Origin of the sequence: Streptosporangium sp. NPDC000095 (assembly GCF_042899335.1) — a bacterium.
Taxonomy (GTDB): domain Bacteria; phylum Actinomycetota; class Actinomycetes; order Streptosporangiales; family Streptosporangiaceae; genus Streptosporangium.
This window is the reverse complement of sequence record NZ_JBIAZS010000002.1, coordinates 263520-318354: the sequence shown is the minus strand read 5'-3', so window position 1 is coordinate 318354 and position 54835 is coordinate 263520. Positions and strand designations below refer to the sequence as shown.

Annotated in this window: 55 protein-coding genes and 2 pseudogenes (1 of these 57 running past the window's edge); 39 read left to right on the top strand and 18 right to left on the bottom strand. The window is 68.9% G+C overall.

The genetic code is table 11. From position 1 onward, the window contains the following. The 3 genes in view from ACFY3V_RS06825 to ccsB are tightly spaced (each overlapping or abutting the next) and all read left to right on the top strand, a layout consistent with a single transcriptional unit that may run on beyond the window. On the top strand, positions 1-525 hold the 3' portion of the coding sequence (locus tag ACFY3V_RS06825) for a cytochrome c biogenesis protein CcdA (protein ID WP_362896832.1). Its footprint begins 210 nt before the window's first position; only the last 525 of its 735 coding nucleotides appear in the window; the start codon falls outside the window, past its left edge; it ends in the stop codon at positions 523-525. Next, the gene (locus tag ACFY3V_RS06820; protein WP_389770761.1) at positions 525-2096 is read left to right on the top strand and encodes a cytochrome c biogenesis protein ResB; all 1572 of its coding nucleotides are present in this window, start codon (positions 525-527) and stop codon (positions 2094-2096) included. The genes ACFY3V_RS06825 and ACFY3V_RS06820 overlap by 1 nt, the downstream gene beginning before the upstream one ends. Further along, positions 2086-3054, top strand: a complete 969-nt coding sequence (gene ccsB, locus ACFY3V_RS06815; protein ID WP_362896830.1) for a c-type cytochrome biogenesis protein CcsB — start codon at positions 2086-2088, stop codon at positions 3052-3054. The genes ACFY3V_RS06820 and ccsB overlap by 11 nt, the downstream gene beginning before the upstream one ends. Positions 3055-3218: 164 nt before the next feature. On the opposite strand, the gene ACFY3V_RS06810 is transcribed toward ccsB, so the two are convergent. Then, on the bottom strand, positions 3219-3515 hold the full coding sequence (locus ACFY3V_RS06810; protein WP_362896829.1) for a PLD nuclease N-terminal domain-containing protein: 297 nt from the start codon (positions 3513-3515) through the stop codon (positions 3219-3221). 193 nt (positions 3516-3708) lie between these two features. Between ACFY3V_RS06810 and ACFY3V_RS06805 the strand changes: the two genes are divergently transcribed. Next, entirely contained in the window at positions 3709-4464 is a 756-nt protein-coding gene (locus ACFY3V_RS06805; RefSeq protein WP_362896828.1) for a hypothetical protein, read from the top strand. A 10-nt stretch (positions 4465-4474) separates the two neighbouring features. Then, entirely contained in the window at positions 4475-4714 is a 240-nt protein-coding gene (locus ACFY3V_RS06800; protein WP_350942618.1) for a hypothetical protein, read from the top strand. 184 nt (positions 4715-4898) lie between these two features. Here ACFY3V_RS06800 and ACFY3V_RS06795 read toward each other — a convergent pair whose 3' ends face one another. Then, positions 4899-5138, bottom strand: a complete 240-nt coding sequence (locus ACFY3V_RS06795; protein WP_012887349.1) for a BldC family transcriptional regulator — start codon at positions 5136-5138, stop codon at positions 4899-4901. A gap of 263 nt (positions 5139-5401) precedes the next feature. Here ACFY3V_RS06795 and ACFY3V_RS06790 point away from each other — a divergent pair, with 263 nt between their 5' ends. Further along, a complete protein-coding gene (locus ACFY3V_RS06790; protein ID WP_350942619.1) occupies positions 5402-5599 on the top strand; it encodes a DUF4229 domain-containing protein in 198 nt (65 codons plus the stop codon). Here ACFY3V_RS06790 and ACFY3V_RS06785 read toward each other — a convergent pair. After that, positions 5583-6926: a hypothetical protein gene (locus ACFY3V_RS06785; protein ID WP_362896827.1), complete on the bottom strand. Its 1344-nt coding sequence runs from the start codon at positions 6924-6926 to the stop codon at positions 5583-5585. The genes ACFY3V_RS06790 and ACFY3V_RS06785 overlap by 17 nt on opposite strands. A 78-nt stretch (positions 6927-7004) precedes the next feature. On the opposite strand from ACFY3V_RS06785, the gene ACFY3V_RS06780 reads away from it, so the two are divergent. The 18 genes from ACFY3V_RS06780 (at position 7005) to ACFY3V_RS06695 (ending at position 26977) form a co-directional block, all read left to right on the top strand. Next, positions 7005-7730, top strand: coding sequence for a demethylmenaquinone methyltransferase (locus ACFY3V_RS06780; protein ID WP_350942621.1), 726 nt, complete (start codon positions 7005-7007; stop codon positions 7728-7730). 147 nt (positions 7731-7877) lie between these two features. After that, positions 7878-9155, top strand: a complete 1278-nt coding sequence (locus ACFY3V_RS06775) for a geranylgeranyl reductase family protein (protein WP_389770753.1) — start codon at positions 7878-7880, stop codon at positions 9153-9155. Between the two features lie 121 nt (positions 9156-9276). After that, complete coding sequence (locus tag ACFY3V_RS06770) at positions 9277-9636, top strand: NADH-quinone oxidoreductase subunit A (protein ID WP_362896825.1); 360 nt, start codon at positions 9277-9279, stop codon at positions 9634-9636. Between the two features lie 2 nt (positions 9637-9638). Continuing rightward, positions 9639-10193, top strand: a complete 555-nt coding sequence (locus tag ACFY3V_RS06765) for an NADH-quinone oxidoreductase subunit B family protein (protein WP_350942624.1) — start codon at positions 9639-9641, stop codon at positions 10191-10193. Further along, on the top strand, positions 10190-10876 hold the full coding sequence (locus ACFY3V_RS06760; RefSeq protein WP_362896824.1) for an NADH-quinone oxidoreductase subunit C: 687 nt from the start codon (positions 10190-10192) through the stop codon (positions 10874-10876). The genes ACFY3V_RS06765 and ACFY3V_RS06760 overlap by 4 nt, the downstream gene beginning before the upstream one ends. Next, the gene (locus tag ACFY3V_RS06755) at positions 10873-12243 is read left to right on the top strand and encodes an NADH-quinone oxidoreductase subunit D (protein WP_362896823.1); all 1371 of its coding nucleotides are present in this window, start codon (positions 10873-10875) and stop codon (positions 12241-12243) included. Before ACFY3V_RS06760 ends, ACFY3V_RS06755 begins: the two co-directional genes overlap by 4 nt. Before the next feature lie 149 nt (positions 12244-12392). Beyond that, on the top strand, positions 12393-13067 hold the full coding sequence (gene nuoE, locus ACFY3V_RS06750; RefSeq protein WP_386202398.1) for an NADH-quinone oxidoreductase subunit NuoE: 675 nt from the start codon (positions 12393-12395) through the stop codon (positions 13065-13067). A gap of 130 nt (positions 13068-13197) precedes the next feature. Then, positions 13198-14484 (top strand): NADH-quinone oxidoreductase subunit NuoF, encoded by a 1287-nt coding sequence (nuoF, locus tag ACFY3V_RS06745; RefSeq protein WP_389770747.1) that lies wholly within the window; start codon positions 13198-13200, stop codon positions 14482-14484. Positions 14485-14551: 67 nt separating this feature from the next. Then, complete coding sequence (locus tag ACFY3V_RS06740) at positions 14552-17149, top strand: NADH-quinone oxidoreductase subunit G (protein ID WP_389770744.1); 2598 nt, start codon at positions 14552-14554, stop codon at positions 17147-17149. Then, positions 17149-18498 carry an NADH-quinone oxidoreductase subunit NuoH gene (gene nuoH / locus ACFY3V_RS06735; protein ID WP_362896821.1) on the top strand — a complete coding sequence of 450 codons (1350 nt, stop codon included), beginning with the start codon at positions 17149-17151 and terminating at the stop codon, positions 18496-18498. The genes ACFY3V_RS06740 and nuoH overlap by 1 nt, the downstream gene beginning before the upstream one ends. Continuing rightward, complete coding sequence (gene nuoI / locus ACFY3V_RS06730) at positions 18485-19000, top strand: NADH-quinone oxidoreductase subunit NuoI (protein ID WP_350942633.1); 516 nt, start codon at positions 18485-18487, stop codon at positions 18998-19000. The genes nuoH and nuoI overlap by 14 nt, the downstream gene beginning before the upstream one ends. Then, a complete protein-coding gene (locus ACFY3V_RS06725) occupies positions 18993-19826 on the top strand; it encodes an NADH-quinone oxidoreductase subunit J (RefSeq protein ID WP_350942635.1) in 834 nt (277 codons plus the stop codon). The genes nuoI and ACFY3V_RS06725 overlap by 8 nt, the downstream gene beginning before the upstream one ends. Beyond that, positions 19823-20119 carry an NADH-quinone oxidoreductase subunit NuoK gene (gene nuoK / locus ACFY3V_RS06720; RefSeq protein WP_350942636.1) on the top strand — a complete coding sequence of 99 codons (297 nt, stop codon included), beginning with the start codon at positions 19823-19825 and terminating at the stop codon, positions 20117-20119. Before ACFY3V_RS06725 ends, nuoK begins: the two co-directional genes overlap by 4 nt. Positions 20120-20185: 66 nt before the next feature. Then, the gene (gene nuoL, locus ACFY3V_RS06715; protein ID WP_362896892.1) at positions 20186-22048 is read left to right on the top strand and encodes an NADH-quinone oxidoreductase subunit L; all 1863 of its coding nucleotides are present in this window, start codon (positions 20186-20188) and stop codon (positions 22046-22048) included. Beyond that, positions 22048-23661 carry an NADH-quinone oxidoreductase subunit M gene (locus ACFY3V_RS06710; protein ID WP_389770738.1) on the top strand — a complete coding sequence of 538 codons (1614 nt, stop codon included), beginning with the start codon at positions 22048-22050 and terminating at the stop codon, positions 23659-23661. The genes nuoL and ACFY3V_RS06710 overlap by 1 nt, the downstream gene beginning before the upstream one ends. Further along, a complete protein-coding gene (gene nuoN, locus ACFY3V_RS06705; protein WP_362896817.1) occupies positions 23658-25208 on the top strand; it encodes an NADH-quinone oxidoreductase subunit NuoN in 1551 nt (516 codons plus the stop codon). Before ACFY3V_RS06710 ends, nuoN begins: the two co-directional genes overlap by 4 nt. Positions 25209-25222: 14 nt before the next feature. Beyond that, entirely contained in the window at positions 25223-26218 is a 996-nt protein-coding gene (locus ACFY3V_RS06700) for a polyprenyl synthetase family protein (protein WP_350942642.1), read from the top strand. A 357-nt stretch (positions 26219-26575) separates the two neighbouring features. Further along, positions 26576-26977: a MarR family transcriptional regulator gene (locus ACFY3V_RS06695; RefSeq protein WP_350942644.1), complete on the top strand. Its 402-nt coding sequence runs from the start codon at positions 26576-26578 to the stop codon at positions 26975-26977. Here the strand turns inward: ACFY3V_RS06695 and rarD are convergent. Continuing rightward, positions 26890-27939 carry an EamA family transporter RarD gene (gene rarD, locus ACFY3V_RS06690; RefSeq protein ID WP_389770732.1) on the bottom strand — a complete coding sequence of 350 codons (1050 nt, stop codon included), beginning with the start codon at positions 27937-27939 and terminating at the stop codon, positions 26890-26892. The two genes, ACFY3V_RS06695 and rarD, sit on opposite strands and share 88 nt — an antisense overlap. Before the next feature lie 136 nt (positions 27940-28075). Between rarD and msrA the strand changes: the two genes are divergently transcribed. The 4 genes and pseudogenes from msrA to ACFY3V_RS06670 all read left to right on the top strand — a co-directional run bounded on the left by msrA (position 28076) and on the right by ACFY3V_RS06670 (position 30145). Beyond that, positions 28076-28738 (top strand): peptide-methionine (S)-S-oxide reductase MsrA, encoded by a 663-nt coding sequence (gene msrA, locus ACFY3V_RS06685; protein WP_362896814.1) that lies wholly within the window; start codon positions 28076-28078, stop codon positions 28736-28738. A 202-nt stretch (positions 28739-28940) separates the two neighbouring features. Next, positions 28941-29252, top strand: coding sequence for a hypothetical protein (locus ACFY3V_RS06680; RefSeq protein ID WP_362896813.1), 312 nt, complete (start codon positions 28941-28943; stop codon positions 29250-29252). Beyond that, positions 29228-29644, top strand: coding sequence for a PIN domain-containing protein (locus ACFY3V_RS06675; protein WP_389770728.1), 417 nt, complete (start codon positions 29228-29230; stop codon positions 29642-29644). The genes ACFY3V_RS06680 and ACFY3V_RS06675 overlap by 25 nt, the downstream gene beginning before the upstream one ends. 104 nt (positions 29645-29748) lie before the next feature. After that, positions 29749-30145, top strand: a pseudogene (locus ACFY3V_RS06670) (DUF6069 family protein). 41 nt (positions 30146-30186) lie between these two features. Here ACFY3V_RS06670 and ACFY3V_RS06665 read toward each other — a convergent pair. Both ACFY3V_RS06665 and ACFY3V_RS06660 read right to left on the bottom strand, forming a co-directional pair. Beyond that, positions 30187-30597: a PIN domain-containing protein gene (locus tag ACFY3V_RS06665; protein WP_362896811.1), complete on the bottom strand. Its 411-nt coding sequence runs from the start codon at positions 30595-30597 to the stop codon at positions 30187-30189. 3 nt (positions 30598-30600) lie between these two features. After that, positions 30601-30852, bottom strand: coding sequence for an AbrB/MazE/SpoVT family DNA-binding domain-containing protein (locus ACFY3V_RS06660; protein ID WP_362896810.1), 252 nt, complete (start codon positions 30850-30852; stop codon positions 30601-30603). Positions 30853-31194: 342 nt separating this feature from the next. Here ACFY3V_RS06660 and ACFY3V_RS06655 point away from each other — a divergent pair, with 342 nt between their 5' ends. Continuing rightward, a complete protein-coding gene (locus ACFY3V_RS06655) occupies positions 31195-33606 on the top strand; it encodes a lamin tail domain-containing protein (RefSeq protein WP_389770723.1) in 2412 nt (803 codons plus the stop codon). Positions 33607-33655: 49 nt separating this feature from the next. On the opposite strand, the pseudogene ACFY3V_RS06650 reads toward ACFY3V_RS06655, so the two are convergent. After that, positions 33656-34399 (bottom strand): annotated as a pseudogene (locus ACFY3V_RS06650) (transposase); the annotation flags it as partial. On the opposite strand from ACFY3V_RS06650, the gene ACFY3V_RS06645 reads away from it, so the two are divergent. Further along, positions 34398-34835 (top strand): hypothetical protein, encoded by a 438-nt coding sequence (locus ACFY3V_RS06645; RefSeq protein ID WP_389770720.1) that lies wholly within the window; start codon positions 34398-34400, stop codon positions 34833-34835. The pseudogene ACFY3V_RS06650 and the gene ACFY3V_RS06645 overlap by 2 nt on opposite strands. Positions 34836-35260: 425 nt before the next feature. Continuing rightward, positions 35261-35932: a hypothetical protein gene (locus ACFY3V_RS06640; protein ID WP_389770717.1), complete on the top strand. Its 672-nt coding sequence runs from the start codon at positions 35261-35263 to the stop codon at positions 35930-35932. A gap of 539 nt (positions 35933-36471) precedes the next feature. On the opposite strand, the gene ACFY3V_RS06635 is transcribed toward ACFY3V_RS06640, so the two are convergent. Together ACFY3V_RS06635 and ACFY3V_RS06630 are read right to left on the bottom strand one after the other, a co-directional pair. After that, positions 36472-38247 (bottom strand): sensor histidine kinase, encoded by a 1776-nt coding sequence (locus ACFY3V_RS06635; protein ID WP_389770714.1) that lies wholly within the window; start codon positions 38245-38247, stop codon positions 36472-36474. Continuing rightward, positions 38244-38930 (bottom strand): response regulator transcription factor, encoded by a 687-nt coding sequence (locus tag ACFY3V_RS06630; protein WP_362896805.1) that lies wholly within the window; start codon positions 38928-38930, stop codon positions 38244-38246. Before ACFY3V_RS06630 ends, ACFY3V_RS06635 begins: the two co-directional genes overlap by 4 nt. Positions 38931-39020: 90 nt before the next feature. Between ACFY3V_RS06630 and ACFY3V_RS06625 the strand changes: the two genes are divergently transcribed. Together ACFY3V_RS06625 and ACFY3V_RS06620 are read left to right on the top strand one after the other, a co-directional pair. Then, positions 39021-39779: a L,D-transpeptidase gene (locus ACFY3V_RS06625; RefSeq protein WP_389770711.1), complete on the top strand. Its 759-nt coding sequence runs from the start codon at positions 39021-39023 to the stop codon at positions 39777-39779. Between the two features lie 30 nt (positions 39780-39809). Beyond that, the gene (locus ACFY3V_RS06620; RefSeq protein ID WP_389770708.1) at positions 39810-40016 is read left to right on the top strand and encodes a hypothetical protein; all 207 of its coding nucleotides are present in this window, start codon (positions 39810-39812) and stop codon (positions 40014-40016) included. 141 nt (positions 40017-40157) lie between these two features. On the opposite strand, the gene ACFY3V_RS06615 is transcribed toward ACFY3V_RS06620, so the two are convergent. Next, positions 40158-41237, bottom strand: coding sequence for a TNT domain-containing protein (locus tag ACFY3V_RS06615; protein WP_362896803.1), 1080 nt, complete (start codon positions 41235-41237; stop codon positions 40158-40160). Positions 41238-41894: 657 nt separating this feature from the next. Between ACFY3V_RS06615 and ACFY3V_RS06610 the strand changes: the two genes are divergently transcribed. Then, complete coding sequence (locus ACFY3V_RS06610; protein WP_362896802.1) at positions 41895-42677, top strand: DUF2306 domain-containing protein; 783 nt, start codon at positions 41895-41897, stop codon at positions 42675-42677. Between the two features lie 96 nt (positions 42678-42773). Here ACFY3V_RS06610 and ACFY3V_RS06605 read toward each other — a convergent pair whose 3' ends face one another. Continuing rightward, positions 42774-42929 carry a hypothetical protein gene (locus ACFY3V_RS06605; protein WP_362896801.1) on the bottom strand — a complete coding sequence of 52 codons (156 nt, stop codon included), beginning with the start codon at positions 42927-42929 and terminating at the stop codon, positions 42774-42776. Between the two features lie 25 nt (positions 42930-42954). Here ACFY3V_RS06605 and ACFY3V_RS06600 point away from each other — a divergent pair, with 25 nt between their 5' ends. After that, positions 42955-43506 carry a CGNR zinc finger domain-containing protein gene (locus ACFY3V_RS06600; RefSeq protein ID WP_362896800.1) on the top strand — a complete coding sequence of 184 codons (552 nt, stop codon included), beginning with the start codon at positions 42955-42957 and terminating at the stop codon, positions 43504-43506. A gap of 266 nt (positions 43507-43772) precedes the next feature. Here ACFY3V_RS06600 and ACFY3V_RS06595 read toward each other — a convergent pair whose 3' ends face one another. Together ACFY3V_RS06595 and ACFY3V_RS06590 are read right to left on the bottom strand one after the other, a co-directional pair. After that, complete coding sequence (locus tag ACFY3V_RS06595) at positions 43773-44243, bottom strand: SRPBCC domain-containing protein (RefSeq protein WP_350942675.1); 471 nt, start codon at positions 44241-44243, stop codon at positions 43773-43775. Beyond that, entirely contained in the window at positions 44240-44575 is a 336-nt protein-coding gene (locus ACFY3V_RS06590) for a metalloregulator ArsR/SmtB family transcription factor (protein ID WP_350942677.1), read from the bottom strand. Before ACFY3V_RS06590 ends, ACFY3V_RS06595 begins: the two co-directional genes overlap by 4 nt. Positions 44576-44801: 226 nt before the next feature. On the opposite strand from ACFY3V_RS06590, the gene nhaA reads away from it, so the two are divergent. Together nhaA and ACFY3V_RS06580 are read left to right on the top strand one after the other, a co-directional pair. Beyond that, on the top strand, positions 44802-46838 hold the full coding sequence (gene nhaA, locus ACFY3V_RS06585) for a Na+/H+ antiporter NhaA (protein ID WP_389770700.1): 2037 nt from the start codon (positions 44802-44804) through the stop codon (positions 46836-46838). Between the two features lie 194 nt (positions 46839-47032). Further along, complete coding sequence (locus ACFY3V_RS06580; RefSeq protein WP_350942680.1) at positions 47033-47608, top strand: HD domain-containing protein; 576 nt, start codon at positions 47033-47035, stop codon at positions 47606-47608. A gap of 12 nt (positions 47609-47620) precedes the next feature. Here the strand turns inward: ACFY3V_RS06580 and ACFY3V_RS06575 are convergent, their stop codons facing one another. Together ACFY3V_RS06575 and ACFY3V_RS06570 are read right to left on the bottom strand one after the other, a co-directional pair. Further along, positions 47621-48775, bottom strand: a complete 1155-nt coding sequence (locus ACFY3V_RS06575) for a CU044_5270 family protein (RefSeq protein WP_362896798.1) — start codon at positions 48773-48775, stop codon at positions 47621-47623. Then, on the bottom strand, positions 48772-49299 hold the full coding sequence (locus ACFY3V_RS06570; RefSeq protein ID WP_362896797.1) for a sigma-70 family RNA polymerase sigma factor: 528 nt from the start codon (positions 49297-49299) through the stop codon (positions 48772-48774). Before ACFY3V_RS06570 ends, ACFY3V_RS06575 begins: the two co-directional genes overlap by 4 nt. A gap of 288 nt (positions 49300-49587) precedes the next feature. Between ACFY3V_RS06570 and ACFY3V_RS06565 the strand changes: the two genes are divergently transcribed. Both ACFY3V_RS06565 and ACFY3V_RS06560 read left to right on the top strand, forming a co-directional pair. Continuing rightward, positions 49588-50169 (top strand): TetR family transcriptional regulator, encoded by a 582-nt coding sequence (locus ACFY3V_RS06565; RefSeq protein ID WP_362896796.1) that lies wholly within the window; start codon positions 49588-49590, stop codon positions 50167-50169. 353 nt (positions 50170-50522) lie between these two features. Then, positions 50523-51416 carry an SDR family NAD(P)-dependent oxidoreductase gene (locus ACFY3V_RS06560; RefSeq protein ID WP_389770695.1) on the top strand — a complete coding sequence of 298 codons (894 nt, stop codon included), beginning with the start codon at positions 50523-50525 and terminating at the stop codon, positions 51414-51416. A 159-nt stretch (positions 51417-51575) separates the two neighbouring features. Here the strand turns inward: ACFY3V_RS06560 and ACFY3V_RS06555 are convergent, their stop codons facing one another. The 3 genes from ACFY3V_RS06555 to ACFY3V_RS06545 all read right to left on the bottom strand — a co-directional run bounded on the left by ACFY3V_RS06555 (position 51576) and on the right by ACFY3V_RS06545 (position 54618). Next, positions 51576-52565 (bottom strand): NAD(P)-dependent alcohol dehydrogenase, encoded by a 990-nt coding sequence (locus ACFY3V_RS06555; protein ID WP_362896794.1) that lies wholly within the window; start codon positions 52563-52565, stop codon positions 51576-51578. Between the two features lie 260 nt (positions 52566-52825). Next, positions 52826-53482: a response regulator gene (locus tag ACFY3V_RS06550; protein ID WP_389770692.1), complete on the bottom strand. Its 657-nt coding sequence runs from the start codon at positions 53480-53482 to the stop codon at positions 52826-52828. Further along, on the bottom strand, positions 53479-54618 hold the full coding sequence (locus ACFY3V_RS06545) for a sensor histidine kinase (RefSeq protein WP_362896792.1): 1140 nt from the start codon (positions 54616-54618) through the stop codon (positions 53479-53481). Before ACFY3V_RS06545 ends, ACFY3V_RS06550 begins: the two co-directional genes overlap by 4 nt. Positions 54619-54835: the final 217 nt, after the last annotated feature.

Genomic DNA, 54835 nt, shown 5'->3' with positions numbered 1-54835 from the left:
GTGTTCGTGGCCGGGGGAGCGCTCTTCGGCGGCCTCGGCGCGGTCCTGTTCACCAACGCGGGGATCATCACGCGGGTGCTCGGCGTCTTCACGATCGTGCTCGGCCTCGCCTTCATGGGGGTGATCCCGGGGCTGCAGCGCGATTTCCGCATCCACCGGGTCCCGGCCGCGGGGCTGGCCGGGGCGCCTCTGCTCGGCCTGGTGTTCGGGCTGGGCTGGACCCCCTGCATCGGCCCCACCCTCGGGGTCGTGCTCACCCTCGGCCTGAACGAGGGCAGCGCCGGTCGCGGCGCGCTGCTCGCCTTCGCGTACGCGCTCGGCCTCGGCCTGCCGTTCGTGGCGGCCGGACTGGCGTACAGCAGGGCGCTGAGGACGTTCAAGGCGGTACGCCGGCACTCGCGGCTGATCACGAGGGCGGGCGGCGTGATGCTGGTTGTCGTCGGCGTGCTGCTCGTCACCGGGTTGTGGGGGGAGCTCGTCGCGATGACGCAGGGCTGGGTCGGCGGATTCGAGCCGGTGATCTGATGGTGTCGATCGACCCGAAGACGGGGGAGCGAACGGTGAGCGAGGCGCGGCGGCCCGCGGGTCTCGGGGTCGTGGGGTGGGCGCGCTGGTTCTGGCGGACGCTCACCTCGATGCGGACCGCGCTGATCCTGCTGTTCCTGTTCGCCCTGGGTTCCATTCCCGGCTCGATCTGGCCGCAGCGCGGGGTCTCCGACGCCATGGTCGTCCAGTACTTCGACGACAGTCCGGAGCTCGCCGAGTGGCTGGACAGGTTCTGGCTGTTCGACGTCTTCAGGGCGCCCTGGTTCGCCGCGATCTACCTTCTGCTGTTCGTGTCCCTGATCGGCTGTGTGCTCCCCCGTACCGCGACCCACCTGCGGGAGCTGCGCAGGAAGCCGCCCGCGGCGCCGCGCAACCTGGGCAGGCTGCCGCAGCACGCCTCCTTCGAGGCGGATCTCACCGTCGAGGAGGCCGCCGCGAGGCTGCGCGCCAGGCGGTTCCGGGTGACCACGGGGCCCGGCTGGGTCGCCGGGGAGAAGGGTTACCTGCGCGAGACCGGCAACCTGCTGTTCCACGTGGCCCTGCTCGGCCTGCTGGTCGCGGTCGGGATGGGGTCGCTGTACGGCTACCGGGGCAACGTGCTGGTCGTGGAGGGCGAGGGGTTCGCCAACACGGTCGCGGCCTACGACCGCTACATGCCGGGCACCCAGGTGAACGCCGAGTCGCTGGAGCCGTTCTCCTTCACCGTCGACGACTTCCAGGCGACCTACATCGCGACGGGTGAGAAGAGGGGACAGGCCCTCGACTACGAGGCCAGGCTCAAGGTCGAGGACGCCCCGGGCGCCGCGCCGCGCGACTACGTGCTGAAGGTGAACGAGCCGCTGGACGTCAACGGCACGCTGAGCTACCTGATCGACCACGGCTACGCGCCGACCTTCAAGATCACCGATGGTGAGGGCGAGGTCGCCTTCGAGGGGCCGGTGCCCTGCCTGGTGGTCCAGCCCGCCACCTTCACCTCAGAGTGCGTGATCAAGGTCCCGGACGCGCGGCCCGAGCAGCTCGGCGTCCTCGTCGGCTTCCTGCCGACGACCGTCCCGATGGGCTCGGAGTGGGTCTCGGTCTTCCCCGGCGCCGCGAACCCCACCGCCCAGGTGTACGGCGCCTTCGCCGGTGACCTGGGGCTGAAGGACGGCCGGCCGCAGTCGGTCTACGAGCTCGACCCGGCGAGCCTGAAGAAGATGAAGCCGCTGGTCATGAAGGCCGACCCGCTGGCGCTCGGTGAGAAGCTCACGCTGCCGAACGGCGCGGGCTCGATCGAGTTCACCGGTGTGCGGGAGTGGATCGCCCTGCAGATCACCCACGATCCGGGCCGGATGCCCGCGCTGGTGGCCTCGATCCTCTGTGTCGCGGGCCTGGTGCTGACGCTCACCGTTCGCCGCCGCAGGATCTGGGTGCGGATCCACGGGGACCGCAAGGTCGAGGCGGGCGGCCTCACGCGCACCGAGGGCGGCGATTTCAGCGAGGAGTTCACCGAGATCGTCTCCGTTTTGAACCCAGGAGTTCCCGATTCAGGAGTGAAGGATGTCCGCTGAGGTCGATGCCGGCCTCGCCACGCTGAGCGACCAGCTCATCTTGGCGACGGTGCTGCTCTACGTCTTCGCAATGATCGCTTACGCCCTCGACCTCGCCTTCGGGCGGCAGGCGGGGGCGTCTCGGCAGGCGGTGGCCCGCGCGGACCGGCCGGTCCTGGCAGGTGTCGGCGGGGGCGCTCCGGCCGACGCCGCCCCCGCCGAGGACGCTCCCGCCGTCAAGGCGCCGCCCGCCTGGGCGGTGTGGGCGGGGCCGGTGGCCGTCGGGCTGAGCTGGCTCGGCTGGGTCGCCAACCTCGCCTCCATCCTCACCCGCGGCCTGGCCGTGGACCGGTGGCCGTGGGGCAACATGTACGAGTTCGTGGTCGCGATGTGCTTCGCGGCGGTGAGCGCGTTCCTGTTCATGCAGCTCCGCTACCCGATCCGCTTCCTGGGCGCGTTCGTCACGGTCGCGAGCGCGCTGGGGCTCGGTTTCGCCGTGCGGTACCTGCACGTGCAGGCCGGTCCCGTGGTGCCCGCGCTGGACACGTACTGGGTCGCGATCCACGTGTCGGCGGCGATCGTCGCGAGCGGGATGTTCATCGTGGCCGGAGTCTGCGGCATCCTCTATCTGGTCAGGAAGGACACCTCGGTCCGGCTGCCGTCCCGGCAGGATCTGGAGCGGGTCGCGCACCGGGCCATCGTGATCGGCTTCCCGATCTGGACCTTCGCCGTCATCGCCGGGGCGCTCTGGGCCGACAAGGCGTGGGGCCGCTACTGGGGCTGGGACCCCAAGGAGATCTGGGCGTTCATCACCTGGATCGCCTACGCCGCCTACCTGCACGCCAGGGCCACCGCGGGCTGGAAGGGAAAGGCGGCGACGATCGTGCAGCTCATCGCCCTCGCCTGCCTGCTGTTCAACCTGGTCGGGGTGAACATTTTCCTCGGGGGGCTGCACTCCTACGCCGAGGTTCCGGGCTGATTCTCGGCACCGAGACTTCCTCAGGCCGAATTCTTTCCGCTGGAATTCCACGGCGAATTGCCGTGCCGAGGTTCCCGCCGATTACCGCACAGGTTTTCGCGCGGGAATTCGGCTGGCCGTAACGGCTGTATTGGTCATGCGCGAAGACCGATTCCGGTGCGCTCTCAGTCGTCGTCACGCAGGCGGCGGTCGAGATCCTTGAGAAAGTCGGGGTCGTCGTCGGGGCCCTTCGGGGCCTCGGGGCGCGACGGCGCGTCCTCGACACGGAGGAAGCGGGGCGGTCTGGGGCCGGTCGGCCGGCCGAGCAACAGCCAGAAGACGCCCCCCGCGACCGGCATCAGCACCACGATGAGCACCCAGAGGAGCTTGGGGAGGTTCCTGGATTCCTTGTCCGGCGTGGTGATGACGTCGAACAGGCAGTAAAGCCAGAAGGCGAGTATCGCCAGACCAAGCAGGGGCATGCCCCGAACTGTAAGCCATCATGAGACCTGCTGCGGTCCCGCACCACGTTACGGATGACTGGCAAGGCTCCCACCCCTTACCGTAGGAGCCGTTGCCACTTCCCCAGGGGGTGTGATGGCACATTCGGGCGACAAGGGCCGCCATCGACGGCGGTGGTGGCAGCGAGGTCCGGCCACGCGTGCGGAGAGTGCCGTGCGGGAGGCTCCGCGTGAGGTTCCCCGCGGGGCGGAGCGCCGGGTCGGGACGGTCACGGCCCCGGTGGCCGACCGCCCGCAGTACACCTGGAGAGACTTCGAGCTCGACGAGAGTCCCCGGGCCCAGCCCAACTCTCCCGACACCCCCGACCTGGGGGACGGCCTGCGCCACTGCGGGCGTCTGGAGCGAATTCTGCACCGCCAGTGGGACTCGCGGTGGGAGGCGCCGCCCCCCGAGGCCGTACGGGCGGTGGAGAGCCTCGCGAGGCTGCCCGACGTGTTGAAGGACAAGCTGGCCGACGGGCTCGACGGCATCTACGTCGGCGCGGGCGGGGTGCCGGAGCTGGACGACATGGGATACCTGCGCGGCGCGCCGCTCCCCTCGGGCCGGGCGACGTGGGACATCTGCGCGGGGGCGTACGGCGACCGCAAGATCGTGGTGGGAGACCGGCCCTCGCCCACCCCCGACGTGATGATGCACGAGGTCGGACACGCCCTGGACGACGTGGACGCCCCCGGCGGCGGCTGGGTGTCCGACTCCCCGGAGTTCGCCGCCCTCTACGACCAGTGCGTTCCCGCGCTCGCCTCGGCGTTCCATCTCCAGTCGGGAGACCTGGGCCGCAAGGAGTTCTTCGCCGACGCCTTCGCCGCGATCGTCTCCCGGCAGCGCCCCGCGCTGGTCGACATGCTGGGCGGCGACACACGGATGGCGCTCAACGTCATGTTGTTCTTCAACCGGCGCTACGGAATCTAGGTGATCTGGGATGTACGTCGTCAGGCTCGCCGACGGGACCCTGCGGGTGCCGCAGACCCTGGTCGGCGATGACGGGCGTCTGATCGGCAACGCCTATGTGGAGGTCTCTCCGGGAGATCCCGACTACGACCGATGGCTCGCCGAGTCGCTCACCGAGGAGGAGCTGTCCGAGCGACGGCGTCGATGGCTGGAGGAGAACGACGAGTTGGAGCGGGAGTTCCTGGCGTTCAAGGCCGAGCAGGAGACCTAGAGGCTCGGGGCCGCGCGGGGCGTCGTTCGAGGCCGGGCGGGTTCGAGTGGAGGAAGGTCGTGGAGCGGGTGGGCCGGTGACGGGGGAGGTCATCGTCCGTGTCGTGGCTCACACGACTCCACGGTGACCCTGCGGCTTCCGGGTAAGGCGCGCAGGATCACCGATGGTGTGACGTCCTAAGTCGTCAGACGCGCGGGGACTCGCCTGCCGGCCGTTCGGCCGTCAAGACGTCCTCTCCGCGCAGAAGGGCGTGCACTTCCGACTCGCGGAAACGCCGGTGCCCTCCGGGGGTACGGATGCTGCTGATGCGGCCTGCCGCGGCCCAGCGTGTAACCGTCTTTGGGTCGACCCGGAAGAGGGCGGCAACCTCTCCGGGCGTCAGCAGACGCTCGCTGCTACTCTCCACAATCTCTCCCCCTCGCATCCCGCTTCCTGCCAGCGGGCGGACAGGTAACCAGTGTGCCGAGCGAAGCCTGATTTATCCGTGCTTTCCAACAAAGATCACGGGTTGTTATCTACTGCCTGCCCGATTGTTATATGATAGAGCCTTTTTGGGACTCTCGTGGGTGTTTCTTTACGAAACAGATCTCTTGGGAAGACTAGCAGCGCTCGCAGTCGATGCGAAGAGTTACCCGTAGGGCCACCGCGATCGCGACCGGTTGGGCGAAGTGACGTAGCCTCGACGCTGTGCATCCCGTCATCGTTTACACCGCGTCCAGGATCGGCCTGCTGGCCGTGAGCCTGGGAGTGCTCTATATCCTCGGCCTGCGCCAGCCCCTGGTTCTCCTGATCGCCGCATTCCTGGTCAGCGGTGTGGCCAGTTACGTCCTGCTCTCGAAGCAGAGGGACGCGGTGAGCGAGCGAATCACTAAGAACCGGGAGTGATCGGCAACGGGAACATGCCGACCCGGGCATGGTACTCGTGACCAAGGCGGGTTGTGTCACTACCAACCAGTAATCCGCCGGGATGCGCGAGGAATGCCTTGACCCCGATTCCGCGGTCCCGGGTGGGGTTCCATGTCAGGGCCCTGCCGGTGCGCGGATGGATCGCGCCGATTCCCGGCCGCGCCACCGCCCCCGGGCCCGCGGAGTCGCGTCCGTCCGGATTGTTCAGCCAGCGCTGGTGCCCGCCGACGTAGACGGCCGCCCCCGTCGCCGCCACCGAGTACAGCGAGTCGCCCCCGGTGTGGTTCACCCAGGTCGGCTTCACCGCGCCGCGCGCGCCGGTCTCGAAGCGGGCGGCGGTGTCGCACATCCTGTCCGGACCTCCGGGCCCGCCGGTCGTGACGACGACGAGATAGCTCCCGTCGGGGGCGAGGTCCACCCCCCGCAGATAGCCGGGGAAGTCGGCCATGCACCGGCCCCGGTAGGCGTCGGTCCGCCACGGCGCGACCGTGGCGGGGGAGGGGGCGAGGCCGGGCGACGAACCGTCGGGTGCGGCGGCGTTCGGCGCGACGAGGCCGGGCGGGGCGATGGAGATGAGGCCGAGCTGGGCGCGCGGCAGGCCGCCCAGGGTGGTGAAGTCACCGGCGACCGCGAGCCTGCCGTGGCCGAGGGCCATCGCGTGGATCCTCGTCCTGCCGCCCCTGGGCGCGCCGGGCTCGATCGTGAAGGACGGGTCGGCCGCGCCGGTGACGGCGTCGAGCCTCGCCAGTGCCGTACGGGCGACGGAGCCGACGTGGGTGAAGTCGCCGCCCGCGTAGAGGTGGCGTCCGAGCCTGGCCAGGCCGGTGACCGCGCCGCCGCGCACCTGGGCGCCGAAGTGGGAGACCGGCGAGCCGTCGGAGAGCCGGAGCAGGACCAGGCCCCGCGTCAGGGTCCCGCCGGTCCTCGTGAACCGCCCGCCCGCGTAGACGGTGCCGCGAACCCCTGCCGCCAGCGCCAGAACCGGCCGGTCCAGGCGTGGCGCGAAGCCGGGCAGCACCCGGCCGGTGGCCAGGTCGTACGCGAAGAGGTTGGCACGCGGCAGCACCGTCGCGCTCCCGGCCTCGCGGACCTCGCCGAACGAGCCGCCGACCACCACCGTGCCGTCCACCAGCGCGATGGCGTTCACGATCCCGTCGAGCACGTGGGGAGTGGTGTCCACCGGATCGGCCGAGACGACCCCGCCGTGCTTCGTGGTGCCGGCGACGGCCACCCCGGCCGGGAGCACGGAGAGCGCGGAGAGCAGGGTGAGGGCCGCGACCAGCACGTAAGTGGCTCTGGCAAACATTTGACAATTTTTAGCATGCCGACGGTAATGGAATGACTACTTTCCGTGGATTGTCGGGGCGGCCCTAGGGTGGGAGGCATGACGCGCGCTTCTCTGGACAAGCAGCCGCACGAGGTCGCCGCGATGTTCGATCGCACGGCCAGGCGGTACGACCTTGTCAACGACGTTATCTCCCTGGGGCAGGTCCGGCTGTGGCGCAAGGCCGCCGCGGCGGCCGTCGACGCGGGCCCCGGTGAGCTGGTCCTCGACCTCGGCGCGGGCACCGGCACGTCCACCGACGCGTTCACCACGCTGGGCGCCCGCGCCATCGCCTCCGACTTCTCGCTCGGCATGCTGAGCACCGGGGTGCGGCGCAGGGGCGGCTCCGGCATCCACGGAGGGGGCGTACGGGGGGTCAGCTTCGTCGCGGGCGACGCGCTGCGGCTCCCCTTCGCCGACGAGGTCTTCGACGCGGTGACGATCTCCACGGCGCTGCGCAACGTGCACGACACCGGCCAGGCGCTGCGCGAGATGTACCGGGTGGCGAGGCCGGGCGCGCGGCTGGTGATCCTGGAATTTTCACACCCGACGCCGAAATCCTTCGATCTCGTGTACTCGCAGTACCTGATGAAGCTGATGCCGCGCGCCGCGAAGCTCTTCGGTTCCAACGACGACTCCTACGAGTATCTGGCGGAGTCGATCAGGGCCTGGCCGGACCAGGCGGGGCTGGCGAAGATCATTCAGGGGGCGGGCTGGGAGCGCGTGGCCTGGCGTAACCTGACGATGGGGATCGTGGCCCTCCACCGTGCGTACAAGCCCTCCTGACTTTCTCAGGCGATGGCGACACCCGCCTGACACTTTGCCCTCCGAAGGCGTTAGACTTCGGCGCGACAAGTTTGTGAAGACCTTCACAAAGGAACGAAAGGCCCCTTACCCCGAGGCCCCCACAGCGTGTAGGACAGGACAGGTCCCGTGACCGTGCCAGCCGCCACACAGCGGAAAGTCGCTGAGGCTGACGCCGACGTCATCGTCGTCGGCGCCGGGCCCGCCGGTTCGACAACCGCTTTCCATCTCGCGCAGGCCGGGCTCGACGTCCTGCTGCTCGAGAAGACCACCTTCCCCCGTGAGAAAGTCTGCGGCGACGGGCTGACCCCCCGGGCGGTGAAACGGCTCATCGCGATGGGGATCGACATCGACGCTCCCGGCTGGGTCCGCAACAAGGGCCTGCGCGTGGTCGGCGGCGGGATGCGCTTCGAGCTCGACTGGCCCGAGCTGTCGAGTTTCCCCGACTTCGGCCTGGTCCGCACCCGCCAGGACTTCGACGAGATCCTCGCCGCCAACGCGGTCAAGGCCGGCGCCCGCCTGCTGCAGGGGGTGAACGTCACCGCCCCGATCCTCGACGAGCGCAGCGGGCACATCGTCGGCGTCGTCGCGAAGCGGGACGGCGAGGAGGTCGTCTACCGCTCGCGGCTGGTGGTCGCCGCCGACGGCAACTCCACCCGCGTCTCCCTCGCGATGGGGCTGCACAAGCGCGAGGACCGCCCGATGGGCGTCGCGGTACGGACATACTTCGAGAGCCCCCGCCACGACGACGACTACCTGGAGACCTGGCTGGAGCTGTGGGACGGCGACACCCTGCTGCCCGGCTACGGCTGGATCTTCGGCGTCGGCGACGGCACCTCCAACGTGGGCCTCGGACTGCTGAACACCAGCGAGTCCTTCAAGGGCATGGACTACCGCGACCTGCTCAAGCGCTGGGTGAAGGGGATGCCCCCCGAGTGGGGCTACGTCGAGGAGAACATGACGACCCCCATCAGGGGCGCCGCGCTGCCGATGGCCTTCAACCGCCAGCCGCACTACACGCGGGGCCTGGTGCTGGTGGGCGACGCGGGCGGGATGATCAACCCGTTCAACGGCGAGGGCATCGCGTACGCGATGGAGAGCGGCCACATCGCCGCCGAGACGGTCGTCCAGGCGCTCGGCAGGGTCACCCCCGCGCAGCGGGAGCGCGTGCTGCGCGCTTACCCCCAGAGGCTGAAAGACGCATACGGTGGTTACTTCACCCTCGGCAGGGGGTTCGTGGAGCTGATCGGGCATCGCGGGGTGATGAACTTCGCCACGCGTCACGCGTTGCCACACCCCCACCTGATGCGGTTCGCGCTCAAGCTCCTTGCTAATCTCACCGACCGGCGAGGTGACGCGTCCGACCGCATCATCAACGCCCTGTCGAAGGTGGCGCCACCGGCATGAGGTCGACGAGTGCCGAGCACCTGGAGCCGTGGGCGATGATCGCTTTGCCTAGACTTTCGAAATACACCACAACGCAGAGCTACGCGCCGGCGCGCGTGGAGATGGGAGAGGAGGCGTAGCGATGGAGTTGTACGCACCCATCCTGGTGCTCGCCGTGCTCGCGGCGGGATTTGCGGTCTTCTCGGTGACGATCGCCCCCTTCACCGGTCCCAAGCGCTGGAACCGCGCGAAGCTCGACGCCTACGAATGCGGCATCGAGCCGACGCCCCAGCCGGTGGGCGGAGGACGCTTCCCGCTGAAGTACATGGTCACCGCGATGTTGTTCATCGTGTTCGACATCGAGATCATCTTCCTCTATCCGTGGGCGGTCGCGTTCGACAAGCTCGGGATCTTCGGGTTGGTCGAGATGCTGCTGTTCATCGTCACCGTGCTCGTGGCCTACGCGTACGTGTGGCGCCGCAAGGGTCTGGACTGGGACTAGATATGGGTCTTGAAGAGAAACTTCCGAGCGGGTTCATGCTCAGCACGGTCGAGCAGGTGGCCGGCTGGGCGCGCAAGAACTCCGTCTGGCCGGCGACGTTCGGCCTCGCGTGCTGCGCCATCGAGCTGATGTCCACCGGCGGTCCCAAGCACGACCTGGCGCGCTTCGGCATGGAGCGCGCCTCGGCGTCTCCGCGCCAGGCCGACCTGATGATCGTCGCGGGGCGGCTCTCGCAGAAGATGGCCCCGGTGCTGCGCCAGATCTACGACCAGATGGCCGAGCCCAAGTGGGTCATCGCGATGGGCGTCTGCGCCTCCAGCGGCGGCATGTTCAACAACTACGCGATCGTGCAGGGCGTCGACCACGTCGTCCCCGTCGACATCTACCTGCCCGGCTGCCCGCCGCGCCCCGAGATGCTCATCGACGCGATCGTCAAGCTGCACGACAAGATCCAGAACATGAAGTTCGGCGCGCACCGCGCCAAGCAGATCGACGAGCTCGAACTGCAGGCCCTGCGGACGCTGCCGCTGATCGACCAGGGGAGCGCCAAGAAATGACGAGCGAACCCACCGAGAACCTCCCCGAGGTGCCGAAGGAGCCGATCGCCCACCTGGGCATGTTCGGCGCCTCGGGCACCGGTGACACCTCGGGCTACGGCCGCCTCGTCGTGCGGCGCAAGCCCGAACTGTCCACCCCCCGCCCGTACGGCGGTTACTTCGACACCGTCGCCGACGAGCTGGAGCGCGCCCTCGGCGGCGACCTCGGCGACGCCGTCGAGCGCGTGGTCGTCGACCGCGGCGAGCTGACCTTCCACGTCAGGCGTGAGCGCCTGCTCGACGTCATGAAGACCCTGCGCGACGACCCCGCCCTGCGCTTCGAGCTCTCGCTCGGCGTCTCCGGCGTGCACTACCCCCACCTGGAGGGCCAGGAGCTGCACGCGGTGATCCACCTGTGCTCGATCACCCACAACCGCCGCCTGCGCGTCGAGGTCTCCTGCCCCGACGACGACCGGCACATCCCCTCCACGGTCTCCGTCTACCCGACGCACGACTGGCACGAGCGCGAGACCTGGGACTTCTTCGGCATCGTCTTCGACGGGCACCCGGCGCTGACCCGGATCATGATGCCCGACGACTGGGACGGTCACCCCCAGCGCAAGGACTACCCGCTCGGCGGAATCCCGGTCGAGTACCGCGGCGCCGAGATCCCCGCGCCGGACCAGAGGAGGTCCTACACATGAGCGTCCCTCACCAGGAGACGAAGGAGACGGTCGGGAACGGCCCGTACGACGCGTACGACGAGGCCACCGAAGGCAAGGTCTACACCGTCTCGGGCAACGACTGGAGCGAGCTGGTCGAGAGCCTCTCCGGCCAGCAGGACCAGCAGCTCGTCATCAACATGGGCCCCCAGCACCCGTCCACGCACGGCGTGCTCCGCCTGGTCCTGAACCTGGACGGCGAGACGGTCACCGAGGCCCGCACGGTCATCGGCTACCTGCACACCGGCATCGAGAAGAACCTCGAATACCGGACGTGGACCCAGGGCACCACGTTCGTCACCCGGATGGACTACCTGGCGCCGATCTTCAACGAGACCGCCTACTGCATGGGCGTCGAGCGGCTGCTCGGCATCACCGACCGGGTCCCCGAGCGGGCCCAGGCGATCCGCGTGATGATGATGGAGCTCACCCGGATCTCCTCGCACATGGTGGCGATCGGCACCTTCGGCATGGAACTGGGCGCGACCACGCCGTTCCTGTTCGGGTCGCGCGAGCGCGAGATGGTGCTCGACGTGATGGAGTACATCACCGGCCTGCGGATGAACATGGCCTACGTCAGGCCGGGCGGCGTCTCCGTCGACCTGCCCGCGGGCGCCGTCGACAAGGTCGGCGAGCTGCTCAAGGTCATGCCGGGGCGCATCAAGGACATGCGCAAGATGCTGGACGCGAACCCGGTCTACCTGGCCCGCACCAAGGACGTCGCCTACCTCGACCTCACCGGCTGCATGGCGCTGGGCGTCACCGGCCCGATGCTGCGGGCCGCGGGACTGCCGTGGGACCTGCGCAAGTCGCAGCCCTACTGCGGCTACGAGACCTACGAGTTCGACGTCCCGACCGAGAAGACCGCCGACGTCTACGGCCGCTACCTGGTACGGGTCGCCGAGATGGAGGAGTCGCTCAAGATCATCGAGCAGGCTCTCGACCGCCTCTCCGGGCCGCTCAAGAACGGCCGGGTGATGGTCGACGACAAGAAGATCGGCTGGCCCGCGCAGCTCGCGCTCGGCCCCGACGGCCTGGGCAACTCGCCCGACCACATCGCGCACATCATGAGCGGCTCCATGGAGGCGCTGATCCACCACTTCAAGCTGGTGACCGAGGGCTTCCGGGTCCCTGCGGGGCAGGCGTACGCCGCCGTCGAGTCGCCCAGAGGTGAGCTCGGCGCCCACGTGGTCAGCGACGGCGGTACCCGCCCCTACCGCGTACACTTCCGCGACCCGTCCTTCACGAACCTGCAGGCCATGCCCGTGACGTGCGAGGGCGGCATGGTCGCCGACGTCATCTCGGCGGTGGCCTCGATCGACCCGGTGATGGGAGGTGTCGACCGATGAGTTCCAGCAAGGGTACGGACGGCCGGCCGGCGCACGAGAAGGTCGACGCGAGCACGGGCACCGGCCTGACGGGCGAGAGCGCCCTCGGGACGACCACCGCCCTGGGCGGCGAGCCCTCGAACGAGGCCGCCCGCGCGGGCGGCGAGGAGGTGAGCGCGACCGTGTCCAAGGGGTACGCGCCGGAAGTGCGGGAGCGCCTGGAGCGCGACGCCAAGGAGATCATCGGCCGCTACCCGAAGCCGCGGTCGGCCCTGCTGCCCCTGCTGCACCTGGTGCAGTCCGAGGACGGCTACGTCTCCGACGACGGCCACGAGTTCTGCGCCGAGATCCTCGGCCTGAGCAAGGCCGAGGTCGTCGGAGTCTCCACCTTCTACACGATGTACAAGCGCAGGCCGATGGGCCAGTACCACGTGGGCGTGTGCATCAACACGCTCTGCGCGGTGATGGGTGGCGACCAGATCTGGGACGAGCTGTCCGAGCACACCGGCATCGGCCACGACGAGACGACCCCCGACGGCAAGGTCTCGCTGGAGCGGCTGGAGTGCAACGCCGCCTGCGACTTCGCCCCGGTGATGATGGTCAACTGGGAGTTCTTCGACAACCAGACCCCGGCGTCGGCCAAGCAGCTCGTCGACGACCTCAGGGACGGCAAGGAACTCTCCCCGACCCGGGGTCCGAAGAAGCTCTGCACGTTCAAGGAGGCATCCCGGGTGCTCGCGGGCCTGCCCGACGGCCTGGCCGGCGACGGCCCCTCGGCGAAGGGCGCCTCCCTGGAGGGCCTGAAGATCGCGAAGGCGAACGGATGGAAGGCTCCGGAGGCGTGAGCGTGACACGCAGCGGAGCCACCACGAGCGGACGCGCCGGTCAGACCGGCGCGTGCGGGCGTAACGAGCGTGCCGACAGGCACGGCGCGGCCTCGTCACGGAGCGACGGGCTGTCAGGCGAGGAGACGAAGTGACCACTCTCACCCCGGTTCTCACCGCGAACTGGGACCAGCCCAACTCCTTCACCCTGGAGGGCTACGGCGACTACTCGGCGGCCAAGAAGGCGCTGGGCATGGACCCCGACGCCGTCATCCAGGCCGTCAAGGACTCCGGACTGCGCGGCCGAGGCGGCGCGGGCTTCCCCACCGGCATGAAGTGGGGCTTCATCCCCCAGGGGGACGGCAAGCCGCACTATCTGGTGGTGAACGCCGACGAGTCCGAGCCGGGCACGTGCAAGGACATCCCGCTGATGATGGCGAACCCGCACGCGCTCGTCGAGGGCGTCATCATCACCGCGTACGCGATCCGGGCCAACCACGCCTTCATCTACGTGCGCGGCGAGGTGCTGCACGTGGTGCGCCGCCTGCAGGCGGCCGTGGCCGAGGCGTACGCCAAGGGTTACCTCGGCACCGACCTGTTCGGCTCCGGCTTCGACCTGGAGCTGGTCGTGCACAGCGGCGCCGGCGCCTACATCTGCGGCGAGGAGACGGCGCTGCTCGACTCGCTGGAGGGCTATCGCGGCCAACCTCGGCTCAAGCCCCCCTTCCCCGCCGTGGCGGGCCTGTACGCCTCGCCGACCGTCGTCAACAACGTCGAGTCGGTCGCGAGTGTTCCCTCCATCATCGCCAACGGCGCCGACTGGTTCGCCGGGATGGGCACGGAGAAGTCCAAGGGCTTCGGCATCTTCTCGCTGAGCGGCCACGTGACCAGGCCCGGCCAGTACGAGGCCCCGCTCGGCATCACGCTGCGCGAGCTGCTGGAGATGTCCGGCGGCATCCGCGAGGGACACCGGCTCAAGTTCTGGACCCCCGGCGGGTCGAGCACCCCGATCTTCACCGACGAGCACCTCGACGTCCCGCTGGACTTCGAGTCAGTCGGGGCGAAGGGCTCGATGCTCGGCACCCGGGCCCTGCAGATCTTCGACGAGACCACCTGCGTGGTGCGCGCGGTGCTCCGCTGGACGGAGTTCTACGCGCACGAGTCGTGCGGCAAGTGCACCCCCTGCCGGGAGGGCACCTTCTGGCTCAAGCAGGTGCTCAAGCGGCTGGAGAAGGGGCAGGGCACCGAAGAGGACCTGACCACGATCACCGACATCGCCGACAACATCCTGGGACGCTCCTTCTGCGCCCTGGGCGACGGTGCCACGAGCCCCATCCACTCGTCGGTGAAGCACTTCCGCGACGAATACCTCAAGCACTTCGAGATCGGCGGCTGCCCGTTCGATCACGCCCCGTCCACGGTGTGGGGTGCCCAGTGAGCGCGCGGATCCAGGCAACCGGCAAGCACAGCACCGTCTCGGTCACCAGGCCGACGGAGGAGACGCCATGACCGTCGAAACCACCCCGGAGCAGCAGGCGCCGGTGAACCTGGTCACCGTCACCATCGACGGCTTCCAGGTGAGCGTCCCCAAGGGCACGCTCATCATCCGGGCCGCCGAACTGCTCGGCATCCAGATCCCCCGGTTCTGCGACCACCCGCTGCTCGAACCGGCCGCCAACTGCCGCCAGTGCCTGGTGGACATCCCCGACGCCGGCAACGGCCGCGGCTTTCCCAAGCCGCAGCCCTCCTGCGCGATCGAGGTCGCCGAGGGCATGGTCGTGCAGACCCAGCTCACCTCCCCGGTCGCCGAGAAGGCGCAGCGCGGCGTGATGGAGCTGCTGCTCCTGAACCACCCGCTCGACTGCCCGGTCTGCGACAAGGGCGGCGAGTGCCCGCTGCAGAACCAGGCGATGTCCAACGGCCAGGGCGAGAGCCGCTTCGTCGAGAAGAAGCGGATCTTCGAGAAGCCGGTCGCGCTCTCCTCGGAGGTGCTGCTCGACCGCGAGCGCTGCGTCCAGTGCGCGCGCTGCATCCGCTTCTCCGACGAGATCGCCGGCGACCCGCTCATCGACTTCTTCGAGCGCGGTGCCAAGGAGCAGGTCGCCACCGCCGACGGCCGCCCGTTCGAGTCCTACTTCTCCGGCAACACCGTGCAGATCTGCCCGGTGGGCGCGCTGACCGGTGCCGCGTACCGCTTCCAGGCCCGCCCGTTCGACCTGGTCTCCACGCCCAGCGCCTGCGAGCACTGCGCGAGCGGCTGCTCGCTGCGCACCGACCACCGGCGCGGCAAGGTCACCCGCCGCCTCGCCGGGGACGACCCCGAGGTGAACGAGGAGTGGAACTGCGACAAGGGTCGCTGGGCCTTCACCTACGCCACCCAGCCCGACCGGCTGAAGACCCCCCTCGTCCGTGACGAGGAGGGACGCCTGGTCCCCGCCTCCTGGCCCGAGGCGTTCGCCGCGGCCGCCAAGGGCCTGTCCGCGGCACGCGGACGCGCGGGCGTGCTGGTCGGCGGTCGCCTCACCGTCGAGGAGGCGTATGGGTACGCGAAGTTCGCCCGGATCGCCCTCGGCACGAACGACGTCGACTTCCGCGCCAGGCCGCACTCCGAGGAGGAGGCGCGGTTCCTGGCGCACGCCGTCGCCGGCCGGGGCATCGAGGTCCGCTACGCCGACCTGGAGAAGGCGCCCGCGGTGCTCCTGGCCGGGTTCGAACCCGACGAGGAGTCGCCGATCGTCTTCCTGCGCCTTCGCAAGGCGGCGAGGAAGAAGGGCCTGAAGGTCTTCTCGGTCGCCCCGTTCGCCGGTCCCGGCCTCGCGAAGATGGGCGGCACCCTCATCCCGGCGGTGCCGGGCACCGAGACCGCCGTGCTGGACGACCTGGCCGCCGTGGACGCGATCGCCGCCGAGGCGATCAGGCAGCCGGGCGCGATCATTCTCGCCGGTGAGCGGCTCGCCACCATGCCGGGCGCACTCTCGGCGCTGCTGCGGCTCGCCGACTCCACCGGCGCCCGGCTGGCCTGGATCCCGCGCCGCGCCGGTGAGCGCGGGGCGATCGAGGCCGGTGCGCTGCCGAACCTGCTGCCGATCGGCCGCCCGGTCGGCGACGAGACCGCCCGCGCCGAGGTGGCGAGGGCCTGGAACGTCGCCTCCCTGCCCGAGGGGGAGGGCCGCGACACCACCGCCATGCTGGCGGCGGCGCTCGACGGCCAGATCGACGCCCTCGTCGTCGCCGGTGTCGACCCCTACGACCTGCCGGCGCCGCAGGCCGCACTGCTCGCCCTGGAGAACACCCCGTTCATCGTGAGCCTGGAGCAGCGCGCCAGCGCGGTCACCGACCGCGCCGACGTGGTGCTCCCCGTCGCCGTGGTGGCCGAGAAGTCGGGCACCTTCGTCGACTGGGAGGGACGCGGGCGCACCTTCGCCGAGGCGATCCCGGTTCCGGGGATCATGAGTGACCTGCGGGTCGTCTCCGCCATCGCCGACGCGATGGACGTGCACCTCGGCCTGCCCGACCCGGCCGCCGCCCGCCGCGAGCTCGGCGCGATCGGCGCGTGGCGCGGCCCCAGGGCCGCCGCTCCCGACGCGGCCGGCCGGACCGCGGCCAGGCCGGCCGCGGGAGAGGCCGTCCTGGCCAGCTGGCACCTGCTGCTCGACGACGGTCGCCTGCAGGCCGGAGAGCCGTACCTGGCGGGCACCGCCCGCCCGGCGTACGCGCTGGTGTCGGAGTCGACCGCGGCCGAGTCCGGCCTGGTCGACGGCGGCGAGATCGTCGTCACCGGCGAGCGCGGCTCGCTGAGCCTGCCCTTCCGGATCGCGGACCTGCCCGACCGGGTGGTGTGGCTGCCCGCCAACTCCGCGGGTCGCTCGGTCACCCGGGACCTGCGCGCCGTCGCGGGTGACGTCGTCAGGATCGGCGCCTCCTCGCCAGGCGTCGTGCCTGAAGTCGTGCCTGCAGGAGACGCCGCCGTCGCGCCCGCCGCGGCGAGCCCGGTCACACCGGGCTCGGCGAGCACCGTCGCGGGCACCGGACCCGACGAGCGTGCCACCGGCACCACGGCCGGCGAGGCACGTGCCGCCGGCGAAGCCAACGAGGAGCGGTAATGAATGCCCGGACTCTTCTAGCGGCCGATCCGACCCTCGCCGACTTCGGCAAGGACCCGCTCTGGATCAGCATCATCAAGGCCGTCGTCATCTTCATCGTCCTGATGCTGGGCGTGTTGTTCGGCGTGTGGTTCGAGCGCAAGCTCATCTCCCGCATGCAGAACCGGTACGGCCCCAACCGGGCGGGCAAGTTCGGGTTGCTCCAGTCGGTGGCCGACGGTCTCAAGATGGGGCTGAAGGAAGACCTGATGCCCAGGACCGTCGACAAGGTGATCTACTTCATCGCCCCGGTCGTCCTGGCGGTCCCGGCCTTCATGGCCTTCTCCGTCATCCCGATGGGCCCGATGGTCTCGATGTTCGGGGTGCAGACGCCGCTGCAGCTCACCGACCTTCCGGTCGCGGTGCTGCTGGTGCTCGCGATGGCCTCGATCGGCGTGTACGGCATCGTGCTGGCGGGCTGGGGCTCGCGCTCCCCCTACTCGATGCTCGGCGGCCTGCGGGCCAGCGCCCAGGTGGTCTCGTACGAGATCGCGATGGGCCTGTCGTTCGTGGGCGTCTTCCTGTTCGCCGGGACCCTCTCCACCTCGGAGATCGTCGCGAAGCAGGCGTCGGGCGGGGTGTTCCCGCTCTTCGGCCTGGAGATCCCGATGCCCTCCTGGTACATGGTCCTGCTGATCCCGTCCTTCCTGATCTACATCATCACGATGCTGGGCGAGACGAACCGGGTCCCCTTCGACCTGCCCGAGGGTGAGGGCGAACTGGTCGGCGGCTTCCAGACCGAATACTCCAACTCGTTGAAGTTCGCGGTCATCATGCTCGCCGAGTACGTCAACGTCTTCGTGGTCTCCGCGGTCTCCATCACCCTGTTCATGGGCGGCTGGCGGGCCCCGTGGCCGATCTCGATGTGGGACGGGGCCAACACCGGCTGGTGGCCGCTGCTGTGGTTCTTCCTCAAGATGGTGCTGGTCTTCTCCTTCTTCGTCTGGTGCCGGGCCTCGCTGCCGCGCGTCAGGTACGACCAGCTGATGGCCCTCGGCTGGAAGATCCTCATCCCGGTCAACCTGGCCTGGATCATGCTCGTCGCCACGGTGCGGGCCCTGCAGCTGGAGGGCACGGACCGCTCGCTCGTGCTCATCCTGGCCGCGGTCGTGATGATCGCCTGCCTCGGGATCTGGTGGCGCTTCGACAGCGTGTTGCAGAAGCGCAAGGAGGCCAAGGCCGCCCAGGTCGAGGCCGAGTTCGAGCAACTCCAAGCCGAGCCGTCCGCGGGTGGCTTCCCGGTGCCGCCGCTCGACCTGCCGCACTACCACGGTGTAGCGCGCAAGGAGGTTCCCAGTGGGAGCAACTGATTGGCTGAACCCCATCAAGGGGTTCGGCGTGACCTTCCACACGATGTTCAAGAAGGTCGAGACGGTCAACTATCCCGAGGAGCAGCGGCCCACGGCGCCGCGCTTCCACGGCCGGCACCAGCTCAACCGCTGGCCCGACGGCCTGGAGAAGTGCGTCGGCTGCGAGCTGTGCGCCTGGGCGTGCCCGGCCGACGCGATCTTCGTCGAGGGCGCGGACAACACCGACGAGGAGCGGTTCTCGCCGGGTGAGCGCTACGGGCGCACCTACCAGATCAACTATCTGCGGTGCATCCTGTGCGGCCTGTGCATCGAGGCGTGCCCGACACGGGCGCTCACGATGACCAACGAGTACGACCTCGCCGACACCAGCCGTGAGAGCCTGATCTACACCAAGGAGATGCTGCTCGCGCCGCTCGGTCCCGGCATGGAGATCCCGCCGCACCCCATGCGTCTCGGCGAGAACGAAGAGGACTACTACCGGCTGGGACGCAACAATGGGTGAGACCATCACGTTCTGGGTTCTCGCGGTCGTCTCGGTGGGGGCCGCCCTCGGGCTCGTCTTCAGCCGCAGGGCGGTCTACTCGGCGCTGATGCTGGGCGTCGTCATGCTGTCGCTCGCCGTGCTGTACGCCGTCCAGGAGGCCCCCTTCCTCGCCGCGGTGCAGATCATCGTCTACACCGGCGCGGTCATGATGCTCTTCCTGTTCGTCCTGATGCTCGTCGGCGTCGACTCCGCCGACTCGCTGGTCGAGACGATCAGGGGACAGCGCCTGTGGGCGTCCGTCGCGGGCCTGAGCTTCGCGGTACTGCTCGCCCTGGGCGTCGGCAACGCCGTCTACGCCCCGCCCGTCGGCCTCGACGCGGCCGTGCAGGCGGCGGGCGGCAACGTGCCCGGTCTGGCGGAGCTCATCTTCACCAGATACGTCTTCGCCTTCGAGGTCACCTCGGCGCTGCTGATCACCGCCGCGCTCGGCGCGATGGTGCTGGCGCACCGCGAGCGCATCCGGCCCAAGGCCACCCAGCGTGACCTGGCCCGCGCCCGCTTCGCCGGCCCGCAGCCCTCGCCGCTGCCGGGGCCCGGCACCTACGCGCTGCACAACGCGATCGACATGCCGGCCCTGCTGCCCGACGGCACGGTCTCGGAGAAGTCCGTCAACCGGGTGCTCGCCCGGCAGGTCGCGGAGGGCTTCGAGCCGACCGACCCGGAGAAGGCGGCGCTCATCAAGCAGGTCCTGGAGAAGGAGGCGGCGCAGGGCCGTGACTCCGACTCGGGCGACGAGCCCGTCCATGTGAGGGACGCGGCACTCCAGCAGGAGGACGGCAAGTGACGACTCACTATCTGGTGCTCTCCGCGCTGCTGTTCGCGATCGGCGCCGTCGGTGTGCTGGTGCGGCGCAACGCGATCGTGGTGTTCATGTGCGTGGAGCTCATGCTCAACGCCTGCAACCTCGCGTTCGTCACCTTCGCCAGACAGCATGGCAACCTGGACGGCCAGATCATCGCGTTCTTCGTGATGGTGGTGGCCGCGGCCGAGGTCGTCGTCGGCCTCGCCATCATCGTGATGATCTTCCGAACCCGCAGGTCCGCGTCGGTGGACGACGCCAACCTGCTGAAGTACTAAGAGGTGGCCGTGGAACCCGCTGAGATCATCCAGCATTCCGGGGGCGTGATCGGAGTCTCCTGGCTCATGATCGCCCTCCCGCTGCTCGGCGCCGCGGTCCTGTTGCTGGGCGGGCGTCGCACCGACCGCTGGGGGCACCTCCTCGGCGTCGCGATGTCCCTGGCCGCCTTCGTGGTGGCGGTCGCCGCCTTCGTCGAGATCCTCGGCCTGCCCGAAGCACAGCGCCGCCAGGGCGTCGCGCTCTACCAGTTCATCCCCGGCATCGCCGACATGGGGCTGCTGATCGACCCGCTGTCGATCAGCTTCGCCCTGCTGATCACCGGTGTGGGATCGCTGATCCACATCTACTCGATCGGCTACATGTCGCACGACCAGGACCGGCGCAGGTTCTTCGCGTACCTGAACCTGTTCGTCGCGGCGATGCTCCTGCTGGTGCTGGCCGACAACTACGTCGCCCTGTTCATCGGATGGGAGGGCGTGGGCCTCGCCTCGTACCTGCTCATCGGGTTCTGGCAGTTCAAGCCCTCGGCGGCGGCCGCGGCGAAGAAGGCCTTCATCGTCAACCGCGTCGGTGACTTCGGCCTGCTGATCGCGATCTTCACGATCTTCACGACGTTCGGCACGGTCGCCTTCGGCGACCTGTCCAAGCAGACGGTGAGCGGGGCGCTCCAGTCCGGCGACGTCTCGCAGGGCACGATCACCGCGATCGGCCTGCTGCTGCTCCTGGGCGCCTGCGGAAAGTCGGCCCAGCTGCCGCTGCAGTCGTGGCTGCTGGACGCGATGGAGGGCCCGACCCCGGTCTCGGCGCTCATCCACGCCGCGACCATGGTCACCGCGGGCGTCTACCTGGTCGTCCGCTCCGGCGCGTTCTTCGAGGCGGCCCCGACCGCGCAGCTCGTCGTGACGATCGTCGGTGTGGCCACGCTGCTCGCCGGTGCGATCATCGGTTGCGCCAAGGACGACATCAAGAAGGGCCTCGCGGGCTCGACGATGTCGCAGATCGGCTACATGATGCTCGGCGCGGGCCTCGGCCCCGCCGGCTACGCGTTCGCCATCGCGCACCTGATCGGACACGGCTTCTTCAAGGCCAACATGTTCCTCGGGGCGGGCTCGGTGATGCACGCCATGAACGACGAGGTCGACATGCGCAAGTACGGTGGCCTGTTCTCGGTGATGAAGGTCACCGCGGCCACCTTCATCGTCGGCTACCTCGCGATCATCGGGTTCCCGCTGCTGTCCGGTTACTTCACCAAGGACGGCATCATCGAGACGGCGATGCACCACGACCCGATCCTGGGCTGGCTCGCGGTGCTGGGCGCGGGCATCACCGGCTTCTACATGTCGCGGATGATCTTCATGACCTTCTTCGGCAAGAAGCGCTGGGCCGACGACGCGCACCCGCACGAGTCGCCCTCGGTGATGACCGTGCCGCTCATCCTGCTCTCGATCGGCTCGATCGTCCTGGGCGCCTTCATGATCCTGGACAACCGGCTCATGAGTTTCCTCGCCCCCGCGGTCGGCCTGCCCGAGAAGCTTCCGGTATTCCACTTCATCAGCGTCCCCGGCCTGACCACGCTCGCGCTGGTCGCCGTCGGTGCCGCGCTCGCCTGGTTCCGCTACGGCGCCGCCGAGGTTCCCCGGGTCGCCCCGCGCGGCTCGTTCGTCACCACCTTCGCCCGCCGTGACCTGTACGGCGACGCGCTGAACGAGGCGCTGTTCATGCGCCCCGGCCAGTGGCTGGCCCGCATCGCGGTGTTCTTCGACAACCGCGGCATCGACGGCCTGGTCAACGGCCTGGCGGCGGGGATCGGCGGGACCTCCGGGCGGCTGCGCCGCATCCAGACCGGCTACGTGCGGTCCTACGCGTTGTCCATCCTCTTCGGTGCCGCCGTGGTCGTTGGCGCGCTGCTCTACGTAGGGAACATGTGATGCCCTGGCTCTCGACCCTGATAGCCGTGCCCCTGCTGGGCGCGGTGGGTGTCTCCCTTGTCAAGAGTGACAAGCTCGCCAAGCTGCTGGCCCTGGTGGTCTCGCTCGTCGTGCTGGTGCTCACCGGCGCCGTCGCGGCCCAGTTCAGCCCGAACTCCCAGACGCGGTTCCAGTTCGCCGAGGTCTACGAGTGGATCCCGAGCTTCGGCGTCCACTACGGCGTCGGCGTCGACGGCATCGCCCTGGTGCTGATCGCGCTGTCGGCGGTGCTCGTGCCGATCGTGATCCTCGCCTCCTGGCACGACGCCGACGGCTCGGGGGCCGCGGCACCGCCCAAGCGGTCGGTGAAGACCTACTTCGCGCTGCTGCTGGTGCTGGAAGCGATGATGATCGGCGTCTTCGCGGCGACCGACGTCTTCCTGTTCTACGTCTTCTTCGAAGCGATGCTCATCCCGATGTACTTCATGATCGGGTCGTACGGCGGGGCGCAGCGGTCCTACGCGGCCGTGAAGTTCCTGCTGTACTCGCTCTTCGGCGGCCTGCTCATGCTGGTCGCGGTGATCGCGCTCTACGTGGTCGCCCAGAAGAACACCTTCATGTTCCCCGAGCTGATCGGGGTCGTTCAGGACCCGACCACGCAGAAGTGGCTCTTCGCGGGCTTCTTCATCGCGTTCGCGGTGAAGGCGCCGCTGTGGCCGTTCCACACCTGGCTGCCCGACGCCGCCGCGCAGGCCCCGGCCGGTGCCGCGGTGCTGCTGGTGGGCGTGCTGGACAAGGTCGGTACGTACGGGATGCTCCGCTTCTGCCTGGAGCTGTTCCCCGAGGCGTCGAAGTTCTTCACCCCGCTGGTGATCGTGCTCGCGGTCGTGGGCATCGTCTACGGCGCGATCGTGGCGATCGGCCAGACCGACATGAAGCGCCTGATCGCCTACACCTCGATCTCGCACTTCGGCTTCATCGCGCTGGGTGTCTTCGCGATGACCGCGAACGCGGGCGCGGGCGCCACCCTCTACATGGTGAACCACGGCTTCTCGACCGGTGCGTTGTTCCTCATCGCCGGATTCCTGATCTACCGCCGGGGTTCCAGTCAGATCGCCGACTACGGAGGCGTGCAGAAGGTCGCCCCGCTGCTCGCGGGCACCTTCCTGATCGCCGGTCTTTCCGGGCTCTCTCTGCCGGGTCTGTCCACGTTCGTCAGCGAGTTCATGGTCCTGGTCGGCACCTACGAGCGTTACCCGATCCCGGCGATCATCGCGACGAGCGGCGTCGTCCTCGCGGCCGTCTACATCCTGTGGATGTACCAGCGCATGATGACCGGTGCTCCGAACCCGGCGTACGCCGTGGCCGCCTCCTCCCCGAAGGAGCCGGTCTCCTCGGAGGAAGGATCCGCGCAGGTCACGGCCGACTCCCCGAAGAAGACCTACGCCATGCCCGACCTCAACCGGCGTGAGATGTACGTGGTGGCTCCGCTGATCGCGGTGCTCCTCATCCTGGGCTTCTATCCCAAGCCGGTGCTCGACGTGATCAATCCCGCGGTGGACAAGACGCTCACCAGCGTCAAGATCGACCAGCCCAACCCCGCCGTGGCAGACCAGAAGGGGGCCGGCGAGTGAACGGCACCATCAAAGCCCCGATGATCGAGTACGCGTTGCTCTCGCCGATGCTGCTCGTCTTCGGTGCCGCCATCCTCGGCGTGCTGATCGAGGCGTTCGCGCCCCGCTACCTGCGCAAGTCGATCCACATGCCGCTCACGCTGCTCGCCCTGCTCGGGGCGTTCCTCATGACGGTGCTCAACGCCGTCAACGGCCTGCCGGACACCCCGGCGGCGATGGGCTCCATCGCGGTGGACGGGCCCTCCCTGTTCATCTGGGGCATCATCCTCGTTCTCGCCCTGGTCAGCACGCTCCTGATCAACGACGAGGACCAGTTCGTCGCGCAGGCGGCGGCGGTGCCGGGAAGCCCCGACGAGGAGGAGGCGATCCTCAGCGGTCACGCCCAGACCGAGGTCTATCCGCTGCTGCTGTTCTCGGTCGGCGGCATGTTGCTCTTCGCCGCCTCCAACGACCTGCTGGTCATGTTCGTCGCGCTTGAGGTCCTGTCCCTGCCGCTGTACCTGCTCTGTGGCCTGGCCCGCCGTCGCCGCCTGCTCTCGCAGGAGGCCTCGGTCAAGTACTTCCTGCTCGGCGCGTTCTCCTCGGCCTTCTTCCTGTACGGGATGGCCCTGGTCTACGGCTACGCCGGATCGGTGGACCTGCGGGCCATCAGCGACTCGCTCAGCGCGGTCAGCGGCCAGGAGACGCTGCTGCTGATCGGTACCGCGATGCTCGGCATCGGCCTGCTCTTCAAGATCGGAGCCGCGCCGTTCCAGGCATGGAAGCCTGACGTCTACCAGGGCGCGCCCACCGCGGTCACCGCTCTGATGGCCTCCACCGTGCTCGTCGCGGCCTTCGGCGCCGTCCTCAGAGTCTTCTGGGTGGCTCTGGGGGGTCTTGAGTGGAACTGGAAGCCGGTCATGTGGGGCGTCGCGATCCTGACGATGATCGTCGGCGCGATCCTGGCGATCACCCAGACCGAGATCAAGCGGATGCTCGCCTACTCCTCGATCGCGCACGCGGGCTTCCTGCTCACCGGCGTCGTCGCGGTCGGCGCCGCCGAGCAGAACGCGCAGGCCCTGTCGGCGATCCTGTTCTACCTGGCCGCGTACGGCTTCACCACGGTCGGCGCCTTCGCGGTCGTCACCATGGTCCGCGACGCGGGAGGCGAGGCCGGGCACCTGTCCCGGTGGGCGGGTCTGGGCAAGCGCGCCCCGGTGCTCGCGGGCATCTTCGCCTTCTTCCTGCTCGCCTTCGCCGGCATCCCGCTCACCAGCGGTTTCTTCGGCAAGTACGCCGTTTTCTCGGCGGCGGTCGCCGGTGACGCGCTGCCGTTGGTCGTCGTGGGTGTGGTCAGTTCGGCGATCGCGGCGTTCTTCTACGTCCGCGTCATCGTGCTGATGTTCTTCAGCGAGCCCTCCGCCGACGGTCCGTCCATCGCGGCTCCCACGGTGGGCACCTCGGCGGTGGTCGCTCTCGCGGCAGCGGCTACGGTAGTGCTCGGAGTCTTCCCGCAGCCGGTGCTCGATCTCGCGGACAAGGCTGCGTCCGCGCTGTTCATTCGCTAGAGGAGTAACGTTTCATGGCTGCGCCACCGGTTGTTGATCTCCCGCTTGTCGACGAACGGCTGGCGCAGGACCTCGCTACCGGACTGGCGGAGGTCGAGAAGCTGCTGCGGTCCTCGGTGCAGAGCGAGGACGCCTTCGTCACGGAGGCGTCCAAGCACCTCATCGAGGCCGGCGGCAAGAGGTTCCGGGCGATGCTGGTCCTGCTCGCCGCCCAGTTCGGCTCACCGGAGTCCGCGGGCGTGGTGCCGGGAGCCGTGGTGATCGAGCTGACCCACCTGGCGACGCTCTATCACGACGACGTGATGGACGAGGCCTCGGTCCGCAGGGGTTCCGCCTCGGTGAACGCCCGCTGGAACAACACCGTGGCCATCCTGACCGGCGACTACCTGTTCGCCCAGGCGTCGGAGATCCTCGCGGACCTCGGCTCCGACATCATCAGGATCCAGGCCCAGACGTTCTCCCGCCTGGTGCGCGGCCAGATTCGCGAGACCATCGGTCCTCGCCCCGGTGACGACCCGGTGGCCCACTACATCGGGGTGCTGGCCGACAAGACCGGCTCGCTGGTGGCCACCGGCGGCCGGTTCGGCGCGATGCTCAGCGGTGCCTCGCCCGAGATCATCGAGCGTGTGACCCGGGCCTGCGAGGCGATCGGGGTCGCCTGGCAGCTCGGCGACGACCTGCTCGACGTCGCCGCCGAGACGGGCGAGTCGGGCAAGACGCCAGGAACCGACCTGCGCGAGGGCATCCGGACCCTGCCGGTGCTCTACGTCCTCGCCTCGGACGCTCCCGAGAACGCCCGCCTGCGCGAGCTGCTGGCCGGCCCGGTGGCGGAGGAGGACATCGAGGAGGCCCTGCGCCTGCTCCGCGCCGACCCCGCCATGGAGCGTGCCCGCGCCGAGCTGCTCGCCTGGGCCGACCGCGCCCGCGAGGCGCTCAACGGCCTCCCCGACATCCCGGCCCGCGCCGCCTACCTGGCACTGTGCGACTACGTGGTGGAGCGGTCCGGCTGACGCTCGGCCCATCGTGTGGCCGGGGTACGGTCCCGTCGTCCGGCACGTGCCGGGGAGCCGTTCGGCCTGGTCCTGACCACGTGGGGGAGTTGTCCGCCCGGCCCCCGACCCCGTCGGGGGCCGTCACCCGCCCCGCGCGACCACGTCGTGAAACGTTCGGGCCCGCTGTCGCGGGCATGGTCACCCGCCCCGCGTGACCGCCTCGTGAAACGTTCGGGTGGGCCACCGCAGGCATGATCATCGGCTGGCTCGGCCGAGCTTTTTTCGTGTCTCTTCCACGATATTGCTTGCAGATGAAAGCAAATAATGCACGTGCATGTAGACTCCTGCCGATGGAACACCCCAGGAGGAATCACCATGTCGTGGGACCGTTTCGCCCTCTTGCACGCTCGCGTGGAGGCGGAGTTGACCAAGGCACTCCAGCGCGGGCACGGCCTCGGCCTGTCGGAGTACCGCGCACTGGGACGGCTCGCCACCGCTCCCGGCGGCTGCATGCGCATGCAGGAGCTCGCCGAGGCGGTGGGACTCAACCAGAGCTCGGTCACCCGCCTTGTCGCCCGCCTTGAATCGGCCGGAATGACCCGGCGTGACCTCTGCTCGGACGACCGTCGCGGCGTCTACTCGGTGATCACCGACGAGGGGCGCACCCGCCTTGCGGGGGCCACGCCCACCTACGAGCGCTCGCTCGCCGCGGCCCTGGAACAGGCCGACGTCGACCCGGAGCTCAGCCCGCTCGTCCTCGCGGTACGCGGCTCCTGACCGTCCCCGGTCACGGTTTCCACGGTTTCCACGCTTTCCACACTCCCGGGCTCTCGTGCCGGGACGGATTTCGCGACCGTTCGGCGGGACCGGGCGGCCGCCCTGAGGCTGTCCCAGGTGAAGATCGACAGCGCCAGCCAGATGACGCAGAATCCCAGCCAGCGACTGGGCGGCATGACCTCCCGCATGACGAACACGCCGCACAGGAACTGCAGCAGCGGGGCGATGTACTGCAGCAGGCCGATCGTGGTGAGCGGTATCCGGATCGCGGAGGCGGTGAAGCAGAGCAGCGGGACGGCGGTGACCACACCCGCCCCCGCCAGCAGCAACGCGTGGCCCGCTCCCACGTTGCCGAACGTGCTCGTCCCCTGCTGCTCCAGATAGACCAGGTAGCCCAGCGCGGGCAGCAGCAGCACCAGCGTCTCGACCGTCATGCTCTCCGCCGCGCCCACCCCGGCGGTCTTCTTGACCAGCCCGTACGTGCCGAAGCTCGCGGCCAGCACGAGCGCGATCCACGGCGGACGCCCGTAGTCGAAGGCGAGGATGACCACCGCCACCGTGCCCAGTCCCACCGCGACCCACTGCCACCTTCGCAGCCGCTCCTTCAGCAGGAACACCCCGAAGAGCACGCTGACCAGCGGGTTGATGAAGTAGCCGAGCGCTCCTTCGACCACGTTGCCGCTGTTGACGGCGTAGATGTAGAGGCCCCAGTTGACCGTGATGATCGCCGCCGCCAAGACGAGGAGGCCGAGCTTCCGCGGAGTGCGCAGGAGCGCGCGGAACCAGGACCAGTGGCGTCGTACCGCCAGAATGGCGACCACGGCGACGAGAGACCACGCGATACGGTGAGCGAGGATCTCCAGGGCGGTGGAGGGCTTCAGGAGCGGCCAGTACAGCGGGAACAGTCCCCACATGCTGTAGGCGGCGATGCCGTACAGAACTCCCCGGCGTGTTTCAGGCATGTAGCCCATCTTCGCCCCTTACTTTATTTACCGCAATTTAGTAGTGCTTTTCTATCTGTTAAGAGATCCTTACGGGAACACGGATGGGTGGCCCGTGGTTGCCTCCTGGTGAGAACGTGTCAGGAGGAGGTTCACAATGGGCTGGTTGTTCGGCAAGGACAAGACGACGATGGTGTCCCCGGAGAACGCGATCCCGGGCCGCCCCACACCGATCATGGTGCCCGGCCGGCACGCCGTCCTCGACGCCCCGCTCGCCCCGCCGTACCCCGAGGGAAGCGAGATCGCCGACTTCGGCCTCGGCTGTTTCTGGGGCGCCGAGCGCATCTTCTGGCAGACCCCGGGCGTGATCTCCACCTCGGTCGGATACGCGGGTGGTTACACCCAGAACCCGACGTACGAGGAGGTCTGCAGCGGCCAGACCGGTCACACCGAGCTCGTCCGCGTCGTCTTCGACCCCTCCAAGGTGTCGTACGAGGAGCTGCTGCGCGTCTTCTGGGAGGCGCACAACCCCACCCAGGGCATGCGCCAGGGCAACGACGTCGGCACGCAGTATCGCTCGGCGATCTACTTCAACTCCCCCGAGCAGGAGAAGTCGGCTCTCACCTCGCGTGACGCCTACCAGCAGGTGCTCACCGAGTCGGGCTACGGCCCCATCACCACCGAGATCGCCCCGGCGGGTGCCTACTACCTTGCCGAGGAGTATCACCAGCAGTACCTCTACAAGAACCCCGGCGGCTACTGCGGCATCGGCGGCACCGGTGTGAGCTGCCCCGTCGGACTGACCTCCGGCGAGGCCTGACCTGGATTTCACCGGCCGTACTCCATCCGGGTGCGGCCGGCAGCACCTGTCCAAGGTCCTCGGACGGCCACCGCGGCATCGACGGCACCAACCTCTCTTTCCGGGCTGGGCTGGTTTCCCTGCGAAGTGAGGGCTCGACCGCACGTTCTGTCGGTTGGCGAACTTCCGAGTTATTTGCTACTTCGAGTAGTAAACTGGTTGCATGAGTGTGCCTGAGCGGGAGTTCGCCCCGGGAGACGGTCCGGCGGCCAAGGTCAGTGTTTCCCTGCGCGCGGGGAACATCCGGGCGGTCAGGGAACGCGTCGGAGCACGCGGGTTCTCCGCCTATGTCGATGCCGCGGTTGAACGTCAGATCGAGCGGGATCTCCTGGAGGAGGCGCTTCAGGCGAATGAGGCCGCCTCCGGGCTGATTCCGCAGGCATTGCGGGATGAGGCGGCGGAGCTGTTCCGCAGTGTGAAGTCCGCGCCAGAGCTTCAGGAAGAGGGCGGATGGCGCGCGCACGAAGCAGGCTGAGCGCGGGCACCGTGGTCCTCGACTGCGAAGGTCTCGTCAGGTGGTGCGAGGCCGACCAGAGGGTGACCGCGATCGTGCGGGGGGCTCAGGACAACGACTTCCGGGTCGTTGTCAGCGCGATGACGCCGATCGAGGCTCAGGACGTCCGGGTGAAGAGCGATCGCCTCAGATGGCATCTGTCCCGGCTGAAGGTCGAGCCGGTGACCGAGGACATCTGCGCGCGGGCGATCGAGCTTCTGCGTGATGCCCGGCTGCATGGTCACAAGTACGCCATCGATGCCGTGGTGGCCGCCACCGCTCTGCGTGCGGTCAGGCCGGTGATCGTCGTCACCTCCGACGAGGACGACATGCACCGGCTCTGTGGGAAAACCGTCAAGGTCGTCGGAGTCTGAGGCCCACCGGCCACTTGGCAGTGCACGGTGGCCAGCCACCAACGTCAAGCTGGGTGACCCGTCCGAGCGGTCCGTCTGTCGGAGAGGTCTGATTCCCGCAGAGGATTAATCCTCTGGATCGCGCTCGTAGTGTCGCCGCCCTCGCGGTCGGAGGCGCCGTCCTCGCCACGGCGCTGCTGTGGGCCGTTGCCCAGATCCTGCGTATCGACTTACGCGTCGACCCCCGCAACGGCCAGCCACCCGGGGTCATCAGCTTGCCGTTCGCCGCCACCCTCACACTCGCCCTCTCCCTGCTCGGCTGGGGCACGCGTGCGCTGCTGAACCGGCTGACCCGCCGGGCGCCGGTCATCTGGGCCGTGATCGCCGTTCTCGTGTTGCTGGTGTCCGTTCCTGCCGTTGTTCGCGGTCGAGGCGACAGGCGGGACCAAGGCCATCCTGGCGCTGATGCACCTCGCCGTCGGTGTGGTACTGATCCCGGTCTTCGGCCGCCGGACAGCGTGATCACCCGCTGTTCGCGATGCTGGTCCCGGTCTCCGGTCGGCTCACCCCGGCTGTAGCAGTTCGACGAGTTCCGGGGCGATGCCCCGGAATTTCCGGTCCGCGGTGAGCAGCGCGTCGGCCCCCGCCTCGCGGGCGGTCGCGACGATGAGGGCGTCCGGTACTCGAATCGTCAGGTCCGCGGCCCTGAGCAGGGCCGCGCCCTCGGCCGTCGCCTCGTCCACCCCGACGATCCGATCGATGACGGCGGCACGGAATGTTCCGAGCATCCTCTCGGCCGCGACACCCTTGCGGACCGCACCCACCCGCAGTTCGCCCCAGGTGATCACGGAGATGGCGAACGAGGCCGCCTTGTCCTCCCAGCGGCGAACGGCGTCACGGGCATGACTGTGCAGCGCGTCGTCGGGATCGAGCAGGCCGGCGATGACGTTGGTGTCGAGCATCACGGTAGGCACCCGTCAGCACCAGCTCTCGCGGCTCGCCTCGACGTCCACGGCCTCGGTGAAGCCGGGGATGGTGCCGATCACCCCGTCGAGACGGCTGCGGTGTCGCCGGATGATGATCTGGCCGCCTTCTTCGGCGATGTCGACCGGGTCTCCCGGGTGAAGACCGAGCTTGCGCAGCACCGCCGCCGGCAGGGTCACCTGGTTCTTGCTGGAGATGCGCGCCGGCCCCGTACGCCTGGCACGTGTCCTCTTGCCGTGTTCCATAACCTTTACCTTCACCCTCATGGGTAAAGGTTAAACGGTGTCACGTGAAGCGTGCGAGCGATTACGGAAAGTTGTCGGCCGGTCGTCGGCATCGGTCGGCCAAGAGGCCGGGGTGTGGAGGGGGCGCGATCGAGGATGCGAGCCGGGGGATGGTCGTCGCGGGCCGGGGTGCGCCGACACCTCGCGGAAGAGTCGATGAACTTTTCCGTCGAATAGGCAAATAAACAATAACGCCGCTTTTGGAACGATGTACGTAGCCCCATGCTTCTGGGGAGACACCTATCGATCTACTAGGAGCAAACTCCTGTGGCACCCCCCCGAGTACGTCGGCTGCTCACGGCCATGAGTCTGCCACTGGTGGTCGCGGCGACCATGACGGCACTGCCCAGCACCGCGAACGCCCTCTCGTCCGACGTCGTCATCTCCGCCGTGTACGGCGGCGGCGGCAACTCCGGAGCGATCTTCAAGAACGACTACATCGAACTGGCCAACACCACCGGCAGCCCCGTCGACGTCTCGGGCTGGAGCGTCCAGTACGCCTCGGCCGCGGGCGCCGTCTTCCAGCTCACCAGGCTGACCGGTAGCATCCCCGCGAACGGCAGGTACCTCGTCCAGCAGGCCGCGGGCGCCGCGGGCTCCGTCGACCTGCCCACCCCCGACGCCATCGGCACGATCCCCATGTCGGGCACCTCCGGCGTCGTCGCCCTGGTCACGACCCAGATCCCGCTGGTGGGCTGCGGCATCTCCTGCTCGACCGCTCCGAACGTCAAGGACCTGGTCGGTTACGGCGCGACCGCGAATGTCGAGACCCTCGCCGCCCCCGCGCTCACCAACACCACGGCCATCGCCCGCGTCGGAGCGCTGACCGACACCGACAACAACGCCGCCGACTTCACCTCCGGCGTGCCGAAGGTCACCAACTCCGCGGGCACCACGGTCACCGCGGGCGACCCGGGCGGCCCCGTCGACCCGACCCCTGGCACCACCCGCATCCACGACATCCAGGGCGCGGGCCGGATCTCCCCGATCGTCGGGCAGAGCGTCACGAACGTCCCGGGCATCGTCACCGCCGTCCGGGTGACGGGCAACTCGCGCGGCTTCTGGTTCCAGGACCCGTCCGCCGACGCCGACCCTCTGACCAGCGAGGGCCTGTTCGTCTTCACCGGCTCGACGTCGCCGACGGTCGTCATCGGGGACTCCGTCCTGGTCTCCGGCCGCGTCACCGAGTACCGCCCGGCCGCCGGCGCGCAGAGCCTCACCGAGCTCGGCGGCACTATCAGCACCATCAGGCTCAACGGCGGCAACGCGCTGCCCGCACCCGTCCCGGTCGCCTTCCCCGACGCCTACACCAAGAGCGGCAGCCTGGAGGCCCAGCCCCTGGAGCCGTCCTCCTACGTGCTGGACTGGCTTGAGATCCACGAGGGCATGCGGATCACCGTCGCCCAGGACACCCGCCTGATCAGCCCGGTCAACACGGAGTTCTCCGAACTCTGGGTGACGCTCAAGCCGGGTCAGAACCCGACTCCGCGCGGCGGTTCCGTCTACAAGGGCTACGACGACCCGAACAGCGGCCGGCTGATGATCCTCTCGCTGAACGGCGCGCCCGCCGCCAACGTCGGCTCCACGCTGGCCGCCGGCACCACCGGTCCGCTCGACTACCAGTCGTTCGGCGGTTATGTCCTGCAGGCCACCCAGCTCGGCGCGATCACCGAGGGCGGTCTCAAGCGCCAGAAGGTGCTCCCGCCGAAGAAGCAGGGCGACCTGTCCGTCGCGACGTACAACGTCGAGAACCTCGCCGCCACCAACCCGGCCGCCAAGTTCGCGCGGCTGGCCGAGGCGGTTGTCAACAACCTCGGCAAGCCCGACATCCTCGCCCTGGAGGAGATCCAGGACAACAACGGCGCCACCAACAACGGCGTCGTCGCGGCCGACGAGACCGTCGCGAAGTTCATCGCGGCGATCCAGGCCGCGGGCGGCCCCGCGTACGACTGGCGCTCCGTCGACCCGAACGACGGCACCGACGGCGGCGAGCCCGGCGGCAACATCCGCCCGGTGTTCCTGTTCAACCCCGCGCGCGTGACGTTCGTCGACCGCCCCGGCGGCGACGCCGACACGGCCGTCTCCGTCGTTCGCGAGCGGCCGACCAGCAACCAGATCTCCCTGTCGGTCTCACCCGGCCGGATCAACCCGACCAGCGGCGCCTGGGCCTCCAGCCGTAAGCCGCTCGTCGGCGAGTTCCGCTACGACGGTGACAAGCAGCTGTTCGTCGTCGCCAACCACTTCAACTCCAAGGGCGGCGACTACCCGCTGAGCGCGGCCGTGCAGCCCCCCGTCCGGAGCTCCGAGGTCCAGCGCGTCAAGCAGGCCACCGAGGTCCGCGACTTCGTCAAGGACCTCTCCGTCAAGAGCGCCGGTCGCGCCGAGGTCATCGTCCTGGGCGACCTCAACGACTACCAGTTCAGCCCCACCCTCCAGACCATCACCGAGAACGGCACCCTCCTCAAGACCCTGGTCGACACCCTCCCCGTCGACCAGCGCTACAGCTACGTCTTCGACGGCAACTCCCAGGTCCTCGACCACATCCTCATCAGCCCCGCCATCAAGGGCTACTCCTACGGCGTCGTCCACATCAACGCCGAATTCTCCGACCAGGCCAGCGACCACGACCCCCAGATCATCCGCATCCTCACCGGCTGCAACACCGACCCCCTCCCCACCCGCTGCCGCCCCGGCAGCCCCGTCGTGGACGAGTGACCCTTAGTTCCACGAAAAGCGCCCGTCCTCCCGAGGACGGGCGCTTTTCCCGTTCCGTTCCTGCGCCTGGACGTAGCCGCCTCGCGGTCGCGCCGACCAGCCCGGCGTGGGCATCGGAGATGACCAGTTGCACGCCGGACAGGCCGCGCGTCACCAGGCCGCGCAGGAACGCCAGCCAGCCGGCGCCGTCCTCGGCGGAGGTGACCTCCAGGCCGAGGATCTCCCGGTTGCCGCCTGCGTTGACCGCGGTGGCCACCAGCACGTGCACGTTGATGATCCGCCCGCCCTCGCGGACCTTCTGCGTCAACGCGTCCAGCCAGACGAACGCGTACGGGCCGGCGTCCAAGGCCCGGGTGCGGAAGGCCTCCACCCGGGCGTCCAGCACCTTGGCCATCTCACTGACCTGGCTTTTGGAAATGTGTTTGATGCCGAGCTGTTCGACCAGTTTGTCCACCCGCCGGGTGGAGACGCCGAGCAGGTAGCTGGTGGCCACCACGCTGATCAGGGCTTGTTCGGCCCGGCGCCTGCGTTCCAGCAGCCAGGCGGGAAAGTAGGAGCCCGAGCGTAGTTTCGGGATGGCGAGCTCGACGGTGCCGGACCGGGTGTCCCAGTCGCGGACGCGATATCCGTTGCGCCGGTTGGTGCGCTCGTCGCTGCGGGTGCCGTACTCGGCGCCGCATCGGCGGGATTTCCTTGTGATCCACAAGCGCCTCGCAAGCAGGTTCCGCCACGGTCCCAAGAGAAGGCGGCGACGGGGGAGGGCGGGATTGAAGGTTCCGGGACGTGCTTCCATGTGCCTGCTGGCGGCTTGCCTGTGCGAGCTGGTGGTCGTGGGGGTCAGCCTCGCTCTTCTGCCCGGCCTTGCGGCGGAGTTGGAGAGACAGGAGAAGAGCGGTGACGGGGTGAGCTTCCACACCGAGTTCGCGCTGAACAAGGCCCAGACGCTTCTGTACTCCTACGCCGTGCTAGGGGCGATCACGCTGGCGCTGGCGGCTTTGGCATGGCGACGAGACGGGACGCCGGGCACGCGGGCCGCCATGGCGGTGGGCCTCGTACCATACACGCTGCTCTGTTTCTTCCTGTGGTCGACGTCGGTTTTCCGGGCCGATGAAATCCTGGACCGGTACTCGCACCTGGCCGCCTGGCCGGCGATCGTGGTCTGGTTCCTCTATATCGCCGCAACGATCCTGCTGTTCCTCTCCAGGAAGAACGTTCGTGGGGCTGACTAGATGATCATTTACGAGGGGTGGGAGCCGGCCGATGTGATCAGCGGTCAACATCCGTGACCGGTATCACGAGCCCTGCACCAGGTTTCTGCGGAGCCATCCCGGTCCGCTTCTCCTTCCCGCGACGGTCGTCACAGAAGTCTGCCGACTCATGGAGAGACGGCAGGAAAGCAAGGCGGAGGCGGAGCCAGGGCGCGTCTCGTGTCATGTACACGGAGTGGTTACTGCGACATCGGCGGCGCCGGGGCCGCGTGTCCGAGGTCGAACGTCTTGCCTTTTAAGGCAGATGGCCGCTTTGAGTGGATAATGTATGAATTGCGAATATCTTCGATTTTTGAGGAATCGAGGGGATCGCATATCCATCATTGTTCTCTGCGGGTGCATAAAGTATTTTCCGGCTATATGCCGTCGTTGGTCAGGGAGAAGTCGTGTCCGAAATCGTGGCTCCCCAGCTCGTCGTCAACAGCCGGATGATCTACTTCGGCTGGGTGCCGGCCGATCCCGAAGCCGTCGCGGTCCTGGTGCCCGATGGGCTGAAGCCCATGGCCAACCGTCAGGTCTTCATGAACCAGTACGTCGTCGACCGGCCTGAGCAGACCTCGGGTTTCGGCGCGTACTCGCTCACCTACATCGGGCCGGACCTGGAGGGCGCCTACGCTCCCGACGGGGTGACCCCCGGCCGCTGGTGGACGCACTACTTCAACTCCAGCGCGGTGGTACGCGAGTACGCGGCCGCCCGAGGCGTGCCCGCCACCATCGGCCGTACCACGATCGAGGTCGAGGGCGGAGAGCTGGTCGCGACGACCGAGTCGGACGGTGTGCCGGTGATCCGTACGACCGCACGGGTCGGCGACACCAGTACGGCGGTCAACCGTGGCCAGTTGCGCTACATCACAGAGGTCGAGGGGCAGCGGCTCAGCGGGATCTATCCGTTTGTGGCGGAACCGGTCGACCCGTTCGAGATCGTGTCACTGGAGTTTCTGGAGCCGAGCCACCCCGTCCACGCTCTCCGCCCCGCCGAGCCGCTGCAGATCGTGTGGGGTTTCTACTCGCCTCGGTCGTCCTTCACCTATCCGGGTGGGGAGTCGGTCATGGCCTGACGTCCGTCGCCGGGTGAAAAGCCGGGTCACGACGGATCGTGGCCGCCGCGGACGAACTGTGGCACCGCGGTTTCGACAAGGGGTCTCCTTCGCTGCCCAAGTCGCATCCTGTCGAGAAAACCGGCGGCGCGGGTGTTGAGCGCCATGGCATTACGTTGGGCTGCCCGGCCGCACCGCTGACAAGGACGACATGGACCGGCTCTGCGGGAAAAGCGTCAAGGTCGTCGGAGTCTGAGGCCCACCGGCCGCCGAGCAGTGCACGGTGGCCGGCACCGGCGTGATCTGCCCCGTTGGCCTGGCTTGACCTGGATCGCCCAAGCCTGCACCCCATCCGGGTGTGGTCGGCAGCACCTTTTCAAGACCCCGGGCGGCCACCGCGGCATCGACGGTACCAACGTCAAGCCAGGTGACCCATCCGGAGGCGCCTGCCAGACGGGCCTGGTTCCGACCGAGGAGTGGTTTCGGCAGATCTCGGTGTACGGCTCGTGCTCGACTCCTGGGCGTGGGCCTCCTGCTGTTCGGCCATGCCGAGGAGCGCGTCAAGAAGGAAGACGCAGGGTGAACGTCGTGCGGACGCCTGGCACGCTGGTGGCCGTGGCCGTGCCGCCGTGCGCCTCGGCCAGGTTGCGCACGATGGCGAGCCCGAGTCCGCTGCCCCCGGTCCGCCGGTTGCGGGACTTCTCGGCTCGCCAGAACCTGTCGAAGACGTGGGGGAGATACTCGGCGCGGATCCCGACCCCCGTGTCGGTCACCTCGATGACGACCCGGTCGCCGTCCTGGCGGGCGCACAGTGTGATGTGCCCGCCGGGTGGCGTGTAGCGCAGGGAGTTGGCGACCAGGTTGCCGACGGCCTGACGGAGCCGTACCGGATCCGCGGTCAGCGAGGGGTCGCCGATGACGGCGGTGGTCAGGGTGAGCCCCGCGGCCTCTGCCCGGCTTCGGTGAGCGGTGGCCACCTGGTCGAGAAGGTCGCCGAGGTGAACGGGTTCGACGTGCAGACGGAGTTTGCCCGCGTCGGCGAGGGCGAGCTCCTGAAGGTCGTCGACGATGTGCTGCAACAGCAGGATCTCCTCGACCAGTGAGGCGATCAGCGCCGGGTCGAGCTCGGCGACGCCGTCCTGGGCCGCCTCCAGCCACCCCCTGAGGTTGCTCAGCGGGGTCCGCAGCTCGTGGGAGACATCGCTGACCATGGCCTTGCGCTGCTCCTCCATGCGCTGAAGGTGTTCCGACATCTCGTTGAACGCCGTGGCGAGCTCGTTGATCTCGCCGGTCGTCCTGACGGTGACGCGGGCGGAGCTGTCCCCGTCACGCATCCGTCGCGCGGCGTGGGTGAGCGCGTTGACGGGCATGACCAGGCGCCGGGCCGCCATGACGCTCACGCCCACGGTCAGCACGAGCACGAGGAGGGCGGCGCCGGCGATCGAGGGGAGCGGGAAGCGCTGGCCGGTGGCCTCGGCGGGGGAGCCGATGTACAGGTAGGCCGCGGGGGCGACGTAGGGATCGAGTTGCTCCTTGCGGGCGGTGACGATGCAGGACGAGATCGTCTGATCGGGTTCCGCGTCAGGAGGCCGCCTCTCCTTGGAAACCCAGGCGAAGTCGAGGCCGACCGAGCCCCGTTCCTTGCTCTTGCCCTTGAGGCACCTGCCGACCAGGTGGTTGAGCTGTTTCAACGCGGCCTTCTCGGTGCGCGTCGGCGCGCTGAAGGGAGTGGCGTCGCAGACGTCCCTCAGCACGGGGAACTCGCGCGGCACCGGGCGCGGCTCCTGATCGGCCTCCATGGCGGTCGTCGTCACGACGGGCCGGCCGGTGTTCGAGACGGTCATCTGTACGGTCTGTCTGACACGGCCGGCACAGATGGCGTAGTTGTCGACGGCCTTGACCAGCCGGGCGCGCTCGGAGGCGGGCAGCAGGAAAGGACCCACCGCGCGTGGATCGATCCGGTCCCTGGCCGCCCCGGGCACCAGGGTCACGTCCACGGCCAGCGGGTCGACGACGGCCGACACCCTGGAGGGCAGTGGGGTCCCGGCGGTCGCCGAGTCCGCGATGAGGGTGCCCTTCTCGGTGGTCAACGCGATGCGACGGCTGTGCCGGGCGGCGAGATCACGTACGGTGACGGCGACGCCCGACCAGTCCGGATGGCGGGAGGCGTAGCCGAGCAGGTTGTTGTTGATCTGGGCGTCGCTGGCCAGCGTCTGCCCCTGCTCGCGCTGGATGGCGCCGGAGGTGCTGCTCGCGGCCAGCCACGCCGTCGCGCTGATCGAGCAGACCGCCACGACGGCCGAACTCGTGAGCAGCCTGACGAACAGCGACCTCATGCGTGGGTCAGCTTGTAGCCGACGCCGTACACGGTCAGCAACCGGACCGGACGGCGCGGATCAGGCTCGATCTTCCTGCGCAGGTTCATCACGTGCACGTCGACCGTGCGTTCGGTGATGAACCTGTCGAAGCCGTGGACACGCTCCAGCAGCTGCTTCCTGGTGAACACCCGTTCCGGCTCGGCGGCCAGCGTCTCGATGATCCGGAACTCCGCGAGCGTACACTCCACCGGCGTGCCCGCCGCGGTGACGGTGTGCCTGATCGGGTCCACGACGAGATCGCCCGCCTGGAACAGCCGCCGGTCGGCGTCCTGGGACTTGCCGGTACGGCGCAGCAGCGTTCGCACGCGGGCCATCAGCTCGCGGGGGCTGTACGGCTTGGCCACGTAGTCGTCGGCGCCGAGGTCGAGCCCCAGCAACAGGTCGTCCTCGGTGGACCTGGCGGTCAGCATCAGGATCGGCAGGTCGGACTCGGCACGTAGCACCCGGCAGACGTCCAGCCCGTCGACCTTCGGCATCATCACGTCGAGCACCACGAGGCCGGGATCCGCCCGCCGGGCCTCGTCGATCGCGGAACGCCCGTCGTGCACGACGAGGACCTCGTGGCCCTCCCGTTCCAGATACCGCCTGAGCAGTTCGGCCTGCTTGGGATCGTCCTCGGCGACCAGTACGTACGCGCACATGGCCTGAGGTTATGCGCATGCCAGGGGTGCATATGGGATCTGCATGACAACCAAACAGGTTTCACACATTCTGCCGCGAGGCTGTGGCGGGTGAGAACCAACCTGCTCGGTACGGCCGCCGCGGCGACCCTCGTCCTCCTGCTGACCGGCTGTGCGGCCGACGCGCGCGGCGCCGTGCGGCATGAGCCTCCGAGCGGTGGCGCGCGGTCGGAGCCGGCGACAGGTGGCCCGCGGTCGGAGTCGGCGAGCGGCGTCGGATCGAAGATCGCGAGCGTCAAGAGGGCTCGGATCACGGTCTACCGGAACAAGGAGGGGGTGGTCCAGCGGACGATCACGAGCCCCAACGACTACGGCGCGACGCGGGTCTTCCTGGTGGACCGTGACGAGGGTGAGTGGATGCGGGTGCTGCTGCCGGTCCGGCCGAACGGCAGCAAGGGCTGGATCAGGGCCACCGACGTGACGCTCGCGGAGACCTCCCACCGGGTGGAGATCGACCGCGGGGCGTTCAGGTTCACGGTCTACGACGGCGACCGGGCCGTCAGGACGGGCAAGGTCGCGACGGGTGAGGCGGGAACGCCGACGCCTCCGGGGCGCTATTTCTTCACCGAGCTGGTGAAACCCGTCGACGACGGCGGGGCCTACGGCGCCTACGCCTTCGGGCTGAGCGGCTTCTCGCCCGTGCTGAAGAGCTTCGCCGGAGGCCCGGGCCAGCTGGCGGTGCACGGGACGAACAAGCAGTCCGCCATCGGCACACGGGCCAGCCACGGCTGCGTCCGGGTCGGCGACGACGACATCAGGTGGATGGCGAAGAACCTGGCGATCGGTACCCCGGTCGTCATCAAGGGCTGAGGCCCGACTCGAATGAACAGGGGAATCCATATGAAGATCAAAGCCACGCTCATCGGCTTCAGCGCGGCGCTGGCTCTGGCCGCGGGCCTCGCGGGCTTTTCCGGTACGGCCGCGGCCGATCCCGGGGAGCCGGCCACCTCGCCCTCCCCGGCCCCGGCCGAGCGCCGGCCCGCGGTCGAGGAGCCGAGGACGGTCCCGAGGGAGGCCGTCGTCGTCAGGCCGGACTACACCGGCTGATCATGGAGCGTCGCCGCGGTTTCCGGGGCCCGCGGCGGTGTCTCCGGTGTTTCTTGGCGCCTGCGGGCTCATGACGGTCCTCTCCTGCCCGCGGTCGCGTCGGCGACCAGGCCATCGCGGGCAGGAGCAGGACTCCGCTCCTCAGAGACGCGACGACCGATGCGGCCGCGGGCGATCAGCCGGCCTTCCCGCCGCGGATATCCGCCGGTCGGCGGCTGTCGGCGGCCGGTTGACGGCACGACCGCGAGAGGGAGAGGCGTGACGTGTGTCGGGGCCGAGGCCTTCGCGTCCCGCCGAGGCGAAGCACCGCCCGGTGGCAGACCGCTTCGCCCTCGCCGACGGTGAGCAGAGGGGTTTTCTGTCGTCGGCTCTTTCTGTCGGCTCGTCCTGGTCGGCGTCCTCGGACAACGTTATCGGTACGGTGATCCGGTGAGGCAGGGGAGGGTCAGGCAGGACGGGCGGTGGGAGTTCCTCCAGATATCCGTTCTGCAGCAGCCAGCTCACCGGAACCTCTTCGCTCGTCTGCGGGGCCTCGGGAATGTACTTGCTGAGCACGTGGTACTGCGTGCCCCAACCCGGCATCTCGAACGCGAGGGAGACCGGGCCCACGTCGACGCGGAATGACTTGAGCACCTTGAACACGTGATAGTTGCACAGGTGTGTGGGATCCAGCGGGTTGGTGTTCAGGTTCCGTGGCGGCAGCGCGCGCCGGGTGAACAGGTCTCCCATCGGCGCCAGAAACGAGCCGCCGTAGCCGCCGAAACGGTCGAGTCTCATGCCGATCTGCAAAAACGTCGTCTTGACCAGCGGCCTGCCGTTGGGATAGTCACCGGAGTTGGCGAATCCGGAGTTGGGCGGGTAGCGATAGTCGTTCACGGTGTAGTTCCAGTAGCGCGAGAGGAAGTGCTGGGGGGTGAGACCGCCCAGTGGCACGTAACCGTGCAGGAGTGCGCCGAGATAGCCGGTCCGTGGCAGGAGTGTCGGTCCGAGGTCCGGGTCTCCGGTCACGTACGGCGGTCCGCAGACCTGCGCCCCGTTCTGCGGGCTCTGGTCATGAGCCACTCTCTCGGCAGACGGCGGTGCGGGTTGGAGATCCGCCAAGGTGATCAGTGGGGTTTTCCGCTGGGCGGGGCTGTCGGCACGCGCGGCCGTATCGCTCATGGCGCAGACCAGCGCGCATATCGCGGTGGCCAGTACGACGCTCCGTCGGTAATGTGGCATGACTTCCCTGCTGGTGTTAAAGGCAGACGGACGAGAATTGACCGACCACAGGCGAGTCGATGAAACGCCGACCCGCGATGTGCGCACCCCGGTCCACCCAGGATTCAGGAAGAACCGGTTCTCTCGGCTTCAAAAGCGAGAGGGTTATCCGAATTAGGGCACGTCGCTACAGGTGTGGTCGTACACGTTGGATCAGTGATTGATTCCTACATTCCCGATGTCGCGTGGATTGCAGTGTCCAAGCCATAAGGGAAGGGCAAAAAATGGGGCGGGAAAGGGTTGGCTCGCCATATGGCAAATATCGGAATATGCGATCTATTACGTGTTGAGTTAGCTATGTGTGCTGTTCGCGGATCTCATCACGATAATGCGGGGAAAATGCGCGGAGGTGTACGCCGACCTTTCGCCGGGTGTCGCCGACACCTCGGTGATCGCGGTGGCCGGCAGACTTGGAGCACCCGAGGTGGCCACGCCCGGTCGCCGTCATCCCGCCCGTCGTTCGGCGATTGCCGGAGAAGAACAGGCGAGTGAGCGGTTTCCGGGCTGCGGGGAGCTCGGTGTGGGCCGAAAGTACGGCCTGCCGGTGGATGATCGGCCGGTTCGGATCGGACCGTCCTACCGATGAGCGTTCGGGGTGCCGGCCGTCACGATCGGATCATGACCGATGAGAGCTCGACGGGACGCCCCCCGTCCGCGCAGTCACCGCGAAGCAGCCGGTCGACGAATGACCGAAACACCGCTGTTCGTGGCCACAACGTCGCCGCGACCTCCCGGCGGCCGGGCTGGCTTCTGCCTACCGCGCTGATCGCGCTCAGTGCCGTTCCGATGATCGCCGGAGCCGTCCGCCTGACCGAGTTGACGGTCGGCGCGGAGATCACGCCGGGAAACGCGCGGTTCTTCGCGGCACCTCTGCCCGTGGTGCTGCACATTTTCAGTGTCAGCGTGTACAGCGTTCTGGGAGCTTTCCAGTTCGCCCCCCGTTTCCGCGGCCGTAGGCCGGGCTGGCACCGCATCGCCGGGCGGGTCCTGGTTCTCTGCGGCCTCGTCGCGGCGCTTTCCGGCCTGTGGATGAACCTGTTCTATCCCCGCCCCGTCGGTGACGGTGATCTTCTCGCCGGCATCCGGCTCGTGTTCGGCTCCGCCATGGTCGTGGCCATCGTTCTCGGGTTCGCCGCGATCCGGCGGCGGGACATCGCCCGACACCGCGCCTGGATGATGCGTGGTTATGCGATCGGCCTGGGGGCGGGCACGCAGGCGTTGACCCACCTGCCGTGGTTCCTGATTTTCGGGACGCCCGACGAGTTTCCCAGAGCACTGCTCGTGGCCGCGGGGTGGGTGATCAACCTCACCGTGGCCGAATGGTTCATCCGCAGGCGGCCGATCGGTCGGAGTCGCGTCCTGGCGGGTCGTACCTCCGTGGGCGGCCTCGCCGACCGGTGAGGGCGACAGCGGTGCCTGAACCCTTGAGCACCCCTGACCGCCCTTGGGTGCGCCGCACGATTCATGTCGGCGGCGCGCCCGGCCGGACCGCGCTCTCTAGGCGCTCCACGCCACCACCGCCGCGGCGGGCGGGGCGGGGGCCTCGCACAGCACCCGCCAGGTGCCGCAGTGGCAGGACTGGTAGCGCACCAGCCCTTCGCTGGTGCGGTGGTGGGAGCGGGTGTGCCAGTCATGTCCTTCGTGGTCGTTCATGGGTCCAGCGTGCTGTAATGGCATTGTGCATCTCAACCCTTACGGAGCGGACGCGGTCCTGCTGATGGCGGACCTGGTCAACGTGCCGCCCGCATCCCTCGACGACCTGGTGAAACGGTGCGCGGACGCCGGCCTCGTCATCGACCGCTCCCCGGAGGAGGCGGACCTGGCCGCCGCGCTCAACCTGTCGGAGCAGTGGTGCGAGATCGTCGACACCCGCGACGAGCGCGCACGGGTCGCGCTGCTCAACGACCTGCTGGCCACCTCGGCGGCGTATCCCCGTGTCACCGACCACGCCGGGACCGGCTGGCACCTGCACTATCGCGACACGGGCCTGTCGCTCGGCGGTGTACTGCGCGCCCTGGTCGCGGTGGGCACCGCCCTGCATCTGACGGGGCGCGGCATGTCACGGCTGGCGCGCTGCGCACGCGACGGCTGCGGGCTGGTCTACGCGGACGTCTCGCGGAGCGGCCGGCAACGCTACTGCTCGCCGCGCTGCGCCAACCGCGACGCGGTGCGGCGGCACCGGGCCAGGCACGTCCCCTCTTCTACGGCTTCTACGGCGCATCGACGGTGAACCTCCGCTGAGCCTCGGGAGCGTCCGGCAGATCGGCGATCTGGCGCAGCGGCGGTCCGAGGCGTCGCAGGCCGCGGATGCGTTCTGACCGTGACAGCTCGGCGACGCCGTACCGGCGATAACCGGTGGTGCGGTTACCGGCCTGGCTCCGTTCGAGTCTCCGGCCGACCGGACGTCGAGGTCTCCGGTCGGCCCGGCCTACGGTGAGGTGTGGACCCGCGGGTCGAGCCGGATCGCGGCTCTTCGCGCTCTCCTTCGGTGCCGCTTCAGGGCCGCGTCCGCACGCCGCGCAGGTACGTCTCGATCCGGTCGAGTGCTCCCGGCAGGACCTCTCCCACGAAGAAGTCGCGCATCTCGGGCGTCGGGAATCCGGTCTGCGTCACGGTGAAGAGCGTTCCGTCCTCGTGCTCCTCGAACGTGATCTCGATCGTGGTGGTCATGGTCATGCCGTCCGGGCTGGAGCCGACGGACTCGGTGACCAGGCGATGCGGGCGGTCGACGACCAGGAAGGTCTGCGTCTCTCGGAACAGGGTTTCGCGGTCAGGCCCCCACACCGCGGTCTGCCGGCCTCCGACGCGCAGGTCGACGTCGATCTCGACGATGCCGGGTTCCTCGTTGAGGATGTTGAACCAGATCTTCTGCTTCTCGGCGTCGGTGTAGGCGTCGAAGACCTCCTCCGGCTTCGCGGGCAGGACACGGCTCAGGTGAAGCCGATCGGTCTCGATGTTCTGGGTCATTGGTCGTCTTCCTTCGTGAGGGTGAAGTAGGCGTCGAGGCCGTCGAGCCGACGTTCCCAGAGCCGCTGGTAGAACCTGATCCAGGACATGGCGTCCTCCAGTCGTTCGGTGCCGAGGCGACACTGCCGCGATCGCCCGACCTTCTCCGTGGTGACCAGTCCGGCGTTCTCCAGGACGTGCACGTGCTTCTTCATGCCGGTGAGCGACATGTCGAACGGTGCGGCCAGCTCGCCGATCGTGGCGGGCCCCTGGCCGAGCCGGATGAGGATCTGTCGTCGCGTGGCATCTGCGAGGGCCGCGAACGTGCGGTCAAGGACCTCTTGCTGAACCATGTGGTTCACTATAGCTCAGTGAACCACATGGTTCAATGATTGGCCCGGAGTGCTCCCCGGTCGGTTACCGCGTCGCCACGTGGTCGCGGGCCGTCGTCACGTGCTGACGGTTTTCGGGGGACATCGCGTCCCTCTATGGGGTTGCGGGCCTTCGCCATATACTGACGATTTTTCAGCGGATGTTGTGCTCCTGCTGTTTCCCCACGAGGTTCCGAGGACCTGACGTATGGCGAACTCGACGACCACTCGGCAATCACCGAATCCTGAGCAGGTCGACGCGCACTCGGTCGCCTCGCGTTCGATCGCCGAGCGCGTTCGTGCGCTGGGCCAGAACCGGATCGGGGCGCTGCTCCTGCTGCTCGCGACCTTCGCCGCGATCATCTGGGCGAACGCCTCTCCCGGCTCACACGACGCCTTCTGGGACACGCACCTCACCATCGGTGTCGGCGATCTTCATCTCGACTTCACCCTGCACGCGCTCGTGAACGACGCGCTCATGGCGATCTTCTTCTTCACCGTCGGGCTCGAAGTGCGCCGCGAGTTCGCGATCGGTGAGCTCACCAGCTGGTCCCGGGCGGTCGTGCCGGTGGCCGCGGCCGTCGCGGGGCTCGCGATCCCTGCGCTGTTGTTCGTGCTGATCGCCGCGGGGTCGGGACACGAGTACGCGTGGGGCGTCGTGATCTCGACCGATACCGCGTTCCTGGTGGGCGCCCTCGCTCTGATCGGCCCGCGGATACCGGGCAGGCTGAGGGTCTTCCTCCTCGCCCTCGCGGTGGTCGACGACATCGGCGCGCTCAGCATCATCGCGATCATGTACACCGAGAACCTCGACCCCCTCCCGCTGATCGTTGCGGCGGCCGGGCTCGCGGGCGTCTACTTCACGCGGTACCTGCGCGGCGGGCGCGGTCCGGTGTACGGCACGCTGGCGATCATCGTCTGGCTGGCGTTCCTCGCCTCGGGCGTGCACCCCACCCTGGCGGGCGTCGCCATCGCCCTTCTCGTACCGGTCTACCGGCCCGATCGACGGGACGTCGAGCACGCTCTCGACCTCGCGCGGGTGTTCCGTCAGTCACCGAACACCGCGTACGCCCGCGCGGCGGCGAACAGCCTGCGGGAGTCGATCTCGATCAACGAACGGCTCCAGTCGGCGTATGCCCCGTACGTCGCCTACGTCATCCTGCCCCTGTTCGCGTTGGCGAACGTCGGCGTCGAGATCAGTCGGGAAAACCTCGCCGCCGCGCTTGGATCGCCCCTGACCTGGGGAATCGTGGCCGGCCTCGTGGCGGGCAAGTTCGTCGGCGTCTTCGGCTCCACCGCGATCCTTCGCGTCCTGCGACTGGGAGAGCTCGGACCCGGGCTGACGCTCGACCGCGTCGCGGGCGGGGCCGCGCTGTGCGGCATCGGCTTCACGATCTCGCTGTTCATCGTCGACCTCGCGATCGACGACCCGGCGGCACAGAACGAGGCGCGCGTCGGGGTGCTCGCGGCATCCGTCATCGCCCTCCTCATCGCGACGGTGATCTTCCGTATCTCCGACGCCCTGCGCCCGGGACCCGACTCCGAGGCGGCGCTCGCCCGCCCGGTCGATCCGAGGCGGGACCACGTCTTCGGACCGGTGGACGCGCCCTACACCATCGTCGAGTACGGCGACTTCCAGTGCGGCTTCTGCCTCAAGGCCTCCGGTTCCATCCTGGAGGTGCACGAGGTCCTCGGCGACGAACTCCGATACGTCTGGCGCCACGCGCCACTCACGCAGTATCACCCGAACGCTCTCGCGGGCGCCGAGGCGGCCGAGGCCGCGGCGCTTCAGGGCAGGTTCTTCGAGTTCGAGCGCGGCCTGTTCGCGGACCAGGAGAATCAGCGGCCGTCCGACATCATCCGCCTCGCGCGCGGCCTCGGACTCGACATGGAGAGGTTCGAACGAGACCTCACGGCACCGGAGGTCACCGGCAGGGTCCGCGACGACATGCTGGACGCCGAGGCGATGGGCATCACGGCGGTGCCGACGCTCTTCGTCAACGGTCGTCGGCACGTCGGCCCCTACGACGCGCAGTCCCTCATCCGCGCGCTGGAGAAGTCGCGCGGGGACGCCGAGCCCGCCCTGCCGGAGGCGGTCGACGCTCTCGCGCCCGCCGCCCCTGGCCTGGCCGTTACGGTCCCCGCGGCGGGGGCGGCCGAGCCGGGTGCGGAGGCCGTGTCGGACTCGACCGACGCCCCCGCGCGGGAGGCGGACCGGTCTCCTGATCGCCCGGAGACGACCTGACGGCACGAGAGGGGGACACCTCTCATGTGAGCGTCGCCCCTGGTCCGCGTGCCCGACGCCGGACACGCGGACCACGGGCGACGCTCAGGGAAGCGGCCATCCGTACGCTGGAGGAGGCGACCGCGGTCCACGCCGGAAACGGGATGGTCGGCTACGCGCCGCGCATGATCCACCGAGGGGGAGAGGGGATTTCCATGGCGGAGGAACTGTCGAATCTGACGGGCCTGCTGTACGAGATCGGGCTGCTCAAGCGTTACCGGCGCACGGGCTGGCTGGTCGCGGGGGTACGGGACCCCGAGAGCATCGCCGACCACTCCTTCAGGACGGCGATCATCGCGAGTGTGATCACGGCGTTGGAAGGCGGGAACCCCGAGCGTGCGGCGTTCATGAGCCTCTTCCACGACACGCAGGAGACCCGCATCACCGACATCCCCTATCTCGGCAAGCTGTACCTGAAGGCGACGCCGAACGAGGAGGTCACCGCCGACCAGGTACGCGGGGTTCCCGGGCCGGTGGCGGAGATGGTGAGCGGCGCGGTCGGCGAGTACGAGGAGAAGGCCAGTCTCGAAGCGGTCTGCGCCCGTGACGCCGACAAGCTCGAATGCCTGATCCAGGCGATCGAGTACCGCGAGCAGGGCCACCAGAACGTCCAGCCGTGGATCGACAGCTCACTCGCCGCCCTGAAGACGACGTCGGCGAAGCGCCTCGCGGACGAGGCGCTTCGCACGGGGTCGCTGGAATGGGTGAAACGCGTCCTGAACGGAGGCTGAGACACCTCGCGGTTACGGCTTGACCGGCTCCCGGTCGGTCCACTCGGCCTTGACGATCGCGTTCCAGTGGACGGCGGTGCCCGGCTTCGCCCAGCCGTAGGTTCCGGTCGGGGCGACGGCGACGAACCGGTCCGTGAGCAGGATGCCGGTCCGCGGGTCGACGACGAGCTGGCGCTCGAACTCGCCGGTGGGCCACTTCTCGGTACGGGCGATGCCCTCGCCCCTGCGGTCCAGCGCGTCGGTCACCTCACCCAGCGACCGCACGCCGTCCAGCCCGGCGAGCACCTGATAGGCCGCGGCCCGGACGGCGGGCTTGACGGGCATGTCGCTCAACAGGCCCGCGGTCACCTGGAAGAGCCAGGAGTCGGCGTCCTGCGGGTCGCCCGTGGATTCGGTGCCGTGCCCCCGGTACCCCTTGAGCAGGTACGCCTTCAGCTCGGCCGCGGTCGTGGGCAGATCTTGGAGCTCGGCCATCGAGACGTTCTCGCCGGCCAGGTCGGCGACCTTGTCGCCGTCGTTGATCGCGTTGCCGAAGGGCTTGCCGCCCTTGGCCTCGATGATCAGCTGTTCCTTGGTGTCGGCGTTCTTGTTCACGCTCACCGTCCACGTGGACGGCGAGCCGTCCCGCTTCCAGGCCTCCTCCGAGCCGGACGCGGGCTTGGTGCCGAGGTTCTGGGACACCCACCAGCTTTCCCGCTCGGGCGAGCGGGCGATCCACGTCCGGCTGCGGCCCAGGCTGTCCACCGTGTACCGCGTCCTGGTGCCCACCTGCTGGGCGTCGCCGCTCACCTTCTCGACGTACCAGTAGGCCCCGCTGCCCTGGGGGGCCTTGAGCGACGACTCGGCCGCGACGAGGAGGAGCTGCCTGGCCGACAGCCGCGCCACCGGCTCCGACGAGTGCGTCGTCGGCTGCCGGTCCGTGGCGATCGGGGAGCCCGGAGGCGGTGTGGTGCCGCCGGTCGTGGCGATCGTCACGGCCGCGGCGGTGGCGGCGGCCACGCCCGCCAGACCGAGCGCCCACCCCGGCCTGGGGATACCGGCCTTGCGGGTGCGCCCCGTCCTGGGCTGTGACATGGCGTAGGAGAGCTCGGCGGCACGGGTGTGCTCGTCGGCCGGGGTGTCGAGATGTGCCGGGCGGGCCGCCCGCAGCTGGTCCGTCGGGTTCAAGACCACTCCTCACTGAGATTGCGCACCCGGGGCCGGGGGCGGATCGCCGATGCCGACTTCATCGCGTGGACCAGCCGCTTGCGGGCCCGATGGAGCCGTACGCGGAAGGTCGCGGCGGAACAGCCGATGACGCGTGCCGCGTCGCGCGGCGTGAGTCCCTGCCAGGCCACCAGGATCAGCAGCTCGCGTTCGTCCTGGTTCAACGAGGCGAGCGCGGTCATGACGGCGAGGCGTTCGGCGACCTGGTCGGCGTGGTCCTCCTCGGTCCACGCGCGCAGCTCGCGGGCGAGCGACTCGCGCCGGATCTCGGCGCGGACGTTGTCGCGAAGCACGTTGCGTGCCACGCCCAGCAGCCATGGCAGGGCGGGCTCGGGCATGTCGTCGAACCGCCGCCAGGCGATCGCGAACGTCTCGCTCACCACCTCGTCGGCGATCTGCCTGCCCGCCTGGCTGACCACGTAGGCCCAGACCTGTTGTCGGCATTCGTCATACATCGTGGTGAACCGCTGTGACTCGTCCGTCACCGCCTGGCCCCCCTTCGTCCCGGATGATTGCTTCGACACCGGGAAGTGGGCCGGGATCCTCAGATGTTACAAACGACTCAAAATCCCCTTTTAGCTGGAAGTCGCGGGGACCCTTCGGCGCCGTGTGCGGCGGCACCTACATCCAGGCGGGTGCCTCCGGGGCGGCAGAGGGTTCGGCAGGGTCCGGTGTGCGTCGGAAACGCGGTGACCATGTCACCATTCGTCACCATCCACCGCTGTCCGTCGGCGCCGCGCGGTGCCTGACCGGCGAACCGTTAGTCTGAGATCGTGACACCCGGTGCTGAGCGGGAGACGACGTTGCGCGCGGACGCCGCGCGCAACCGCGCACGGGTGTTGCGGGTCGCGAGGGAGCAGCTGGCCGCGGGCGACGACTCGCTCATGCTGAACACCATCGCCCGGCTCGCGGGGGTGGGCGTCGGGACCGTGTACCGGCATTTCCCCAACCGGCACGCGCTGCTGGAAGCACTGCTCGCCGAGCGCTTTCAGCAGTTCGTCGACGAGGCGCAGGTCGCGGCGGCCGACGAGGACGCGCGTGCCGGTCTGCACCGTCTCCTGCGTTTCGCTCTCGAACACGCGTTGAACGACGCCGGGTTCGCGGCGGTGCTCGGATCCGCCAGCGACGCCGACGTGCGGACCTCGGCGATGAAGGCCGAGCTCGACCGGGCCGTCGCGGAACTGCTCGACCGTGCCCGCGACGCGGGGGTCGTCCGGCATGACGTCGAGGCGGACGACATCCGCCGCCTGCTCTGCGGGGTGGAGCACGCGGTTCGCTCCGGTGACGATGACGCCAGGCACGCGCGGCTCTATCTCGACGTTCTCCTTGAGGGGCTGCGTCCCCCGCCGCGTTGAGGGGCCGAAAGGCTGCCCTTCGTGTTGAGGGGCCGAAAGGTCGCCTCCCGTGTTGAGGAGGCGAAAGGCTGCTTCCGTGTTGAGGGACCGAATGGCCGCCTACCGCGCCGACTTCGAGTGCCGGCCTGGCTTGCCGACGGTGTCCGGGACATCTGAGGGGCCGATCCCCGCGCCGGCGGCGGTCCGGAGCCGTTGAAAGCTCGCCTCCGGTGGCGGCGGTCGGGAAATCCAGGTACGGAGATACACCGCCGCATGTCCGTTCCCTCTAATCGGATAGTCATCCGTTTGTGCTACGGTACGAACCAGGAAACGGATGACTATCCGGTAAGGATCGGCGGGTGGAAGGCGGAGCCATGGAGAAACGGGCTGTGGTGACGGCGGGGACCGGGGGGATCGGCCTGGAGACCGCGATGGGGCTCGCGGCGATCGGTTACGAGGTGACCGTGGTGGGGCGGAACGCCGAGCGGGGCGCCCGCGCGGTCGAGCGGATCGACGCGGTGGCGACCGGTCCGGCGGCGAGATTCGTCGCCGCGGATCTCGCCTCGCTCGACGCCGTACGAGTGCTCGCGGCCGGCCTCGCCGAGGAAGGGCCGCTGAAGGTTCTGGTCAACAACGTCGGGGCGATGTTCGCCGACCGGCGACAGACGGTGGACGGGATCGAGGCGTCGTTCGCCGTGAACCACCTCTCGCCGTACCTGCTGACCGAGCTGCTGCTGGAGCCGCTCCGTGCCGGCGGGCCGAGTCGGATCGTGAACATCACCTCGGGATCGATCCGGACGGCCAAGCGCTCCTTCGATGCCATCGAGCCCCCGGGCGGCTACTACGGCTTCCACTGGTACGGCCGGGCGAAGCTCGCCAACCTCGCCTACACCCTGGATCTGGCGGAACGGCTGCGCGGCACCGGAATCTCGGTCTTCGCGGCCGATCCGGGTGGCGCGGCCACCGACATGACCGACGGCACCATGCGGTCGCCCAAAATCGTCTCGCCGGGGCTGCGGCTGCTCTGGCCGCTGGTCCGGCGAGTCTTCGAACGCGCCACGTCCGGTCCCGCGTCGGTGGCGGCACGGCCGTCGATCCTGGCCGCGGCCGACGCCTCGCTCGACGGGCGGACCGGCCTCGTCATCGGGTCGAAGGCCCGGCCCGTCACCCCCTTCGCCCCCGCCGCCGACCCGCGAACGGCGAAGGCCGTCCTCAGGCTCAGCCGGCAGGCGGCCCCGCTCGCTCCACCCGCCGACGTGATCGCATGAGATGAACCACCGACGGCGGTACGCGAACCGAAACCCGGGCGGTTCCGGCCGGTGGCCGGCCTCCCGCGCCGCTCGGGAACAGGAGGATCGTTCCGATCGCTCGCGGGAGGTGGTCATCGTGCGTGTGGCGGGTCGGGTGTCTCAAGAGGTTCGGGTGTCTCAGAGCGTGATGATGACCTTTCCCGGGGCGTGCCCCTCCTCCTGGTATCGGACGGCCGTCTGGGTGTCCTTGAACGGGTAGCCCCGATCGATGACCGGGGTGACCTTCCCCGCCTCGATGAGCTCGGTCAGCGTGATCAGGTTCTGCCTGTTCCCCACGCCCCGGGTCGCGTCCACGATGGCCGCCCTCTGGGACACGAACGGCGAGACCGCGAGTGCGGTGAACATGTGACTCATCGGCCGCAGCCACCGGCCGGACCGCCCGCCGATGAGGACGTAGGCCCCCTTGGGAGTCAGCGCCCGCCGGCACGCCGAGACCGAGTGGCCCCCCGCGATGTCCAGCAGGAGGTCGTAGCGCTTTCCACTCCGGGTGAAGTCCTCCTTGGAGTAGTCGATGACCTCGTCCGCGCCGAGCGACCGGACCAGGTCCATCTTCCTGGTGCTGCAGACGCCGGTGACCTCCGCGCCGAGCGCCCGGGCGATCTGCACGGCGAACGTCCCCACGCCTCCCGAGGCCCCGTTGATGAGGACCTTCTGTCCCGGTTGCAGCCGTCCCTCGTCGCGCAGGCCCAGCAGCGCGCTGATGCCCGCCATCGGTACCGCCGCCGCCTGCTCGTACGACAGGTTCTGAGGTTTCGGCGCGAGCGCGGCCTGTCCGACGCACACGTACTCGGCGAGGCCACCCTGCTTGAGCAGTGCGAACACCTCGTCGCCGGGGCGGAAGCCCGTCACGTTCCTGCCGACGGCCTCGACCTGCCCGGCCATGTCGGCGCCCAGAATGTCGATCTTCGGCTTGCGCAGCCCGAGGAGGCCGCCGCCCATCAGGCGCGCGGCATACGGCTCGCCTCTCATGATGTGCCAGTCGTAGGGCTGGACGGAGGTGGCGCGCACCCGGACGAGCACCTCGTCGTCGCCGGGAACGGGCATGTCGACGTCCGTCAGGTCGAGGACATCGGGTGAGCCGTACGAGCGCAGAACAAAAGCCTTCAACGCATTCTCCTCATCCATCGCGGGTGGGTGCGGATCCGCCGGGGAGCGCCGTACTCGTGGACCGATGTCGTGTCCGGCATCGGGTGAGGCGGAGGCGCCTGCCGGGTGGCATCGAGCGTGTCCCGTGCCACGAAAATCAATGTAGGAGGGCTCCGCGAGGAGCTCATCGGGCGAAAGTACGCCCGATCGATGGATGATCGGCCAGGTGTTTCCGGCCTTTTTCGCGCTGCCGCGCCGAGGGGCCCGTCACCGCGGCGGGATCAGCTCTTGACGCGCCTGGTCTCGTAGGCCCACATCGCGATCTCGACGCGGTTGCGGGCGCCGAGCTTGGCCATCAGGCTGGCGATGTGCGTCTTGACGGTGCTGAGCGAGATGTGGAACTCGTCGGCGATCTCGTTGTTGGTCCGCCCCCGCGCCACGGCGACGAGGATCTGCTCCTCCCGGTCCGTGAGCGCCTCGACGGGTTGCGACACCGGTGAGGTGGGCCCGGTCTCGGCGAAGGCGCCGAGCAGCCGAGCGGTGATGCTCGGGGCGATGAGCGCGTCGCCGTTCGCGGCGGCGTGGATGGCCTGGGTGAGTAGGACGGTGCCCGCGTCCTTGAGCAGGAAACCCCGCGCGCCGGCCCTCAGCGCGGCGTAGACGTATTCGTCGAGGTCGAACGTGGTGATGACGACGACGGCGAGCGGGTCCTCGACGGTCGGCCCCGCGAGAAGGCGAGTGGCCTGGATGCCGTCGAGACCGGGCATGCGAATGTCGAACAGGCACACGTCGGGGCGCAGGCGCCGCGCGAGTTCGACGGCTCGCCGCCCGTCGGCGGCCTCGCCGACGACGTCGATGTCCGGCTGGGCGTCGAGAATCATCGAGAGTCCGGTACGGACGATCTCCTGGTCGTCGGCGACGAGCACCCGGATGCTCATGTGGCCGACCCGGTGCGAGGCAGCACGGCGGTGACGGTCCAGCCCCGGTTGGAGTTCGGGCCCGCCTCACAGGTACCGCCGAGCAGGTCGGCGCGTTCGATCATGCCGATGAGTCCGTACCCCGGTGCTCCGGGCGGGCGGATGGAACCGGTCTCGCCGTCGTCGCTCACCCGCAGGTGCACCGACGTGTCGTCGGCGGTGACGCGGACCGCGACGTAGGTGGCGTGCCGGGCGTGCCGCCGGGCGTTGGTCACCGCCTCCTGGGCGAGGCGGTAGATCGCGGCCTCGACCGACGGGGGGAGGTCACCGAGGTCGTCCGGGATCTCCACCTCGACGGACAGGTCGGACGAGTCCTCGCTCGCGAGGTGCCGGAGATCGGTGATGCGCCGACCGGGTGCCAGGTCGGCGGGTTCGTCCCTGCGCAGGACACGGACCATCGCGCGCATCTCGGCGAGGGCGCGCGACGCCTCGGCCTCGATCAGTTGCAGCGCCTCGGTCGCGGCGTTCGGCCGCGCCGCCGAGGTGGCGATGCCCGCCTGGGCGCGGATCGCCATCGCCGAGACGTGATGGGCGACGGTGTCGTGCAGGTCGCGGGCGAGTTGCTCGCGTTCGAGCAGCTTGACCTGGTCGAGCTCGCGCGCCCGCGCTCGCGACCGGTAGCGGAGCGTCCCGCCCAGCGCGACGGCGGAGAACACGACGGCGAACCCGGCGATCGCGTCGGCGGGGGCGAGGCGGCCGAAGACGATCGAGAGCCCGACCGCGACGAGGACGATCGCCAACCCGATCGTGACCTCGCGTCCGGACCCCCAGCGGACCAGCGCGTACACCACGATCAGGAGGTACGCCATCGTGTTCGTCTCCGCGGAGACGCCGCCGGTCAGCAGGGGGGCCAGGCTCGTGGTGCCGAAGACGATCGCGACCACCAGCAGCGGTCTGGTCCGGCGCCACAACAGCGTCGGGACCAGCCCGATGGTGACCGCCACCGAGAGGACCCGCGACGGAAGATCCGGTCGCAACGCTCCTTCGAGCAGTGCGATCGGCACGAGCAGTCCCACCAGCGCCCAGTCCCGCCACACCCGCGCCGGCGGGTCGGGGGGACGGGGCTCATCCCACACGGATCGCACAAGGGGGAGCACCCCATCATGGTACGAGAGGTCGTACCGATCTGAATCGGCCCAAAGTACGAGAGACGCGTTCACCGAAAGTTCGGTGTTCCGGCGGTCTGGTGGTCCGACGCTTCCGTGTTCCGACGCTTTCGTGTTTCGAAGATTCGAAGGTTCGGCGTTTCAGAGGTCAGCGGTTCGGAGGGATGGCGGTTCGGTTCTCCGAGGGGGCAGCGGTTCGGAGGGGTGG

Excerpts from the sequence above, each read along its gene's own strand:
- ACFY3V_RS06695 (WP_350942644.1), top strand. The coding sequence starts at position 26,576 with ATGTCGTGGGACCGTTTCGCCCTCTTGCACGCTCGCGTGGAGGCGGAG.
- nhaA (WP_389770700.1), top strand. The coding sequence starts at position 44,802 with ATGGCGAACTCGACGACCACTCGGCAATCACCGAATCCTGAGCAGGTC.
- ACFY3V_RS06795 (WP_012887349.1), bottom strand. The coding sequence starts at position 5,138 with ATGCGAGGGGGAGAGATTGTGGAGAGTAGCAGCGAGCGTCTGCTGACG.
- msrA (WP_362896814.1), top strand. The coding sequence starts at position 28,076 with ATGGGCTGGTTGTTCGGCAAGGACAAGACGACGATGGTGTCCCCGGAG.
- ACFY3V_RS06700 (WP_350942642.1), top strand. The coding sequence starts at position 25,223 with ATGGCTGCGCCACCGGTTGTTGATCTCCCGCTTGTCGACGAACGGCTG.
- ACFY3V_RS06785 (WP_362896827.1), bottom strand. The coding sequence starts at position 6,926 with ATGTTTGCCAGAGCCACTTACGTGCTGGTCGCGGCCCTCACCCTGCTC.
- nuoH (WP_362896821.1), top strand. The coding sequence starts at position 17,149 with ATGAATGCCCGGACTCTTCTAGCGGCCGATCCGACCCTCGCCGACTTC.
- ACFY3V_RS06810 (WP_362896829.1), bottom strand. The coding sequence starts at position 3,515 with ATGCCCCTGCTTGGTCTGGCGATACTCGCCTTCTGGCTTTACTGCCTG.
- ACFY3V_RS06635 (WP_389770714.1), bottom strand. The coding sequence starts at position 38,247 with ATGAGGTCGCTGTTCGTCAGGCTGCTCACGAGTTCGGCCGTCGTGGCG.
- ACFY3V_RS06710 (WP_389770738.1), top strand. The coding sequence starts at position 22,048 with ATGCCCTGGCTCTCGACCCTGATAGCCGTGCCCCTGCTGGGCGCGGTG.
- ccsB (WP_362896830.1), top strand. The coding sequence starts at position 2,086 with ATGTCCGCTGAGGTCGATGCCGGCCTCGCCACGCTGAGCGACCAGCTC.
- ACFY3V_RS06800 (WP_350942618.1), top strand. The coding sequence starts at position 4,475 with ATGTACGTCGTCAGGCTCGCCGACGGGACCCTGCGGGTGCCGCAGACC.
- ACFY3V_RS06660 (WP_362896810.1), bottom strand. The coding sequence starts at position 30,852 with ATGGAACACGGCAAGAGGACACGTGCCAGGCGTACGGGGCCGGCGCGC.
- ACFY3V_RS06760 (WP_362896824.1), top strand. The coding sequence starts at position 10,190 with ATGACGAGCGAACCCACCGAGAACCTCCCCGAGGTGCCGAAGGAGCCG.
- ACFY3V_RS06580 (WP_350942680.1), top strand. The coding sequence starts at position 47,033 with ATGGCGGAGGAACTGTCGAATCTGACGGGCCTGCTGTACGAGATCGGG.
- ACFY3V_RS06630 (WP_362896805.1), bottom strand. The coding sequence starts at position 38,930 with ATGTGCGCGTACGTACTGGTCGCCGAGGACGATCCCAAGCAGGCCGAA.
- ACFY3V_RS06605 (WP_362896801.1), bottom strand. The coding sequence starts at position 42,929 with ATGAACGACCACGAAGGACATGACTGGCACACCCGCTCCCACCACCGC.
- ACFY3V_RS06680 (WP_362896813.1), top strand. The coding sequence starts at position 28,941 with ATGAGTGTGCCTGAGCGGGAGTTCGCCCCGGGAGACGGTCCGGCGGCC.
- ACFY3V_RS06765 (WP_350942624.1), top strand. The coding sequence starts at position 9,639 with ATGGGTCTTGAAGAGAAACTTCCGAGCGGGTTCATGCTCAGCACGGTC.
- ACFY3V_RS06780 (WP_350942621.1), top strand. The coding sequence starts at position 7,005 with ATGACGCGCGCTTCTCTGGACAAGCAGCCGCACGAGGTCGCCGCGATG.
- ACFY3V_RS06725 (WP_350942635.1), top strand. The coding sequence starts at position 18,993 with ATGGGTGAGACCATCACGTTCTGGGTTCTCGCGGTCGTCTCGGTGGGG.
- nuoL (WP_362896892.1), top strand. The coding sequence starts at position 20,186 with ATGATCGCCCTCCCGCTGCTCGGCGCCGCGGTCCTGTTGCTGGGCGGG.
- ACFY3V_RS06550 (WP_389770692.1), bottom strand. The coding sequence starts at position 53,482 with ATGAGCATCCGGGTGCTCGTCGCCGACGACCAGGAGATCGTCCGTACC.
- ACFY3V_RS06595 (WP_350942675.1), bottom strand. The coding sequence starts at position 44,243 with ATGACCCAGAACATCGAGACCGATCGGCTTCACCTGAGCCGTGTCCTG.
- ACFY3V_RS06645 (WP_389770720.1), top strand. The coding sequence starts at position 34,398 with ATGTGCCTGCTGGCGGCTTGCCTGTGCGAGCTGGTGGTCGTGGGGGTC.
- ACFY3V_RS06620 (WP_389770708.1), top strand. The coding sequence starts at position 39,810 with ATGAAGATCAAAGCCACGCTCATCGGCTTCAGCGCGGCGCTGGCTCTG.
- ACFY3V_RS06560 (WP_389770695.1), top strand. The coding sequence starts at position 50,523 with ATGGAGAAACGGGCTGTGGTGACGGCGGGGACCGGGGGGATCGGCCTG.
- ACFY3V_RS06820 (WP_389770761.1), top strand. The coding sequence starts at position 525 with ATGGTGTCGATCGACCCGAAGACGGGGGAGCGAACGGTGAGCGAGGCG.
- ACFY3V_RS06770 (WP_362896825.1), top strand. The coding sequence starts at position 9,277 with ATGGAGTTGTACGCACCCATCCTGGTGCTCGCCGTGCTCGCGGCGGGA.
- ACFY3V_RS06615 (WP_362896803.1), bottom strand. The coding sequence starts at position 41,237 with ATGCCACATTACCGACGGAGCGTCGTACTGGCCACCGCGATATGCGCG.
- ACFY3V_RS06755 (WP_362896823.1), top strand. The coding sequence starts at position 10,873 with ATGAGCGTCCCTCACCAGGAGACGAAGGAGACGGTCGGGAACGGCCCG.
- ACFY3V_RS06740 (WP_389770744.1), top strand. The coding sequence starts at position 14,552 with ATGACCGTCGAAACCACCCCGGAGCAGCAGGCGCCGGTGAACCTGGTC.
- rarD (WP_389770732.1), bottom strand. The coding sequence starts at position 27,939 with ATGCCTGAAACACGCCGGGGAGTTCTGTACGGCATCGCCGCCTACAGC.
- ACFY3V_RS06590 (WP_350942677.1), bottom strand. The coding sequence starts at position 44,575 with ATGGTTCAGCAAGAGGTCCTTGACCGCACGTTCGCGGCCCTCGCAGAT.
- ACFY3V_RS06655 (WP_389770723.1), top strand. The coding sequence starts at position 31,195 with ATGAGTCTGCCACTGGTGGTCGCGGCGACCATGACGGCACTGCCCAGC.
- ACFY3V_RS06610 (WP_362896802.1), top strand. The coding sequence starts at position 41,895 with ATGACCGATGAGAGCTCGACGGGACGCCCCCCGTCCGCGCAGTCACCG.
- ACFY3V_RS06675 (WP_389770728.1), top strand. The coding sequence starts at position 29,228 with ATGGCGCGCGCACGAAGCAGGCTGAGCGCGGGCACCGTGGTCCTCGAC.